General features: G+C 42.3%; 43 protein-coding genes and 2 pseudogenes (1 of these 45 running past the window's edge). 27 read left to right on the forward strand and 18 right to left on the reverse strand.

Annotation, left to right across the window (positions count from 1 at the left end; translation table 11 throughout):
- Nucleotides 1-1,316 (reverse strand): ShlB/FhaC/HecB family hemolysin secretion/activation protein (locus LG003_RS12220; protein WP_262980838.1); only part of this gene is annotated, 1,316 nt, incomplete at its 3' end.
- A gap of 583 nt (nucleotides 1,317-1,899) precedes the next feature.
- Nucleotides 1,900-2,640 (reverse strand): SDR family NAD(P)-dependent oxidoreductase, encoded by a 741-nt coding sequence (locus LG003_RS12225; RefSeq protein WP_112877638.1) that lies wholly within the window; start codon nucleotides 2,638-2,640, stop codon nucleotides 1,900-1,902.
- A gap of 1,741 nt (nucleotides 2,641-4,381) precedes the next feature.
- On the opposite strand from LG003_RS12225, the gene astC reads away from it, so the two are divergent.
- From astC to LG003_RS12275, 10 genes are all read left to right on the forward strand, one after another.
- Complete coding sequence (astC, locus tag LG003_RS12230; protein ID WP_112877634.1) at nucleotides 4,382-5,590, forward strand: aspartate aminotransferase family protein; 1,209 nt, start codon at nucleotides 4,382-4,384, stop codon at nucleotides 5,588-5,590.
- Nucleotides 5,591-5,611: 21 nt separating this feature from the next.
- Nucleotides 5,612-6,643, forward strand: a complete 1,032-nt coding sequence (gene astA / locus LG003_RS12235) for an arginine N-succinyltransferase (RefSeq protein ID WP_112877632.1) — start codon at nucleotides 5,612-5,614, stop codon at nucleotides 6,641-6,643.
- Between the two features lie 2 nt (nucleotides 6,644-6,645).
- Nucleotides 6,646-8,121: a succinylglutamate-semialdehyde dehydrogenase gene (gene astD, locus LG003_RS12240; RefSeq protein WP_112877630.1), complete on the forward strand. Its 1,476-nt coding sequence runs from the start codon at nucleotides 6,646-6,648 to the stop codon at nucleotides 8,119-8,121.
- A 49-nt stretch (nucleotides 8,122-8,170) separates the two neighbouring features.
- Complete coding sequence (gene astB, locus LG003_RS12245; protein ID WP_262980839.1) at nucleotides 8,171-9,514, forward strand: N-succinylarginine dihydrolase; 1,344 nt, start codon at nucleotides 8,171-8,173, stop codon at nucleotides 9,512-9,514.
- Between the two features lie 12 nt (nucleotides 9,515-9,526).
- Complete coding sequence (gene astE / locus LG003_RS12250; protein ID WP_262980840.1) at nucleotides 9,527-10,513, forward strand: succinylglutamate desuccinylase; 987 nt, start codon at nucleotides 9,527-9,529, stop codon at nucleotides 10,511-10,513.
- 98 nt (nucleotides 10,514-10,611) lie between these two features.
- Nucleotides 10,612-12,066: an amino acid permease gene (locus tag LG003_RS12255; protein ID WP_262980841.1), complete on the forward strand. Its 1,455-nt coding sequence runs from the start codon at nucleotides 10,612-10,614 to the stop codon at nucleotides 12,064-12,066.
- 290 nt (nucleotides 12,067-12,356) lie between these two features.
- A complete protein-coding gene (locus LG003_RS12260; RefSeq protein ID WP_262980842.1) occupies nucleotides 12,357-13,124 on the forward strand; it encodes a class I SAM-dependent methyltransferase in 768 nt (255 codons plus the stop codon).
- Nucleotides 13,125-13,750: 626 nt separating this feature from the next.
- Nucleotides 13,751-14,419, forward strand: a complete 669-nt coding sequence (locus LG003_RS12265; RefSeq protein ID WP_262980843.1) for a hypothetical protein — start codon at nucleotides 13,751-13,753, stop codon at nucleotides 14,417-14,419.
- Between the two features lie 415 nt (nucleotides 14,420-14,834).
- On the forward strand, nucleotides 14,835-15,485 hold the full coding sequence (locus LG003_RS12270; protein ID WP_262980844.1) for a hypothetical protein: 651 nt from the start codon (nucleotides 14,835-14,837) through the stop codon (nucleotides 15,483-15,485).
- A gap of 610 nt (nucleotides 15,486-16,095) precedes the next feature.
- Complete coding sequence (locus tag LG003_RS12275; RefSeq protein WP_262980845.1) at nucleotides 16,096-16,785, forward strand: hypothetical protein; 690 nt, start codon at nucleotides 16,096-16,098, stop codon at nucleotides 16,783-16,785.
- Nucleotides 16,786-16,999: 214 nt separating this feature from the next.
- Here the strand turns inward: LG003_RS12275 and LG003_RS12280 are convergent.
- Nucleotides 17,000-17,113 (reverse strand): annotated as a pseudogene (locus tag LG003_RS12280) (phosphate acyltransferase); the annotation flags it as partial.
- 81 nt (nucleotides 17,114-17,194) lie between these two features.
- Nucleotides 17,195-17,530, reverse strand: a complete 336-nt coding sequence (locus LG003_RS12285) for an immunity protein YezG family protein (RefSeq protein ID WP_262980846.1) — start codon at nucleotides 17,528-17,530, stop codon at nucleotides 17,195-17,197.
- Nucleotides 17,531-17,639: 109 nt separating this feature from the next.
- Here LG003_RS12285 and LG003_RS12290 point away from each other — a divergent pair.
- A pseudogene (locus LG003_RS12290) lies at nucleotides 17,640-17,732 on the forward strand (IS3 family transposase); the annotation flags it as partial.
- Nucleotides 17,733-17,789: 57 nt separating this feature from the next.
- On the opposite strand, the gene LG003_RS12295 reads toward LG003_RS12290, so the two are convergent.
- The 10 genes from LG003_RS12295 to ackA all read right to left on the reverse strand — a co-directional run bounded on the left by LG003_RS12295 (nucleotide 17,790) and on the right by ackA (nucleotide 33,286).
- Nucleotides 17,790-18,128 carry a hypothetical protein gene (locus LG003_RS12295; RefSeq protein WP_262980847.1) on the reverse strand — a complete coding sequence of 113 codons (339 nt, stop codon included), beginning with the start codon at nucleotides 18,126-18,128 and terminating at the stop codon, nucleotides 17,790-17,792.
- Between the two features lie 245 nt (nucleotides 18,129-18,373).
- Nucleotides 18,374-18,793, reverse strand: coding sequence for an SMI1/KNR4 family protein (locus tag LG003_RS12300; RefSeq protein ID WP_225816017.1), 420 nt, complete (start codon nucleotides 18,791-18,793; stop codon nucleotides 18,374-18,376).
- A gap of 8 nt (nucleotides 18,794-18,801) precedes the next feature.
- The gene (locus LG003_RS12305; RefSeq protein WP_262980869.1) at nucleotides 18,802-19,038 is read right to left on the reverse strand and encodes an HNH/ENDO VII family nuclease; all 237 of its coding nucleotides are present in this window, start codon (nucleotides 19,036-19,038) and stop codon (nucleotides 18,802-18,804) included.
- 152 nt (nucleotides 19,039-19,190) lie between these two features.
- Entirely contained in the window at nucleotides 19,191-19,646 is a 456-nt protein-coding gene (locus LG003_RS12310) for a hypothetical protein (RefSeq protein WP_262980848.1), read from the reverse strand.
- Complete coding sequence (locus LG003_RS12315; RefSeq protein ID WP_262980849.1) at nucleotides 19,646-25,171, reverse strand: two-partner secretion domain-containing protein; 5,526 nt, start codon at nucleotides 25,169-25,171, stop codon at nucleotides 19,646-19,648. The genes LG003_RS12310 and LG003_RS12315 overlap by 1 nt, the downstream gene beginning before the upstream one ends.
- Before the next feature lie 48 nt (nucleotides 25,172-25,219).
- Complete coding sequence (locus LG003_RS12320) at nucleotides 25,220-26,917, reverse strand: ShlB/FhaC/HecB family hemolysin secretion/activation protein (protein ID WP_262980850.1); 1,698 nt, start codon at nucleotides 26,915-26,917, stop codon at nucleotides 25,220-25,222.
- 983 nt (nucleotides 26,918-27,900) lie between these two features.
- Nucleotides 27,901-29,025 carry an ISAs1 family transposase gene (locus tag LG003_RS12325; protein WP_262980851.1) on the reverse strand — a complete coding sequence of 375 codons (1,125 nt, stop codon included), beginning with the start codon at nucleotides 29,023-29,025 and terminating at the stop codon, nucleotides 27,901-27,903.
- Nucleotides 29,026-29,274: 249 nt separating this feature from the next.
- Nucleotides 29,275-29,688 (reverse strand): type II toxin-antitoxin system HicB family antitoxin, encoded by a 414-nt coding sequence (locus tag LG003_RS12330; protein ID WP_262980852.1) that lies wholly within the window; start codon nucleotides 29,686-29,688, stop codon nucleotides 29,275-29,277.
- Nucleotides 29,689-29,870: 182 nt separating this feature from the next.
- Entirely contained in the window at nucleotides 29,871-32,012 is a 2,142-nt protein-coding gene (gene pta / locus LG003_RS12335) for a phosphate acetyltransferase (RefSeq protein WP_262980853.1), read from the reverse strand.
- A 71-nt stretch (nucleotides 32,013-32,083) separates the two neighbouring features.
- Complete coding sequence (gene ackA / locus LG003_RS12340) at nucleotides 32,084-33,286, reverse strand: acetate kinase (protein ID WP_112877612.1); 1,203 nt, start codon at nucleotides 33,284-33,286, stop codon at nucleotides 32,084-32,086.
- A 391-nt stretch (nucleotides 33,287-33,677) separates the two neighbouring features.
- On the opposite strand from ackA, the gene yfbV reads away from it, so the two are divergent.
- The gene (yfbV, locus tag LG003_RS12345) at nucleotides 33,678-34,133 is read left to right on the forward strand and encodes a terminus macrodomain insulation protein YfbV (RefSeq protein ID WP_112877610.1); all 456 of its coding nucleotides are present in this window, start codon (nucleotides 33,678-33,680) and stop codon (nucleotides 34,131-34,133) included.
- Nucleotides 34,134-34,310: 177 nt separating this feature from the next.
- A complete protein-coding gene (locus LG003_RS12350) occupies nucleotides 34,311-36,143 on the forward strand; it encodes an SLC13 family permease (RefSeq protein WP_112877608.1) in 1,833 nt (610 codons plus the stop codon).
- Here LG003_RS12350 and yfbR read toward each other — a convergent pair.
- Both yfbR and LG003_RS12360 read right to left on the reverse strand, forming a co-directional pair.
- Nucleotides 36,140-36,733, reverse strand: coding sequence for a 5'-deoxynucleotidase (yfbR, locus tag LG003_RS12355; protein WP_041380177.1), 594 nt, complete (start codon nucleotides 36,731-36,733; stop codon nucleotides 36,140-36,142). The genes LG003_RS12350 and yfbR overlap by 4 nt on opposite strands.
- 801 nt (nucleotides 36,734-37,534) lie before the next feature.
- Nucleotides 37,535-38,749: a pyridoxal phosphate-dependent aminotransferase gene (locus LG003_RS12360; RefSeq protein ID WP_011147308.1), complete on the reverse strand. Its 1,215-nt coding sequence runs from the start codon at nucleotides 38,747-38,749 to the stop codon at nucleotides 37,535-37,537.
- 810 nt (nucleotides 38,750-39,559) lie between these two features.
- Between LG003_RS12360 and hexA the strand changes: the two genes are divergently transcribed.
- The 14 genes from hexA to nuoN all read left to right on the forward strand — a co-directional run bounded on the left by hexA (nucleotide 39,560) and on the right by nuoN (nucleotide 56,204).
- The gene (gene hexA / locus LG003_RS12365; protein ID WP_112877606.1) at nucleotides 39,560-40,489 is read left to right on the forward strand and encodes a transcriptional regulator HexA; all 930 of its coding nucleotides are present in this window, start codon (nucleotides 39,560-39,562) and stop codon (nucleotides 40,487-40,489) included.
- A gap of 705 nt (nucleotides 40,490-41,194) precedes the next feature.
- Entirely contained in the window at nucleotides 41,195-41,644 is a 450-nt protein-coding gene (locus tag LG003_RS12370) for an NADH-quinone oxidoreductase subunit A (RefSeq protein ID WP_011147306.1), read from the forward strand.
- Nucleotides 41,645-41,661: 17 nt separating this feature from the next.
- A complete protein-coding gene (locus LG003_RS12375) occupies nucleotides 41,662-42,336 on the forward strand; it encodes a NuoB/complex I 20 kDa subunit family protein (RefSeq protein ID WP_112877604.1) in 675 nt (224 codons plus the stop codon).
- Nucleotides 42,337-42,453: 117 nt separating this feature from the next.
- On the forward strand, nucleotides 42,454-44,253 hold the full coding sequence (nuoC, locus tag LG003_RS12380) for an NADH-quinone oxidoreductase subunit C/D (RefSeq protein WP_262980854.1): 1,800 nt from the start codon (nucleotides 42,454-42,456) through the stop codon (nucleotides 44,251-44,253).
- A gap of 2 nt (nucleotides 44,254-44,255) precedes the next feature.
- The gene (nuoE, locus tag LG003_RS12385; protein ID WP_262980855.1) at nucleotides 44,256-44,804 is read left to right on the forward strand and encodes an NADH-quinone oxidoreductase subunit NuoE; all 549 of its coding nucleotides are present in this window, start codon (nucleotides 44,256-44,258) and stop codon (nucleotides 44,802-44,804) included.
- On the forward strand, nucleotides 44,801-46,165 hold the full coding sequence (gene nuoF / locus LG003_RS12390) for an NADH-quinone oxidoreductase subunit NuoF (RefSeq protein WP_112877598.1): 1,365 nt from the start codon (nucleotides 44,801-44,803) through the stop codon (nucleotides 46,163-46,165). Before nuoE ends, nuoF begins: the two co-directional genes overlap by 4 nt.
- 75 nt (nucleotides 46,166-46,240) lie before the next feature.
- On the forward strand, nucleotides 46,241-48,967 hold the full coding sequence (nuoG, locus tag LG003_RS12395; protein WP_262980856.1) for an NADH-quinone oxidoreductase subunit NuoG: 2,727 nt from the start codon (nucleotides 46,241-46,243) through the stop codon (nucleotides 48,965-48,967).
- Nucleotides 48,964-49,941 (forward strand): NADH-quinone oxidoreductase subunit NuoH, encoded by a 978-nt coding sequence (nuoH, locus tag LG003_RS12400; RefSeq protein ID WP_011147300.1) that lies wholly within the window; start codon nucleotides 48,964-48,966, stop codon nucleotides 49,939-49,941. Before nuoG ends, nuoH begins: the two co-directional genes overlap by 4 nt.
- Nucleotides 49,942-49,955: 14 nt before the next feature.
- Entirely contained in the window at nucleotides 49,956-50,498 is a 543-nt protein-coding gene (gene nuoI / locus LG003_RS12405; protein ID WP_112877597.1) for an NADH-quinone oxidoreductase subunit NuoI, read from the forward strand.
- Between the two features lie 12 nt (nucleotides 50,499-50,510).
- Nucleotides 50,511-51,056, forward strand: coding sequence for an NADH-quinone oxidoreductase subunit J (nuoJ, locus tag LG003_RS12410; protein WP_262980857.1), 546 nt, complete (start codon nucleotides 50,511-50,513; stop codon nucleotides 51,054-51,056).
- Nucleotides 51,053-51,355, forward strand: coding sequence for an NADH-quinone oxidoreductase subunit NuoK (gene nuoK, locus LG003_RS12415; protein WP_011147297.1), 303 nt, complete (start codon nucleotides 51,053-51,055; stop codon nucleotides 51,353-51,355). The genes nuoJ and nuoK overlap by 4 nt, the downstream gene beginning before the upstream one ends.
- The gene (gene nuoL, locus LG003_RS12420; protein ID WP_112877595.1) at nucleotides 51,352-53,199 is read left to right on the forward strand and encodes an NADH-quinone oxidoreductase subunit L; all 1,848 of its coding nucleotides are present in this window, start codon (nucleotides 51,352-51,354) and stop codon (nucleotides 53,197-53,199) included. Before nuoK ends, nuoL begins: the two co-directional genes overlap by 4 nt.
- Nucleotides 53,200-53,219: 20 nt before the next feature.
- Nucleotides 53,220-54,740 (forward strand): NADH-quinone oxidoreductase subunit M, encoded by a 1,521-nt coding sequence (gene nuoM / locus LG003_RS12425; protein WP_262980858.1) that lies wholly within the window; start codon nucleotides 53,220-53,222, stop codon nucleotides 54,738-54,740.
- A 6-nt stretch (nucleotides 54,741-54,746) separates the two neighbouring features.
- Nucleotides 54,747-56,204: an NADH-quinone oxidoreductase subunit NuoN gene (gene nuoN, locus LG003_RS12430; RefSeq protein ID WP_113042499.1), complete on the forward strand. Its 1,458-nt coding sequence runs from the start codon at nucleotides 54,747-54,749 to the stop codon at nucleotides 56,202-56,204.
- 152 nt (nucleotides 56,205-56,356) lie between these two features.
- On the opposite strand, the gene LG003_RS12435 is transcribed toward nuoN, so the two are convergent.
- Entirely contained in the window at nucleotides 56,357-57,418 is a 1,062-nt protein-coding gene (locus LG003_RS12435) for an alpha-xenorhabdolysin family binary toxin subunit B (protein WP_112877589.1), read from the reverse strand.
- A gap of 45 nt (nucleotides 57,419-57,463) precedes the next feature.
- A protein-coding gene (locus LG003_RS12440) for an alpha-xenorhabdolysin family binary toxin subunit A (RefSeq protein WP_262980859.1) crosses the window boundary here: on the reverse strand, nucleotides 57,464-57,671 show its 3' portion. The gene runs 1,019 nt beyond the window's last position; only the last 208 of its 1,227 coding nucleotides appear in the window; the start codon falls outside the window, past its right edge — the gene reads right to left on this strand; the stop codon is at nucleotides 57,464-57,466.

Below are 57,671 nucleotides of genomic sequence, written 5' to 3' on the forward strand. Positions count from 1 at the left end.
AAGGGTTGAGAAAACAGCGTTACCGGCCCGGCCAGCGTCGCCGAGAATTGGGTGATTTTAGGTAAGGCGGTCCCTTCATTGCGATACTCTTCCGGCGCCGGTTGCGCGCCAAACCAGCGCATGCCCTGTTGGTAAGTCACCCGGGTATCGAGAGTGGCGTTGCCGATAGTGTGATGATGGGACAGCCCCAGCTTCCAGCCTGCGGTTTCCCGGCGCTGAACATCGATTTCAGTGTTGTCAATAAAATTACGGGACGCCCGGCGATAAATTTCACCGTTGAGCAGGGTTTTCTGGTCGGCGTTGCGGTGTAGCACCCGACTGATCTGGATCGCCAGGTTTTGGCTTTTGCCCCGGTATTGAATCGCCTGATTCAGCCCGGCGATGGTCTGCATATAATCGTAATGACTGGCGGTCACGCTCGCCATCCAGTAGCCGAAGGGCAGCGAGTAATAGAGCGTGTCGTTTTGGCTGCCTTTCCCGGCAGACGCATGAATATCGCGCCCACCGGAGAGATAGAACAGGTCGCTTAACGCCAGCGGGTTATCCAGAAAAAAGGTTAATCCGCCCTGATAACGGCCGGTGCTTTTGGACCCGGTATCATCCAGATACGTGGCGACTCGCCAGTGCCGTGACTGACGCCAGTCCAGCACAATATCACTCTCCCCCGGTTGTTCTGCCGGGACAATGTTCATCTCCGCCTGAACCGTCGGGAAACGTTGCAAGTTTTCCAGTCCCTGCTCAATGTCCCGTAAATCCAGCAATTTTCCTTCACGCGCGGGAAAGGGGGTTATCCGCTGGATATATTTTCCGCTATCGGGGGTATAGCGGATATGCCGGATGTTGCCCGGTATCATCACCAGTTTTAGCGTTTGGGTATGCAGATCCTGACGAGGAACCAGAACCCGGCTGGTGACATAGCCGTGATTAATGAGCTGATCTTGCAATCGGGTCATCAGCCGGTTAATGCCCTGAGCGCCGAGGCAATGGTTTTCGCCCTGTTGAGCGACACGCCTGAACGGCAACCAGTGCGGGAAATTTTCAGTGCCGGCCAACACGACACGGGTGATCGGAAAACACGGCGTTTCCAGCGGAAAGGCGGAAGACACCGCCTGTTCGGGGACAGACAGGTGAACCTCCGCAGAGGGTGGGGCTAATTGCGCCTCCAGGGCTTGCTGGCGTGCCTGTTGATGAATGAGTTGTTGTGCTGAGAGGTCTGCGGCCTGACTGCCTGAAACCACGCTATAAAAAACCGCAAACACTAAAATACTGCTTTTCATTGACTTTCTATTCCACAATGCCAGAGCGGTATTAACCACGAATTTAACTTAGCGATCAATATTTAGGATTGATGATCAACCGGGCATCTAAAATAGGGGATTGGTTAAGTTAGCAGCAAAAACAAGGGGTTATATTGAAAAGCAAAAAACAGGCCAATGTGATTATTTTGTGACAACATTGTATAAAAAACAGATTAATATTAATCATTTAATAACCAATACTAATAATTTCAAATTAATTTCATTTTTTGTGTTAATTATGTGATATTAATCACATTTATGATGTTTTATTTCAGGATGTAATCACTGAAAAAGTGATGATTGTCGTAAATTGGTGATGAAATATTATCTTTTTTGATTATGTGGATGATGACTTTTAGCTCAGCCGCCAGACCGAAATTTATGGGCGCAAAGCAGGCACAAGGAAAAAACAAAACGGGCAAAGCCGATATCGCGCTGAGCCTAATTTAGTCACTTTACCGAGTAGAGCATCAGATCAAGGGTTTAAGCCCGGCAGAAAAATACCGGCTCCGACAGGAAAAAGCGATACTCATCTTGGCCGTTTTAATATGGCTCAGAATTGAATGATGATGCTCCGTTAAAATCTAAGATATTGAGGAGGTTAATGTGCGGTATATCCACCATCAACGAGGTGGTAACTACCGGTAATGAAAGACGCATTCTGAGATAATAGGAAGCAAGCTAGTGCAGCGACTTCATCTGGTGTTCCGAGGCGTTCGACAGGATGATGTTTGATCATTTTTTGGACTGCATCGGTGTCGATCCTAGACATCAATGGTGTGTCGATGCAGCCGGGCCCGACGGCGTTAATTCGGATCCCTTGTTTTGCATACTCCAGCGCAGCAGTTTTTGTCATGCCTAGCAATGCGTGTTTAGCTGCTACGTATGCAATTGAGTTGGCGAGACCAACACTACTTACGGCCGAGGCCATGTTAACAATCGCACCACCGCCAGAAGCCAACATCGCGGGAATTTCGTACTTCATTGAGTACAGCACACTGTGCAGATTGACGTTGATGACCTGATGCCAGTCATCCAACGGATAGTCCACGGTCCGATGAAACGAGCCGGCTATCCCTGCGTTGTTGACTGCCAGATGCAGCGCTCCGAAGGTCTCTACCGTTTGGGCCACTAAGCGCTCCACCGCGGACGCTTGGGTGACGTCAAGCTGAATGGCAATAGCCTTATCAAGGTCATTGGCGAGGGCTTGAGCCGCGTTGCCGTCAAGATCAGCCACAACAACTTTCGCGCCGTTTGCCGCTAGTCGGCGGCATATTGCAGCACCAATACCCATTGCACCGCCGGTAACGATTGCCACCTTATCGTTAAAATCTAAAGTCATATATTCTACTCCTATAAATGATACAAACTAAGTTCATACTATCCTTAAGCGTCGGTAGTATGAGCTTGGGATTGACGGCAAATAGTTTTTTCTTATTCTGCGGTATAGAACATCTTCTGTGGTATAGAATAAGGAATATACCCGTCATCTTTCAAGTTGCCTCTTTGTTGGCTGCACTCACTCACCCCGGTCACATCGTTATCTATGCTCCCGGGGATTCGCTCCCTTGCCGCCGCGATGCATCTTGAAATCCATAGGATATATATGTTTTCTGCGTCTGTGAATATCTTTCTATACCAGCCCGTGGCATATTCTGGTCTATTAGATAATCCAATATTTTTAATAGGTTTAATAGGTGATAAAATTAGTTTTAGTTTACGTTGATCTTTTTTTATTTATGTTAAAGATATTATTTTGTTGTCGTAAGATAACGCTTAATAAATTATTCTTTCACTTAATATTATATTTTTTTATAAGTTGTTATATTGGATGATTTTGTAAATAATAAGTCGCATTTTGAATTAATATCATACCTGTTATTTAGAATGTATAGCGTGTTTTTCATAGGTTGTCAAAATAAAATTTTTATAATTTCCGCTAATTTTTTTGGTTTATGTTTAAAAGTATTTTATGTTTTCTAATAATTTTATTTGGTACTAATAGAGAGAAAATAAAATATAATGTTATTTAGCATTTATGCATAGTAAATGCAGATAATGGTTCTACTTTTAATAATAAAGTTTAGTAAATTAAATGATATTATTTTAAAAATAGGAGAAAATGAAATTTCTGATTTGGAATGGTAAATTGATGGTAAAGATGATTTACATTATTTCAGCCACAAAGTAGTAAGTTTAAGCCCCTGAATAGGAAGTTGGTAATCAGTTGTGATGGAGATGTTTCTTTAATGCTAATATATTAAGAAATAATTAATTATTTGGCGATGGTGTTATCATTCGGTATGAATGGGTTATCGGTTTTTCCTATGTAAAAACAAGATTGAGGAAAGTGATAATCGCTATTGAATCGTTTTCACTTGAAAAGACTTTACTTGTTTCTCTAATCTAAGTAAATCATTGAGGTAGGGAACAATACGGTCAATTTGTTACAAATAATCTCAATAGGCAGGAGGGGGGGCTGAAATTTAAGAGCATTTAGGTTATAGTCAATTTTCTTAACTGGATAGTTAATTTTATATTAAGTTATTGTCAGATTGTTCACCTCTTTTGTTGTTTTGGTTATCGGTTTACTCTGATTTTTGAAAATTAAATTCGGTCAAATCTTATTTTACATTTAAGTAGATAAATTTCTAGCGTTATTAATGAATAATTATTTATTTATTCGTTTTATCTATATGTAGTAGATTTAATTTATGCACTTTTTATTCGATTTTTATTCACGCAAAGTGCATAAATTGTGCATAAAAATACTTTTTGGAATTTTGAACAAGATCAAAAAGTATTTTTTTTGTGTACAACTTGTGTTGACTTTGTTAAGTATGGGCAACAGTATCTGTCTAATGGCTGAGCAACTATGTTTTAGGAAATAGTCATGGGATTAATAAGAATAATATTAAATAGATCCTGTAATCTTATTATTTTTAAGGCTTTTTAGGTTTCAGTTTGGTAAACCTTTTACTTGGCATACATTAAATAAGTTGTGTAAGTGTGAGACGAAAAATGATGCGGGGCATATTACTTTCTCTCATCCGTGTGCTCTCTATTTTAAGGGGAAATGATCTATGTTAGAAAATATTCAGAGAAGTTGGTTTGAACACTATATGGTACCCTGTTTCTCTCCTGCTAAGTTCATACCTGTTCGGGCCAAAGGTTCGAAAGTATGGGATCAAGATGGCAAGGAATATATCGATTTTGCCGGTGGAATTGCCGTTAATTCATTAGGGCATGCACATCCTGAATTAAAGGATGCGTTAATTTCTCAGATTGATAAAATATGGCATATAGGTAATGGTTACACCAATGAACCTGTCCTAAAATTAGCAAAAAGACTCGTGGAAAATACTTTTGCTGATAAAGCGTTTTTCTGTAATTCAGGGGCGGAGGCTAACGAAGCAGCATTAAAGTTAGCCAGAAAATATGCCGCTGATAAATATGGAAAAAATAAGAATGAGATTATTTCATTTAAAGACTCTTTTCATGGTAGAACATTATTTACCGTTACAGTAGGAGGGCAGCCAAAATATTCACAAGATTATGCCCCTCTCCCGCAAGAAATTACGCATCTTCCTTATAATAATTTAGCGGCGATCAGAGAACACATTTCTGAAAATACCTGTGCGGTTATTGTCGAACCTATTATCGGTGAGGGCGGTGTTATTCCCGCAGATCCTGCATTCTTACAGGAATTACGTACCTTATGTGATCGTTTTCAAGCGCTGCTTATTTTTGATGAAATTCAAACTGGGGTGGGCCGTACAGGATACCTTTATGCTTATCAGGAATATGATGTTAAGCCTGATATTCTTACCAGTGCTAAAGGTCTCGGTGGCGGTTTTCCTATCGGCGTTATGTTAACAAAACAACATATTGCAGCAGTTTTTCAACCTGGAACGCACGGTACCACGTTTGGCGGTAATCCTCTGGCGGCGGCAGTTGCCAATAAGGTGCTTTCTATTGTTAATCAGGCGGAGCTGCTCACCGGCGTTTTGCAACGTCATGATTACTTCATGGATAAATTATCGAAACTGAATCAGCGTTACCAAATATTCAGTTGCTTGCGAGGTAAAGGGCTGCTTTTAGGTGCTGAATTGGATAAGGCTTGGCAAGGTAAGGCGAAGCAATTAACTAACTTGGCAGCAGAGGAGGGATTAATTGCTTTGATCGCGGGTCCAGATGTGTTGCGCTTTGCGCCAGCATTAAATATCGAATTTGCTGATATTGATGAAGGTCTGGTTCGTCTTGAAAGTGCCATCATGCGGTTTGTAGGTTAATAGTAAATTGAAGGTGACGTTATGATGCTTTTCCGAGCTGTCCGGCATAGTGACTTAAATGGGGTTCAGTCTTTATCTCAACGCGCGGGTATAGGTTTGACATCTTTTCCCAATAACCTGGAGCAATTACGCTCACGCATTGCACGTAGCGTTGATACTTTTGAGGGAAAACTGACTAGGGCTCAGCAGGGATTCCTTTTTGTGCTGGAAGATATCAGCGTGAATCGTGTGGCGGGTGTCAGTGCTATCGAAGTGGCGGTTGGGCTGGAGGAGCCGTTTTATAACTTTCGGGTACAAAAAACCATTCGTTCATCACGTGAATTGGGAATTTATAAAGCTATTGAAGCGTTGACTTTGGAACAAGATCAGACCGGTAACAGTGAATTGTGTACTTTGTTCCTTGATCCGGAATATCAGAAGGGAAGAAATGGGGTATTTCTCTCCAAAGCACGTTTTCTTTTTATCGCCGCATTTAGGGATATTTTTTCTAAAATTATATTCGCTGAAATGCGAGGGGTTGCAGATGAGCAAGGAAATTCCCCTTTCTGGAATTCACTGGGACAACATTTTTTTGGTATTCCTTTTTCCCAGGCAGATTACTTAACCGGTATTGGGTCGAAAACCTTTATTGCCGAACTCATGCCCCTTCATCCTATTTATATCTCCTTATTATCTGCTGAGGCACAGAAGGTGATTGGGCAGGTCCATGAGAAAACAGTACCCGCGCGGGCAATTCTTGAAAAAGAAGGTCTTATTTATCAAGGTCATATCGATATTTTTGATGGCGGCGCTTTATTACAGGCTGAGATTGACCGGATACGTGCGGTAAAAGAGAGTCGTCTCGTTTCTGTCAGTAAAGCCGAATCAGTGACCAGAGATGATGGTGTTCCTTGTATCGTTGCCAATCAGCAGTTTAGTGAATTTCGAGCGCTTTTATTGAATGTGGCGTGTGACAGTAATGAACTTTTTTTAACAGCCGCAGAGATGGATGCACTTCGAGTAAGCGATGGGGATCAGGTGCGACGGGTTAGTCTCTTTCCAAAGGAAAATTAAGCATGAATTATAAAGCACATTACATTGGGGGAAGATGGATTGAGGGGCAGGGTGAGTCGATAACTAAATTTTCCCCAATAGATCAACAGATTCTGTGGCAAGCTAACAGCGCCGATGCTTCGCAAGTCAGAGCCGCTTGTCGTGCTGCCCGCGAAGCGTTTTATGGCTGGTCACATTTGCCCGCCAGTGAACGGATTAAGGTCGTTCAGACGTTTGCGGCTTTGCTGAATGAGGAGAAAGAGACGCTTGCTCGTGTTATCAGTCAGGAAACCAGTAAACCGTTATGGGAAACTCGGACTGAAATACAATCCATGATAGGTAAAGCGGCTATTTCTATCGAAGCGTGGGAACAGCGTACCGGTGAATCAGAAACGATTATGCCAGACGGCCGTGCCTTACTGCGTCACCGTCCTCACGGCGTGATGGCGGTTTTTGGTCCGTATAACTTTCCCGGACATTTGCCTAATGGTCATATTATTCCCGCGCTTATTGCGGGTAATACACTGGTGTTTAAACCGAGTGAATTGACACCGATGACCGCAGAAGAGACGGTGAAACTATGGGAAAAAGCCGGTTTGCCCGCAGGTGTGCTCAATCTGGTTCAGGGAGCACGCAATACCGGGACAGCATTGCTGGAGGATAAGCAGATTGATGGCGTGCTGTTTACGGGAAGTGCCAATACTGGCTTTCACTTTCACCGAGTGCTTAGCGGTCAGCCAGAGAAAATGTTGGCACTTGAAATGGGGGGAAACAATGCATTGATCGTCGATGCTTGCGACGATATTGATGCCGCTGTTTACACTATTGTGCAGTCAGCGTTTATCTCTGCTGGTCAACGTTGCACCTGTGCCCGTAGATTGTTGGTCAAAAATGGTGCGCACGGAGATGCGGTGATTAAGCGTCTGGTGGAGGTGACAGAGCGGATCATACCATCCCATTGGGATGCCCAACCTCAACCGTTCATTGGTGGAGTCATTTCTCTACAGGCGGTGCAGAATCTGTTGGAAGCGCAAGATCGGCTACAAAAACTGGGTGGTATCTCTTTGGTTTCGCTGGAGCAATGCCAGCCGCAATCAACGTTGTTGACCCCAGGGATTATTGATGTTAGCCAAGTCGCTGATGTTCCTGATGAGGAGTATTTCGGGCCGCTGCTCATGCTTATGCGTTATGACACATTTGATGAGGCGCTGGCAATTGCCAATAACACCCGATTCGGATTGGCTACCGGTTTAATTTCGCCGGATGCTGCTCTGTTCCAACGTCTGTCGGAAGATGCCAGAGCGGGCATTGTGAACTGGAATAAGCCGTTGACTGGGGCTTCCAGTAAAGCGCCTTTCGGTGGCATTGGTGCGTCAGGAAATTACCGACCTAGTGCTTATTATGCTGCTGATTACTGTGCCTGGCCGATGGCATCTCTGGTTGCCGACGAACTCACTTTACCTGAAACGCTTGCGCCGGGGCTTCATTTCCCTGAATAACCGTTTAACGGGATAGGTTTCAATTTATACAATTTTTCCAGAGGGATTTATGGCTGGTTTTGAAGCAAATTTTGATGGGTTGGTCGGCCTGACCCATCACTATGCGGGGCTTTCTGTGGGTAATAAGGCTTCGATTAATAATAAGGACAGCATATCTAACCCGCGTAAAGCCGCGCTGCAAGGGTTGATGAAAATGAAAGCGCTGGCTGATGAGGGGTTTATTCAAGGAGTGCTTCCTCCTCAACAACGCCCTAATATTCCAGCCTTGCGTAATTTAGGTTTTGTGGGCAGTGATGAGCAGATACTGCATAAAGCAGCCAAATATTCTCCGGTGTTATTATCAAAACTGAGTTCTGCTTCATCAATGTGGACCGCAAATGCGGCAACCGTGTCGCCTTCGGCGGATAGCGCTGATCAGCGAGTTCATTTCACGGTAGCTAATTTAAACAATAAATTGCACCGTTCGCTGGAAATAGAAACGACGGCAGCCGCGTTAAAAGCCACGTTTGCTGATCAAAACTATTTTGTCCATCATCACGCGCTTCCACAACATGAAGATTTTGGTGATGAAGGGGCAGCAAACCATAATCGCCTTGGCGGTGATTATGATACGCCGGGCGTGCAGGTGTTTGTCTATGGCCGTAGCGCATTTCGCGGCGGCCCGGCACCTAAACGTTATCCTGCCCGGCAAACATTGGAAGCCAGCGAAGCGATTGCGCGGTTGCATCAGCTTAATTCGGCACAAACCGTTTTTGTCCAGCAAAACCCGGTTGCTATTGATAGTGGGGTTTTTCACAACGATGTGATTGCGGTCAGCAACCGAAATGTCCTTTTTCACCATCAGTATGCTTATCTTAATCAGTCTCAGGTTCTGACCGAAATTAAAGAGAAAATGGCAATATTGGGACAGAATTTTGTCACGATTAAGGTGCCTGCTGAGCAGATCAGCATCAAAGATGCGGTTGATGCTTATCTTTTTAATAGTCAGTTACTGAGTAAAACTGATGGGAAAATGGTGATCGTTGTTCCTGAAGAGTGCCGCCAACATTCCGCTGTCTGGGATTATTTGCAATCGCTGAGTGCACAAACCTCTTCGCCTATTAATGAAGTCCGTGTTTTTGATTTGCGGGAAAGTATGCGTAATGGCGGCGGCCCGGCCTGTTTGCGTCTGAGGGTGGTACTCAACGATGCTGAATTTCGTGCTGTTAATCCCGCAACATTGATGAATACACAACTTCACCAGCGCCTGACCCAATGGATAGCGCACCATTATCGTGATGAATTATGTGCTAGTGATCTGGCCGATCCCCAATTACTTCGCGAAGTTTATACCGCGCTGGATGAGCTTACGCAGATCCTGAATTTAGGATCGATCTATGAATTTCAACGCTAAATTGGAGCAGATATGGATCTGTTAACGTTATTGCTTGAAAAAAAACTTGCCGACCACCTGATATTTCCGGAAACAATAAATGCGCATTGGTTGGCAGAAGGGGCATTGCAACTGATTCCCCATGAAGGGGGAAATCGGTCTTTGGTGATTTCTGCCGGTATTCACGGTAATGAAACCGCGCCTATTGAAATATTGATTCAGTTACTTGCACAGTTGGCGGATGGCACGTTAACACTAAAAAATAACTTGTTGATCATCTTCGGTAATTTGCCTGCGATGCGTGCGAATCGACGTTATTTACATCATGATTTGAATCGCATGTTTGGTGGCCGTTACCTGAGTTTTCCGCTAGGAAATGAGCGATCACGTGCGGCTGAACTTGAAGACGTTGTGAGTCGCTTTTTTGCTGAACCTTTGGTGTCGTCGGCAAATATTCGCTGGCATATTGATCTGCATACCGCTATACGCGCTTCTCACCATGAGCAATTTGCCTTGTTACCTGCTCAGAATCGCCCTTTTTCTGCTGAATTTATGCAATGGTTGCATGACAGCGATATTGATGCGCTGGTTTATCATCGTGAGAAAGCTGGGACTTTCAGCCATTTTCTGAGTGAAAAGTTTGGGGCGGATAGTTGTACAATGGAGATGGGTAAAGCAATGTCTTTTGGGGAAAATGATTTAACCAGATTTCAAAAAATTACGGATGCGCTTTATGGTTTAATTTCTTTATCGCCAATAACAGCACGTATTAAATCTGAGCTGAAACATTACCAGGTAATTAATTCCATTATTAAGAGTCACGACAGTTTTCAACTTCATATCCCCGCAGATACCTTGAACTTTACTGAATTGCCAGAAGGATTTGAAATCGCCGGCCAACATGATCGCCATTGGAAAATTAAATTTCCGGCGAAGTTTATTTTATTTCCTAATGCTGAGGTTGCTAATGGATTACGGGCAGGATTGTTACTTGCTTTAAATGAAAAAATAATTAAATAAATAAGACATTATTCCATTTTCTTCCTGAAGCCGTAAAAACTTCTTCTTCAGAAAGATTTAGCAGTCAACTGCTTCTTTAATGACGGACGGGTATTATCATGATAAAAAATAATAAAACTAAACAAAACCTTTCGGCAGAGAAATTTGCTGATACACAAACGCTTCATAGAGGGTTGAGTGCACGTCATATTCAATTGATTTCCATTGGTGGTGCTATTGGCACAGGTTTATTTATGGGGTCAGGAAAAACCATTGCTGTATCGGGTACATCGATCATTATTACCTATGCGATTGTTGGTTTTTTTGTCTATATGGTGATGCGGGCAATGGGAGAATTGCTGCTGACTAAACTGAATTATCGCTCTTTTGCTGATTTTGTATCGGATTATTTAGGTACCAAAGCCAGTTTTTTTCTCGGCTGGACTTATTGGATGAGTTGGATTGTCTCTTGTATTGCTGATGTTGTTGTATGTGGCGGCTACATTCAATATTGGTTTCCCGGTGTTTCTCTTTGGGTGCCCGCATTTATAACGCTAGGTTTACTGGGTACATGTAATCTTCTTTCTGTCCGCTTATTTGGTGAAACTGAATTCTGGTTCGCCATAATTAAGGTCATTGCGATTTTAGCGCTAATTATTATTGGTGTTGGTATGGTGATGGTAGGCTGGCAATCACCGGATGGTATGATCGCCTCTGTGAATAATTTGACTGATCCATCGGTATTTTTGCCAAATGGTATTTTTGGTTTTTTTGCTGGTTTTCAAATAGCGATTTTTTCTTTTACCGGTGTTGAGTTAGTTGGCACGATGACGGCAGAAACAAAAGATCCGGAAAAGATATTGCCGAAAGCAATTAATTATATCCCGATGAGAATTATGATTTTCTATATTTTCTCCATGTTGAGCATCATTGCCGTCACTTCTTGGGGACGGATCTCAGCTGAAACCAGCCCTTTTGTGACACTATTTGCCTTGGCGGGTCTGCCTGCCGCTGCCGCAGTGGTTAATTTTGTTGCATTAACGTCAGCAATGTCCTCTGCTAATAGTGGATTATATGCTTGTACACGTATGCTTTATGGCTTATCAACGGAAAAAAACGCACACCAGAAATTTAAAATTCTTTCTCGCAATACAGCGATTCCTGTACATAGTCTGATATTTTCTTGTTTCTGTATGGTGGTTGGTACGTCACTTTTGTTTATTGTACCGAATGTCATGCAGTTATTTACTATTGTATCAACCGTTGCTTCGATTATGGTGATTTATAGCTGGTGTGTGATTTTGGTTGCCTATTTGGTTTATCGTAAGAATTGCCCTGATGTGCATAAACGTTCAATATTTAAGATGCCTTTGGGGATGTTAATGACTTGGCTGACCCTGATTTTTTTCATCTTTACTATAGTGGTAATGGTTTTTGACCCAGATACCCTGGTCGCGCTCTGTGGCACGCCTTTATGGTTTATTATGTTAAGTATTTTATGGCGCGTAAAAAAGAGAAATGAGGCACAGGAAGAACAACGTTATCAGATATCAAAAGAGAGTTTTCGTTCATAGGCAGCTAACTGAGAAATAATAAATTGAAGCAGATAGAAAAATAGCTTCAATGGCGATCTCATATTAGCCGAAACGGCTCATTTGATTGTACGATATTCAACGGATGCCAAACAATTAACTCAGGTGATAATCAAATCGTTTGGCGGGCCGGGGCTTGCCTTTGCAGATATTTTAGTCAAAGTTGCGTTATTTCTTTTGATTTCACTCCCGATTGAGCCATTAGCTAAGCCGAATAGCTTGCACCTACAAAATGTTTAGCCATTTCGCTACTAAACAGGCTTTCATGTTACGTGATTTCTCTAGCGGAAGCGGTATCTGAGGTACGCAAAGAAACCTATGGCGAAGACTTGGGGCAGAACAACTGGTCCCCTGTTGACGAATTTAGAAAGTTTTCCCAATGGCTTCAATTGTCCGATCGCTCGCATGTGCTGGATATATGCAGTGGGTCCGGGGGACCTGTCCTGTTCTTGGCTAGGACCGGTGGCTGTCGGATGACGGTGGTTGACATTCATCCTGATGGTCTTCTTACCGCCCGACAACTTGCGGCGGATTTTGGACTGGAAGACCGAAGTAACTTCGTCGATAGTGATGTTCGTCAACCTTTGCCATTTCCCGACGGTACCTTTGACGCGCTATGGTGCATCGACTCTGTAATTCATATTCCGGATCGGTTGGCCTTGTTGCGTGAGTGGTGCCGACTACTTAAGCCCGGAGGACGGTTTTTGTATACTGATCCTACTTTGGTAACAGGCATGCTTAGTAAAGACGAGATCGTGGTACGTGGTATGCCAGGTTATTTTCTCTACACTCCGATCGGATTGAACGAGCGTTTAATCAGCGAGGCGGGTCTTTGCCTCGAAAGGCAGGTGGATCTTACCCAAAGCGTTGTTGAGCTTAGTGAGCGCTGGCATGCCGGGCGCGAGAAGCGCAGGGAGCAATTCATTGCAATGGAGGGTGAAGAAATGTTTGAGCGGATGCAGAATTTCTTGTCCACCACACAGTTAGTCTCAATCGAAAGAAGGCTGTCGCGCGTGGCCTTTATTGGTTATCGCCCGTGATATCTTTTACCTCTTTGCCCTATTGGGCAGGGAGGTATCTTACACATTTTATCTGAATAATGGTGTTAACCTTCGGTCAGCTCTCAACTTCACTGTTTCTGGTTAGACAACACATCATGTCTGCTATTCTCCAGATTTCCTTAAATAAATAATTATTGGTCTTTATTGTCAATGGAGATTTTATGAATTATTGAGATATTATTGCAATGATGAAATAATATTATTTAGATTATTATGGAATAAAAATATAATGATTATTTAATTGCATGTGTAATATGGTAATAATTCTCAGGTTGTCAATTATATAGGTGATTGAAATTATTTTATTTTTGTCTCTTTGCTATCTTATTCTGATGTTTAAATTAAAGTTTTATTAATTGTGTCTGAGTTTGTCTTTTTTGGTTTAGTAATCTACTTTTATTTAAGTTGGAAAATAATAATATAAACTCATTAGATCAAATGATTTATATTGTAATATTATTTTGTTGCTAAGTTTTTATTTATAGCAGGATTGTGAATTAAGTTATTATTTACGTTAAAGACTATGTGGGTATATTAATGATAATAATGAGGTTTATTCTCGTTTCATTGGATACCGAAATCATAATTTAAGCAAGGAGAAAAATATGAGTTTAAATAAAAAAGCTTTCTTTATTTCCACTTTTTTATTCGCTATGAGTCACGTTAGTATGGCATGTAATATTGATCCAACGGTGAGCAATATAATAAAAAGCTATGGGCTACAAGAAACTAAATTGATGTCTATGTATAAAAATTGCGAATTGGATGTGGTGAATACCGGAAATAGAATTATATTAATTAATAATAAATCCCAAAATAGGGATGAACGTGTAGAGATAGCGATATACTGGTATCGAGGAATGGGAATAGAGGAATATAAATTATTTGATAGTAATAACTTTAAAAGAGTTCCCTGTGCTAACATTCCGAATCGTTTTTGCGGAATTTCTCCTGAGTATACTTACGCCAAGAGCTATCCGATGAGAGAAGATAAAAAATTCGTTATAGAATTTAGTACAGTAGAACCTGGCTGGCTATATAATGAATTTACGATTAAACATAACTGCAAAATTGATGTTGAATCAAGAGGAGAATCATATGGGTTGGGTGGAATAGGCGCGTTGAAAAAAGATAAGTCAAATTGTCAGCCTAAAGGTTATAAGGTAGGGGATGAGTTTAATAAGTGGCTATCAGAAAAGCCAGCTAAAATAGAGGCTACAATTTCTTATGTGCAATTACCTATACCGAACTCATCCTTAATATCTGTTATATAATCATGTCATTATCGGCTTTAAACTCTCTTTTTAGCACCGAATGCCTGGCTGGCTTTGGTGCTTTTTCTTGATTACAGAAGGAACTCTATTAGGTGGAAAAGAAAATTTTCATTGTGAAATGTTTTTCAAAAGGCATATTGTCATGTAACTATTTGTTTTTTCTCTTATTTCATTACTATGTTTTTTTCATATATTCTAATTAAATATTTTTTAATTTAATTATATTGGAATTTGTTTTTGTTTTTTACAGTTAGATAATCTACCTTATTTGCGACAGATAATAACAATGAAGATTAATATATTGATTAGTTTGTTATATATTGTCTGTAATAGTGTTTTTAAATCAACATATAATGATGAAATCTATTTTCATTTAATTAGATATTAAAAAAACAAATAAAGCAAGGATAGAAATATGAGTTTGAATAAAAAGGTTTTCCTTATTTCCCCGCTTTTATTAGCTATCAGCAGTGTTAGTATGGCATGTATGAAAGATCCGGAGAACATTAGAAATCAGGTAAAAGATACAATAACTGCAAATGGATTGGCAAAAACCAAAGTAATGTCTTTATACACAAATTGTGTTCTTAGAGTGAAAGACAACACACCAAATAAACTTACGCTAAAGAGTAGTAAAACCGCAAATAGTGATAATGAGGCAGAAAAATCGATGTACTGGTATCGAGGAATGGAGATAAAGGAATATCAAACATTTGATAAGAATAGGAACGAGAAAATTTCTTGCGTTCAAGAAAACAGTTTCTGTGGAATTGCGCCTCAATTCACTTACTCACAAAGTTATCTAACGAATAAAAAACCAGGTGTTGTTATTGAATTTAAGACGGAAAAGGCTGGCTGGTTATATAATGACTTTACAACTAAACATAAGTGTAAGACTAAAGCCGAAGGTGGAGGAACGTATGGGCTTGGTGTAACAGGAACATCGGCAAGTTGTGATTCTGCATATAAACAACGCGGAATAGGAAATATATTTAATGAGTGGTTATCAAAGAATAAAGTACAAGCCCAAGTCGCGTATGTATTATTAAAGAAACAGAAAAAATAAGCTTATTTGTGCTGAAACTATGCAATTATCAATCTTGAATATACGTAGATAAATATAAAGGTGAGGTGCCGCATATATGCGGCACGATTAATTTGTTTTTTGTAGTTCATTGTGTGCAGTTAGATAGTATAAGTGTTTTCATTGAAAAATATTTTACAATAGTTATAAATGATCATGTGGTTTTTTATAAATTTTATGGTCGAGTGTAATTGCAATCTTGTGAGGTTATTTAGATTGTTATGATATGAAAAATCAGTAGTTATTATGTTGTATATATAACATGTGAATGTTGATAAATTTTTTATTTTATATATTGTTGAAATTTTCTTTATTTATTTTATATGTTTAAGCAAGATATTTTTTTAATTTAATGATTTTGTAATTTGTGTTTTTTGATCTAATAATCTATACTTACTTTAGAAAGGAAATAATAACTAATTGAATTAAATGATTTATATTGTAATATTCTATTGTTATTAATTTCTTATTTATGCCTGAATTGTGATTTAAATTATTATTTATGTCTTAAATTATATTTCAACTTAATAATGATGAAATTTATTTTTGTTCCATTGAGTGCTAAAACCATAAATAAAGCAAGGAGAGAAATATGAGTTTGAATAAAAAAATTTTCCTTATTTCTCCATTTTTATTAGCTATTAGTAGTTTCAGTATGGCCTGTGTGAAAGATCCGGAGGAAGTTAGAACTGAGGTAAAAAAAGTAATAAGAAGCAATGGCCTGCAAAATACTGAAGTGATGTCGCTGTATGAAAATTGCGAACTTAGAGCGAAATTAAGCGGTTTTGAAAAGAGAAATGACGTTGAATTAAATAACACTTCTACTCATAATCAGGAGGCTAAGGAAGTAACAGCACAGTATTGGTATAGAGGGATGGGCAAAAATGAATATATATCATTAGACAAAAGTGGATATAATGCAATCCCTTGTGTTAAAGAAGAAAGCTATTGTGGAATTGCACCTGAATATACTTATGCAAAAAAATTTCCGAAAGATAAAAATAAGGATGAAAAGCCAAAAATTACTATAGAATTCACTACAGAAGGAGCTGGTTGGTTATATAAAGAATTCAGTACACCAATAAAAGAAGGAGGACATGGGTGTAAAATTAAAGCGGAAGGTGGAGGGTCATATGGGCTTGGTAGAACAGGAACATCGGGTGATAAAGTGAGTAGCTGTAAGCCTGATAAATATAAGGTAGGTGATGAATTTAATCAATGGTTATCAGAAAAAAGAATACAACATAAAGTTGCTTATGTATTGTTACCGAAAAAGCCATAAAAATAAGGTTTAACCTCTGTTCTGTTACCATATAATTATCAACCTTAAATTTGTGCAGATAAATATAAAGTGCCGCAATATGCGGCACGATTAAATTGTTTTTTGCGGTTCATTACGTGCACCGTTCTGCTCTGTTATCGAATTTATCCATATTGACGTCAACTAAGATCCATTGACCACCAATATATTTGCCAAGGTTTTCAGCGAGATGTTTTGGTACTTTGGATTTCGCCACGTCTGCCATAATTGCGGCGTCGTATTGCAATGGGCCATCAATGATCAGATCTGGACGTTTTTCCTGAGCCAAACGAGTTGCTTCACGAACTTTCTAAGCGGTTGATGATTTGGCTTCTTGAGAACAAGTAGGGGCAAAGAAGATCCCAGCGTAATGGCTGGGATAGTTTTCGGGTTAATCTTCGTATTTGAGATTTACATTGAGTTTCACTTTTTCAATATCAAGTGTGATAACACAGGAATGCCAAAAAGGTGTTTTCTCTGATTTAAAATTATCTAAAAGATAGATCCTTAACTCAACCAGTAAATCTAACAACTGAGGACTGGCATCATAAGTATCATTAATCCATTTTTCTTCGCCATTCTTATTAACGTAATCGTAAGTAAACTCACCGCTATCATTTTCGGGTTCTAATGAAACATTAACAATGACCTTAGATGCATCATCAGGAGCTATAGAAAATAAAGCCTTACCAATATTATTATAAATCCCTTGATCATCTCTCATCATTTTTCGTTCGGAGCATTTGGAAGACTCTGTCAATAACTCTACCATTATCTACTGAATAACTCACAGTAAATTTGTCAGGTCTAAGACTATCACCAGAATAAGTAGGCTTTATCTTCACATCTATAACCATGAAAGAACTCGCTTAAAATTGAATCGCCTGAGTCCAGTAGAGTTCCGAACTCAGGCATTATTAGTTGCTTAGTGTAACCTGACCAACTTTTTGGGGTCACTGCAATATATGGCAGGGATCACTTTCAGGTTAGTCCTCGTATTTGAATTCTATTCTGATTTTCATGTTTTCAAGGTCAACAGTGACGACACAGCCATACCATACAGGACGACCGCTAGTCAGATTGTTTTCCACGTAGTGTTTACGCAGCATTGCTAAATTTTCTATAAGATCTCTGTCTGTTTTTGGAGATGGGGGTAAAAACCACTTTTTACACCCATTTTCATTAACATAATCATATAGAAACTTAGCATGATCATTTTCGGGAGATAACTCTACATCCAGTAAAATCCGCTGTGCATCATCAGGAGCCGCTTCATATAATATACGACCAATTTCTGAATAAAGTTCATCATCACTTACCATCATTTACCCCCCGGTGCATTTATAAATCCTTCTCTTATCGGTCTTTGATAACTATCCAATAGGTTTTTTGAATTAAATGCGATTTATTTTTAAATAAAATACCCATTCAAAAAATATGAGATCTCGCCCTGTAATGTGACGGGGGCTATAAATCCCCTGTGTTAGCGTACGGCTAACACAGGGAGAGTGGTCATTTTATTAACGAGAAATTACGTAAATCTATTTACAAACTCTTGGCAGAGTATTTATTAATTGCCATTTATCCATACTTGCTGGAGCCAATCAGTGATATCTGACCACATTTCATCACTATAGCCATCATGGGACCAGTATCTAACTTGACCGCTAGGAAGGAGACAATAGTAGTTTCCGTTATCTTCACAAATAGGTAACCAGTCTTTAGGTACTCCTAACTTTCTTGCATCTTTAAGAGATTGTGATAACTCACCATAATTTTGTTTATCTTTAGTTACAGATAATAACTCTATGGAGCCATAGAAAACATTCCCTATTTCCTTTAAAACTTTTTTATAGTTATTAGGAAAAGTAAAACCAATCTCACGCTCATATTGTGCTAGCAATTCATCGTCTGGTAGATCTGTGTTGCTTGTTTCTCCACCAGATAGAAGTTTTAACTCATTGATAATTTTATCTAAATCGTTATTCATTTTTACACCTATTTATAGCTTTTGGCTCTATCTTTCCAATAGTTAGAACGCCATTTGTTAAATTCTGCTCTATTTATGCCTGAAGGAATACTATTGTCATTAATATGTATAACCCTATGATTTTCTTTATGGAAAGATTGTGTAATTTCTGCAATTGCACAATCTTGTTTCTGTAACATGTGGTGAAGATTCACTGGCTTACCATCTGTACCGATTGGTGCACGCCCGGATGACATTAGCTCTATGTTCGTTTTTCCTGATTTTCAGTCAATATATTTCGGATCGAATATATCATTTCTCTGATAAACCTTATTTCCTTGAAATGCAATTGGCTCTGCTGACCAATATAACCATATATAAATATATGGTTATATTTGACTTATTTATTATGTGTTTTTTACTGTAATTCAATAAAACTGCTTGTTATTAAAATAGGCTCATCATATGATTCTAAGTCTTCATTTAACCACATTTCCCCATTCCTGTCTAAATGAAATTTAACTAAAGACCCAAATTCGTCTAATGAAATAATAACATTAAGTTTACTAATGGGATTAAAAGAATTCCATGAAATAAGTAAGGAATTACAGAATAATATTGAATATTCTAAATAATCTTTATTCACATAGTCATCAATATGAAGTGAATTTACAAAACACTCAAATCCAACACAATCCTGAAAGTGTTTTTGGGATGCAGAAGAGCTATAATTCATCATTTTTTTAGAGAAAAAACAATGTTCCTTTTCAATAAATCCACTGGAAATGATTGATTGTAGTTCATCTGTAAGAACCAAATGATTTCCTTTTAACTCATTCATTTTCTGTTTCATGCTTAAGTTAGCTTTTAGCATTATTTTTCTCCTAGGTATTGTTTCATGCCTTTATCAATCGCATTCTTAAAATTACTATTCTTTAATAACTCATTGACTTTTTTAGGCGCATCAGGAAATGTATTTGAAATGAGGTCATAATAGTACTTATTTCCTTGATTGTCTTGATAGTGTAATTGTCCTGCTCGTTGACCTGGATTTGGATTTTCCACATCAATACGTTCTTTACCTACTCCTTTCCAAATTGTTTTACTCGGCACTTGAACTCCATTTGCACCTATCATTTGACCATTTTTGTTTAGCGTATAGCCATGTGAAGATTGCTGACTTTTATTCTTCCCAACAATCGAAGCAACCGAAACTTTACCCCCAATAGCACCGCCAATACCGGCAGATTCTACCGCTTCTTTGGCTATTAGTGCACCTTTTTCCCAGGCAGGCAGCGAGTTATACAATAGCCCTAAATCGTTCTGGTTTTCTGTCGTCACAAACTGGCTGATACGATGGGTATCCTCAGCCGATAAGTCAAACATCCATCTTAAGCCACTAATAGCATCCGCTGTTTTTATCCCACCGTCCATTTCAGCCTGATAGGTCAGTGTGCATAATCCACCGTTCCCGGCACAGTCAGATAACATGTCTGCCCGCTGTGCTGCGCTCAGTTTGGTGTATTTGTTCCAGATTGCTTCGGTAGGGGTTCCCTGCTTATGTGCCTCTTGAAGCTCTCTGACCAGATTGTAGGCATTCATGGAGTTCAGGTGGTTAAAAAGAATAACAATTTCTCCGGCATTAGCCCCACTGTTAGCGCCTTTGGCGCTATTGGTTGCAATGGCCCCTGCAAAGCTACCAATGATTTTGCCCCCAGCCTGAATTTTCATTGGATCATTGAATGTTTTATCCAATGTTATTGCGGCCAGTTCTGCCGCTAATGCCCCGGCAGCAGCACCTTTGGCATCACCGCCGCCAATTTCCGCTGCAAGGGCAGAAACTACCGCATGGCTGATAGCTTTTCCGGGTAAACCTAACACCTGACCGTTCTTGCCAATCAACCCGGCCCCTTCGGCGTTAATCTGGCTGCCAATATTGGCAAGCAATGCTGTAGCGAAATTATCTTTAAAGCTGCCGCCATTAATTGTGGTATTTAAACTGGAACTGATAATTGATTGTCCAGCAATACGTTGAGCGACTTTGCTCCAATCTGCGCCTTTACTTAATAGAGGGATATTTGAACGGGTTGATGAAGCCGCTGCGTTAGCGCCATCTTTAGTGGCAGTCCAACCCATCGCTTGATCGAACCCGGTCAGTGCACCACCAATCGCCATTGAAGTAATGGTGGATTTTACCGTGTCACTATTACCTAAATCTCTAAAGGTTTTAGATAAGTTTCCTTGGTTATTAACCAGAGTAACCGCTGCCTTAGAAGCTAAAGACGATATACCGGCAATGGTTGCGCCGGAAACAACAGCGCCTGTAGTCGTTGCTGTTGCGGCTGTCGCTGCACCAACTCCCGTAGCGGTAGAAGCCGCAGATGCGCCAGCAGCGACAACTAAACCCGATCCCGCAGTCACTGCTGCTACGGCTATTGCTATAACAGCAGAAGCTACCGGGCTTAATTGTTGGTTACTGTAATTCCAATTCTCATAAGCATCCTGAACTTCATTCCATTTTACATCATGTCGATTGTTTAAATCTTTTAACCAAGCAGTTTCTGGATTTTCTCCAAGCATCTTCAATGCAGTTTGCAGAGATTGGCTTTTTTGTGTCTTAATATCAGCGTTAATTCCTGAATTAGCATCTACGGTAAATAAGTTCCCAGCAGATATCGTTGGTAATGTCCAAATGGTGTTATTATGTCCACTATTAGATTGTTTAATGAAAAAACCTTTCGAATGACTAGTTGTTTGCTCAAATGAAATATTTGGCGTGGCTTTAAAATTAACAGAACCATGAGTACTAATAAGTCTAATGTTTTTACCTGCTTCTATTTTACTAGCTTCATAAGTACTGTCATCATGACTTAGCATAGTAATATTTCCAGCAGCAATAAATTCGCTTACATCATGGCCAGTTTTTTGACTAACTGTTGTGGTTGTTTTAGTACCACCAAAGAAACCTCCGCTTGAACTTTTTCGGGTTATTACATGTTTTTCTGAATTCCTTTGTGCTTTGGCATATAAATATCCACCTTTAGCTGCAACATCGATAGTACCTATACGCATTGCTTCTGCTTTATTATGGGCATCTATATCAGTTTGTAATTTTATTTCAGAATCACCTTTATTTTTGGCTTCTTGTATAGCTTTAACTAATTGATTATTAGCTGTAGCCAAAGTATTTTTAACCTGATTAATTCTAGATTCTATTTCATTTAGTTTATCTAGCTTAGGAGCTAATTTTTCTCGTTTTTCTTTAGTAGCAAAATCTCTCATGAATAATATACCTTTTTCACCAGCAGGCCTTCTATTACTTTTTGTCTTTTCATGAAAAGCGTTAAATGGAGCTTCTATTTCTGCAATAGCTCGTTTTAAATCATTTACTTCTTTTTCTAAGGGAGCTTTTTCTTTTTGAATTATTTCAAGTTTTTCTTGGGCTTCTCTTACTTTGGTTTCTGCACTAATTACAGGGCCGCTGTGATTTGATATAAAGATAGGATCTTTCCAAACAGCTCCTAACCCTTTCGCAGTTAATTTAGTTGCTTCAAATAAAATACTTCCATTGGTAAATAGTTTTAAAATACCACCAGCGGTTAATTCAGATACTTTGTTGATTGTTTTTTCAACACGCCCAGTATCTTTAGAATAGCTGCGATCAGAAATAGTCAGTGACTCAAAGCGCATATTATCATCAGAAAATGCGATAATATTACCATTGGCCGATAACTTTGTAGCTTCCGTTAAAAGTTTTCCACTGGTTGTTAAATTTATATCTTTGTCAGCCTTAATCGTTGTAATAATATAATTCATACCTATAGGTGGATTTTTAAAAGGAACGAGATGGTTCATTATATCTATTATAGTTTCCTTAAAAAAATGATAAGATATCGATAATAAATTTATTGAGTTTCCGGCTAATAAATTGGTTGAACCTTTCGTTAAAATGTCTGAGCCTTCTAAGGTGATATCATGCTGTGTATTGATGAGTAAATTATTGCCAGATTTAATATGAGTTTGGAGATTTGGAAATCTGGTGATAGTCGAAACTCTGAAATTCTTAGGATTAATTGCTTTTATATAATGATTAAAATCGTAACCAGCATATAGTTCAATATCCTTATCAGCTTCTAAATTTACTCTGTTTAAAGATAGGTTTCCACCGCTATTCATTAAAATTGAACCAGATGAATTTAATGTTACTGTGGGAGATAGGCTACTGAACAGTTCTGCTTCTCGATCAACTGAAATTGGTTGCATTATGTTATGATGGTTCAGTAAATCATCTGTGTGTTCAATAGTAATATCTTTATTAGCATTGAATGAAATATTTTTACTTTTGGATGCAAATAACGTATCTTTAATGTAAATGTTTTTTCCAGCAGAAAAACTTAAATCGTCAGATGCCTCTAATTTGTTTAGCCAGCGGGTATTATCTAAATGAAAAGATCTTAAAGGATCTTTTATATTTAAATTGCCATTGTGACTCATCAAAGTAACGTTTTTACTTTTTAAATTGCTTTGTAATAAGTTAATGTCATTAAGTGCCGTTATAGCAATATTTTCTCCAGAATTTAAGGCGGATAAAGATACTTTAATGGTGTCGTCAGAGATAATATTAATATCATTATCTGCTTTTATCCCGGTTGAAACATCAATGCCTTTGGCGTGCAGCAAAATATTCTTTGCATTTAAAGATATCTGGCTATTATCAGATATTATTTGATCAATACTGTTGGCTTCATCAGGTAATTTATTTTTTATCAGAATTGATTCTTTAAAATCAAAAACCAAATTATTTCCGGCGCTTAATTTTGATTCTAAAATTCTATTATTTTTCCATATTGAAATATATCTACTTAAGATATTCTTGATGTTTTCTTGGGAGCCATAGTATTCCTTGTATTTTTCTAATGTTCCTAAAGAGACTCCACTGTTTTCTAAATATGTTCCTGTAAGGATTAAATTATTCTTAGCTAAGATATTGCTGCTTTTATTAAGTAATTTATCTCCATATAAATAAGCGTTGTTACCGGATTCAATAATTGCTGGATTACTATTTATTTCTGATGTGAAATTAATGTATTCTAATTTTGTGTCTCTATGTGATACATCTACGTAAATAGGTTTTTCAAAATTAATTGAACCTTCTATTTTATTATCAGTATTCACTTTCTGAGTTTGTTTTGTTATTTTCAGACTTTCCCGTTCGTTAACTAAATTTTTCGTTCTTATGATTAAATCACCATTGTTTGTTTTTATAGTACCGGATTTATTTTCAACTAACTCGTTTTTATCTCCTCCCACATTCTTCTGAATCCACATATTATTATTGGCTTGCAGAAGTGCTTGAGCACCGATATTGCTGATAGTGTCACCATACACCCGCATATCTTGCCCAGCAGTCACACTACCTTTGTTGGTGATCTTATCACCAGTCAGAACAATATTCCGTTCTGCCTGAACCGGAGTATTCGGTTCGATATTAATTTCTTTAGCACCCACATTTAAGTCTGTCTTAGCCTTAATATTGCTAAGTTCCATTTTGCCATTAGCACTTAATGTGATATCGCGTTGGGTACTGGTGATATCTTTCAGATTAACCCCAACACCATTTTCCGTTGCAATCAGGCGGATTTTATTGGCATACATACCACCCAACGCTTTGGTATCGATAGCCAGTTGTGGCGCTGCACCTTCACCGGCAATGGTCTTTGCCGTGCCGTCTTTGAAGGAAATTTGGTTGGCTCCTTGAGTGAGTGAAAGGTTATTGGCTTGAATTTTTCCATTCAGTTCAGTAGCCCGGCTGATAATATCGACATAATCTGTTGACTGGCCATTTAACCCTTTGCCGCCAATGGTGATTTGGCCTTTTGTCACTTTCAGGGCTTCAAGTGCACCTTGTTTATCAAATTGCGGTTTACCTGTAGTCAATACTGCTCCTGAGGTATTAATAAATCCACATCCATTACAGGTAATACCATTGGGGTTGGCTATCATGACGTTGGCTTTCTGGCCGGCAACCTCCAGCTGTCCCAGTAGTTCGGAACGGTTGCTTCCAGTGACTTCGTTGATAATAAGTTGGGCTGCTTTTCCATGCAGATTGGCGTTGGCACTGATTTGGCCGGCAAGTTGAGAGTTAACTGCTTGTGTGGCGTTATTTAATACTGCGCCCTGAGTGCCGGTATTAAATTCTTTATACGTATTGTGAGATATCCCAGCGTTATTAGGTGCAGCAATATTCACTATCGGAACATTGCCATTGTTATGTACTTGTGTCTGCGTATTGTCAGGGGTAATATCACCTGCCACTGCCGAATTAAGAGGATATATACCTGTCAGGTAAATCAAAAAATAACAGGTTCCCTTTGCCACAGGGCTGTTAAATTTATCCATATTGCGTCCTTTGATTAAATTAAGTCCAAATTTGTTGGTATGGTTTTATTAAAAATTGAGTGATGCAGACCAATAAACGACCCAGTGGTCTGGTCTGAGATGATTGGGATAAATTAGTGGTTTTCCTATTGTGATCGTCTGATTCATCCTACTGTGATTGAATGAAATACCTAGTGATGTTCCCGTGACATTACCTCCTTCGATTTGTCTTTTTTTATTGTTTTCCAGCCAGCCTGTATCCAGTGCACTATTTAAAGAAAGTTCACCTAATAAAGGGAGCCTGGTTAATTTCCAGTTGAATTCATTGCGCCAATATCCACCATTATTCCCGATGAGATTTTGTTCTTTAAATCCTCGGACGGAATATTGTCCGCCTAATGAAAGGCGTTCACCGGCATAAAGATTATCCGGAGTAAACTGTCCATACAGGGAGGTCAGGTAATAAATATCTTCCGTGACAGGAATAAAATAACTACTGCTCAGGCTAAATTTACGAAACTGACTCTTGGGGGCGTTGCGGTCGCCGGAATTATCTTTAGTTGCTCCCCAGCCAGTTAACCCATGGTTGAACGTTGGGTTGAATGTAAGATAACCTCCTGCCAGAACAGTACTGTAGTTAGCTCCCAAGCTGGCAGTGTTTAATGTCGGGCTGCTAACGGATAACTTGACTCCAGCCGTAACATTGGAAGTTTGGCGACGGACTAATCCCATATTCAGGGTCAGTTTTTGCTGACCATCACGGTATAACGTCCGGTTTATTTTTAATTGGTTAGTTTGTCCTTTGCTTTCATGGCCGGCATTGAATGTATCTGCGGATATCATTTGAAATGAGCTGTTCCTGGCATACTGATAATCAAATGACCAGTAACCATAAGGGATTGTCACTCCTGATGTTACACTCCAGCTCTGATGGTTATTGCGAAAGTCACTGTTACGATTGGCGGAGATTGACCACAGGTCTGCAAGGCGCAGTGGATTATCCAGTCCTAAAGTGGTATTAATTTGTTCTTGTCCGGTATTTTTCTGCCCACTGTTATTTATTCCCAGGCTGGCATGAACAGGCAATTGGGAAGTCGTTCGTTTTAAAATAACGTCAGAATAACCGGGCTGTTTAGCCGGTTGGATATCAATGGTTATTTGCTGGGAAGGTAGTCGGTTTAACTGCTCCATGCCTTGTTCAATATCCCTCAGATTAAGGGGCTTTCCAGGCATATCTGGAAAAACCATTTTCAGGGCAAGGAGCGTCTCACCGTCAAGCTGGATTGTGCCTACTTTTCCTTCCGTAACCGTAATGATCAGAATGCCGGTGGATAAATCCTGTCCTTTTAATCCGGCAAGTGAAGTCACATAACCTTTTTCTATATAGGTATTTGATACCTTGCGGACTAATTCATTAATTTTACCGGCAGTCAGGCAACGGGATAAGTAAGGTTTGGATAATACCTGTTGCACTGATGCCGAGAGATTTTCTGCGCCTTCAAACTGAATTTTGTAAATAGGATGGCAGAACGATCCTTCATCGTCAGATGTCGATGTTGTGAGTGGTGATAACGTAACGCTATTACGGATGTCATCACGTTGTTGTTGCGCTTGTTGTAACAAATCTTTTTGTTGCTGGGTAATGGCATCTTGATCAACAGGGCTGATTAATGATGATGCCGTTGACTTCCCTGAAATGGCTAACAGCGCAAGGATCAATAAACCAGCAGAATGAACAGAAATTCTGCCCGGAGAATAAAGGGACATAATAAATTACATGTATAAGAAAATGGCGCCGCATTATATAGAAATGTAAATTTAAAACAATAGTTTTGTGTTTTTTATAAATCTGGTCGTTTTTTAAATAATGTGTATAAATTAATCTTAATTTGGTTGGCATTTGATCTGACATCTTGTTTATGGCGTGATTATAATTTTTAGGTAAACTGTTCTAAATAAGATTACAAAATAGCGCTACATCTTATATCACTCATAATTCTATTTATAATAATGGGTTGAAGATGGTCATGTGTGGTATAATTATGTGAATCCACTAGTGGTTATTATTTTTATATATAATGTTTGAATGCTAATAAATTATTTATTTTATATATTATTGAAATTGTTTTTTAAATTTTTCTATATTGATCTTGATGTGTTTAAATAAGATAAATAAGGTTTCATAATTCCGCTACACGTGGTTTTCTTCAACCCATTTTTATACATAGGGTTGTTAGTAGATAAGGTGTAGCACCATTTTGGAAAGTTATTTATTTCCCAATTTAATGATTGTGTAATTTGTATTTTTTGATTTAATAATCTATCCTTGCTTAAGGAAGGCAATAATAGTTAATTGAATTAAATAATTTATATTGTAATGCTCTATTGTTATTAATTTCTTATTTATGCCTGAATTGTGATTTATACCCGTTATCTTTCAAGCTGCCTCTTTGTTGGCTGCACTCGCTCACCCCGGTCACATAGTTATCTATGCTCCCGGGGATTCACTCCCTTGCCGTCGCGATGCATCTTGAAATCCATAGGGTATAGATTATTATTTATGTCGTAAATTGTATTTCAATTTAATAATAACGAAATTTATTTTTGTTCCATTTAGTGCTAAAACCATAAATCAAGTAAGGAGAGAAATATGAATTTGAATAAAAAGGTTTTCTTTATTTCGCCATTTTTATTAGTTATTAGCAGTTTCAGTATGGCCTGTATGGACAGGGCTAACGCATCAAAGCTCATTATATAAACAAACTCAAGGATTCGAATAAATAATCATCATTTAAACAACAGAGCCTGCGTTTATTTTCCATACTTAAATTACGGGATTTATTCTGTTTCAGCATGTTCAAAATCCATTTTCGTAGTACAGCTAAATTTTCACCGGCAAATCCCATCCGGGCCTGGAGTTTATCTTCTCGAAACGCAACATCAAGTGACCAGTGTAAATGATTCTCCACCGACCAGTGAGAGCGTATCGCTTGCAAGGCTTTCTCCGCATTCATTGGCTGGCTACTGATATAAAATCGCACAAAATCATGCCCACGTCCTTTTTCTGTCCGTTCAGATTGGACTGCTATTATCGTCTTTGCTTTCCATTTCTGACAAATGGGCATCTGCTCACCCACAGGGAATTGCCCGCATCGGCGATGTTCCCGGCGACCATGCTGATCATCAAATTGTTCGCAGAAAGAGGGGCCGGCAATATCTTTTGCCGTATTCGCCCAAAAAGCGTGAAATTGCGCGCTGACTTCAGCAGCCAGTGTCGGCTGATTATCTTTGACTGCCAGCAAATAATCCGCGGATTTTTCCAGAATAATCTCGGCGATTTTTGTTTGCGTTCCCGCCGCATCAATGCTCACAAGACATCCTTCCAGCGCCAATAATTGGAGAAGTTCAGGAATGGCTTTTATTTCATTGGATTTTTTCTCCACTTTTTGTTGCCCAAGGCAGAGGCCCAGTTCAGTTGACCAGACATTGACGGTATGGATACGATTAGCTCCCCGACCTTTTGCTGTTGCCCTTAACGCCTTACCGTCAACCGCCAGTTGCCCTGAAAGACCTTCCTTTTTCAAAATATGACTCACCCATTCCTGAAACAATGATTGCAGGGTACTGGCTGGCATAATGGCAAAAATCCGGTTAAAGGTGTCATGTGAGGGAACTCCATTTGCCAGGGTTAACCAACGCTTAAACCATTTTTCGCGTTCCTGAGCAAAGAGCGCAATTTCGGACCCGGTATCAAAACCACACATCATGGCACAGAGTGTCATAAAAATGACCTCAGATAGCACATGAGAACATTTGGCTTGTTGACGTGGGTCAGGTAAGGCTTCAAGGTAGTCAAACAGGGCTTTCTGAGTCATAAATAAGGCCATTATTACGGGAAGTTGTGGATAAATAACGGCAAACAGATAAGATTGCAACAAGAATAAAACGTGGCTTATTTTGTACGGTTGATTCGTCATCTTATAGATAAAAAATGATCATGCGTTAGCCCTGAGAGTTCTGATCTTGGAACAGGCACTGAGTTCAATTTTTTATCCAGAGTTCAGATTAATTATCAACCTTAAATTTGTGCAGATAAATATAAAGTGCCGCAATATGCGGCACGATTAAATTATTTTTTGCAGTTCATTACGTGCAGCCTGAACCAGAAAACCACTTCTGCTGCCATATTCAGGATGGTCATGTACAATGGTATCAATACGATGTAATAAACGATGTGGCAAGGTAATATTGATTCGTTCTGCTCTGCCATCGAATTTATCCATATTGATGTCGACTAAGATCCATTGACCATCAATATATTTGCCAATATTTTCAGCCAGATGTTCTTGCATTGTTTTGGCCTTAGGCAGCTCTGATTCATTTTGCGTTAATAATTCAAAATGTACCTCAATAGCACTTTTAGCATCTTGCCAGGCTTCTTCGAGTGTATCGCCAGCAAAATAACAGCCGGCTACATCAGGAAACCAGCCGCTTGCACTGCCTTCTGTGTCAACTTCGATAAGAGCGGGATATAACATGTTTTTTCTCCTGATTTGAGTGTTTCTGGTTACTTCATTTGGGAACACGATATTTAATAAGTTGGCATGATTTTCCAATCTTATATCTTTCCGGGGATAAAAAGAAAATAAAAGGGCCAAATCCAGTGAAGTACAGGATTCAGCCTTTATCAGTCATTAATCTGCTATGGAATAAGAAACGGTTACGCTTCACCCTGTGCTGATTGAATCGCAGTTAGTGCAACCGTGTAAACAATATCGTCTACCAAAGCGCCACGGGACAAATCGTTCACCGGCTTACGCATACCTTGCAGCATTGGTCCGATTGAAACCAGATCCGCAGAACGTTGTACCGCTTTGTAGGTGGTGTTGCCAGTGTTCAGATCAGGGAAGATGAACACGGTAGCTTGACCGGCAACCGGTGAGTTTGGTGCTTTGGATTTCGCCACGTCTGCCATAATAGCGGCGTCGTATTGCAATGGGCCATCAATGATCAGGTCTGGACGTTTTTCCTGTGCCAAACGGGTCGCTTCGCGAACTTTCTCGACATCACTGCCCGCACCGGAGTTGCCGGTAGAGTAGGAGATCATGGCAACACGTGGTTCAATACCGAATGCTTTAGCTGAATCCGCCGATTGAATGGCGATTTCAGACAGTTGTTCAGCAGTCGGATCTGGGTTGATTGCACAGTCTCCGTAAACCAGAACTTGTTCTGGCAATAGCATAAAGAATACGGATGATACCAGCGAGCTACCCGGTGCAGTTTTGATTAACTGCAATGGTGGACGGATTGTGTTTGCCGTGGTGTGTACCGCACCGGAAACCAAACCATCAACTTCGCCCTGTTCCAGCATCAACGTACCCAGAACAACGTTGTCTTCCAGTTGTTCACGCGCAACGACTTCGGTCATGCCTTTGTTTTTACGCAATTCAACCAGACGTGAGACATAACGCTCACGTACAGCAACTGGATCAACAATTTCAATACCTGCACCCAGTTCTACGCCTTGAGCCGCGGCAACACGACGGATCTCTTCTGGAGCACCCAATAGAACGCATTGCGCGATACCGCGATCAGCACAGATAGATGCTGCTTTCACAGTACGAGGTTCGTCACCTTCCGGCAGAACGACGCGTTTGCCCGCTTTGCGCGCCAGTTCGGTTAATTGATAACGGAATGCGGGTGGAGAGAGGCGGTGTGGGCGCTCAGAGTTTGCTGTCAGGGAGTCGATCCACTCTTTGTTGATATGGTGTGCGACGTAGTTTTGCAGTTTTTCGATGCGTTCACGGTCATCTGTCGGGACTTCCAAGCTGAAACTTTGCAGGCTCAGGGAAGTCTGCCAAGTGTTGGTATCAACCATAAAGACGGGTAGGCCAGTGCTGAAGGCACGTTCACACAATTGCTTAATCGGCTCGTCGATGGCATAGCCACCGGTCAGCAGAATTGCACCGATTTCAACCCCATTCATAGCCGCCAGACAGGCTGAAACCAGAACGTCTGGACGATCAGCCGAAGTGACCAGCAGAGAACCGGGACGGAAGTGCTCTAACATGTGTGGAATGCTGCGTGCACAGAAAGTCACAGATTTCACACGGCGGGTTTTGATTGCGCCTTCGTTGATAATACGGGCGTTGAGGTGTTTTGCCATATCAATTGCTCGGGTTGCAATCAGGTCAAAACTCCACGGAATGCAACCCAGGATTGGCAATGGGCTATTTTTGAACAGCGTGTTCGGATCAATGTTGGATACGATGGCTTTTGAGGATTCGTCAAAGATTTCTGACAGATCCGGACGGGTACGGCCTTGATCATCAACCGGCGCATTCAGTTTGTTAATAATAACACCGGTAATGTTCTGGTTTTTGCTGCCGCCAAATTCAGCACGAGCCAGTTCAACACGTTCTTTCAACTGCTTAGGGGAATCGTTACCTAGCGCCAATACGAATACGATTTCAGCGTTCAGGGTCTTGGCAATTTCATAGTTGAGAGACTGGGCGAATGAATGTTTGCGGGTTGGAACCAGACCTTCAATCAGAATGACTTCTGCGTTTTTGGTGTTTTCGTGGTAAAGAGCCACGATCTTTTCCATCAGCACATCTTTCTGATTGGTTGTCAGCAAAGATTCCACATGCGCCATGTCCAGCGGTTCAGCGGTCTTTATGCTGGAATGAGAGCGGATGATGGTGGTGGTTTGATCTTGGGTGCCACAGCAACGGGGTTGGGCGATAGGTTTGAAAACACTCAGGCTGACGCCTTTTTGCTCCATTGAGCGGATTACACCTAAACTAACACTGGTCAAGCCGACGCTGGTGCTAGTAGGGATTAACATAATTGTACGGGACACGGAAACCTCTTTACGGTTGCTCGTTGGTCAAAAATAGTACCGCCAGCAGTGGCTGGCGGTTGGTAAAGTTACTACGCGGTCAGGCGCGCTGCATCTTGAGCGATCACCAATTCTTCATTGGTTGGGATCACTAAAGCAGGACGGCTGTTGTCAGTAGTGATAGCACCGGATTTACCGAAGCGGGCCGCCAGGTTACGGTCGTGATCGTATTCGAAACCTAACAGGGCCAGTTTTTTCATCACCTGTTCACGAACCAGTGCGGAGTTTTCACCAATCCCACCGGTAAAGATAATGGCATCCAAACGGCTTTCCATCAGTGCGGAATAAGCACCAACGTATTTAGCCAGACGGTGGCAGTAGACATCCATAGCGCGTTTAGCATCGGCTTTGGTTTCATAGTTATCTTCTATATAACGGCAATCACTGGTGACTTCGGTCAGACCTAGCAAGCCAGATTCTTTGGTCAACAGTTTGTTGATTTGTTCAACGCTCATGCCCAGTGAATCATGCAGATGGAAAATGATCGCTGGGTCGATGTCACCACTGCGGGTACCCATTACCAGACCTTCCAATGGTGTCAATCCCATAGAGGTGTCAACACACTGACCATTAACGATAGCCGAGATAGAGCCACCATTACCCAAGTGGCAGACGATAACATTCAGCTCTTCAACCGGTTTGTTGAGCGTTTTTGCGGCTTCACGGGAAACGAAGAAGTGGCTGGTTCCATGAGCGCCATAGCGACGAATGCCGTGCTCTTTATACAGGTTGTATGGCAGGGCATAGAGGTAAGCCTCTTCTGGCATGGTTTGATGGAAAGCGGTGTCGAATACGGCAACGTTTTTGTCAGCCAGGTGCGGGAATCCTTTTTTCGCTTCTTCGATGCCAATCAGGTGAGCAGGGTTATGCAATGGTGCGAATGGAACCGCATCTTTAATCCCTTGAATGACTTCATCATTGATGGTAACGGATGCCGTGAATTTTTCACCGCCGTGAACAATGCGGTGGCCGATTGCGGCGATTTGATCAGAAAGTTCTGGTTTTTCGACCAGAATCGTATTAACAATAAAGTTCAATGCTTCACTGTGGGCTGCACCAGCACCTAAAGCGGCTTCATGTTTTGCGCCATCCATTTTCCACTTAATGCGGGCTTCAGGCAGGTTAAAACATTCAGCTAGACCAGAAAGATATTCTTCACCGTTAGCAGGATCGATGATAGCAAATTTCAGAGAAGAGCTACCGCAATTGAGGACCAGTACCAGCTTACTTGACATGGAAGTACCTATATCGTGTTTGTCATTGAGTCTTACAGATAAGACATGTGATTAATAAAACGTCAATTACTCATCAGCGTAGAGCATATAGTGATGACATTAAATGATTAACATCATGCTAAGTGCAAAGAGCATGATGATAAGGTTTAAATTTTCAAAACCCCTTTTTTGTCTGCTCTGATGTTAAGGGATAGCGTGATTTGTTAACAAAATGAGCCTAAGTGCAGTAAAAAAGGTAAAATATGCCGCTTTGCTGCTGTGTATAACATAAAAGTGAATGTAGGATACCGATAGCTAGCAGCAAAGACAAAATATACTTAATCCTACAAAAAATATTTTATCAGTTACAATGTTTTTTTAAAAAATGTGTTTTTAATTGATTGAGGTCATGATGAGCGCAATACCTCCCACCAGTAACGGATGGCTGAGAAAGATGCAACTGGGACAGCAATACATGAAAACTTGGCCGATTGAGAAACAGTTGGCACCCATGTTTCCTGAAAATCGGATTATTAAGGCAACCCGCTTTGGTATCCGGTTTATGCCGCCGTTGGCTATTTTTACTCTGACGTGGCAAATCGCACTGGGTGGTCAGCTTGGTCCAGCGGTGGCGACGGCACTGTTCGCGTGTAGTTTACCGATGCAAGGGTTATGGTGGTTGGGGAAACGGGCATCAACCCCGTTACCCGCGGCATTGCTGAAATGGTTTCATGAAATCCGTGATAAATTTGCCGCAGCGGGTATCGCAATGGCACCTTTGCAGCAAACGCCAACTTATCAATCTCTCGCAGAACTGCTGAAACGCGCATTTAAACAACTCGATCGTTCGTTTCTTGATGATATTTGAACCAGGAGAAACCTGTTGCTAGATTATTGCAGTCAATGTACTGGAAAATCAGAGATGATGGTTCATGACGAAAAGTGGACACATTGTTGATCGCAACCGGGGATTTTCTCTTAATAAAATGGTCTACTAGCCAAGCTTTTGACATTAATATCTTCTTTTTTGTTGATAGAGGCCATTTTGAATAGCGAGCTCTTGTGGGTGTTGACCCTGCTACTGATAGCTATTGTTCTTTTTACTACCAATAAACTGCGCATGGATATTGTTGCATTATTGGTAATTATCGCGTTTGTCATGAGTGGAACGTTGACGCTCGGTGAAGCGACCAGCGGTTTTAGTGATCCCAATGTGTTGCTGATAGCTGCCTTGTTTGTTATTGGTGAAGGATTGGTAAGAACTGGCGTTGCTTATCAAATGGGGGATTGGCTGGTAAGAGCCGCCGGAAACAGCGAAACCAAAATGCTGGCATTACTGATGATGACTGTTGCAGGGCTTGGTGCTTTTATGAGCTCTACAGGGGTGGTCGCGATTTTCATTCCGGTGGTGCTCAGTGTTGCGGTAAGGATGAAAATTTCGCCGGGGCGGTTGATGATGCCCTTGAGTTTTGCCGGGCTTATCAGTGGCATGATGACATTGGTAGCGACACCACCCAATATGGTGGTTAACAGTGAGTTGATACGGGAAGGGCTTCCCGGTTTTAAATTCTTCTCTATTACACCTATTGGTATTTTGATTCTGTTTGCCGGTATTGGTTATATGCTGATCGCTCGCCATTGGTTGGGCAATAATCAATCAGATAAAGGCCATGATAAATGGCATCGTCGTACTTTCCGTGACCTTATCCGCGACTATAAATTATCAGGTCGCGCACGTCGCCTGGCGATCCGCCCAGGTTCCCCGCTGATAGGTCTCTCTCTTGATGAGTCAAATTTGCGTGCTCGCTACGGGGCTAATGTCGTTGGTATCGAGCGTTGGCGGCGTTTCCGGCGCGTTATGGTCAGTGCGATGGGCAATACAGAATTGAGAGAACGGGATGTGTTGCTGGTTGATATGTCAGACAGTGAGGTGGATCTGCGTCAATTTTGCAGTGAGCAATTATTAGAACCGATGGTACTGCGCGGGGAGTATTTCTCTGAACAATCTCGTAACGTAGGTATGGCTGAAGTCTCTCTGATCCCGGAGTCGGATTTATTGGGTAAGTCACTGCGGGAAATAGGTTTTCGTACCTGCTATGGTTTGAATGTTGTTGGTATTCGACGTGATGGTGAATCGTTGTCGGGTAAACTGGTTGATGCGCCACTGCAACTTGGCGATATTTTGCTGGTTATTGGTGACTGGAAACTGATACGTATCCTGCAAACCAAAATGCGCGATTTTATTGTCCTTAATCTGCCGGTTGAGATCGAAGAGGTGGCTCCGGCAACGTCTCAAGCGCCACATGCGCTTTTTAGCTTGGCACTGATGGTAGCCATGATGCTTACCGATGAAGTACCCAATGTGATTGCCGCATTGATAGCTTGCCTGTTGATGGGAAAATTCCGTTGTATTGATATGGAAAGTGCGTACCGCTCTATTCATTGGCCCAGTATTATCCTGATTGTCGGGATGATGCCGTTTGCTCTGGCATTACAGAAAACGGGCGGGATTGAGCTGATTGTCCGTGGCTTGATGGATATTGCGGGTGATATGGGGCCGAGGGTGATGCTGGTATGTCTGTTTATACTTTGTGCCGTAATCGGCTTGTTTATTTCTAATACGGCAACGGCGGTATTAATGGCGCCGATAGCTATTGCTGCTGCACGTGAAATGGCAGTATCGCCCATGCCATTTGCCATGATTATTGGTGTGGCAGCTTCCGCCGCATTTATGACCCCGGTTTCGTCCCCAGTGAATACGCTGGTTCTTGGCCCCGGTGGTTATAAGTTTTCCGATTTTGTCCGTTTGGGCGTGCCATTTACCCTACTGGTGATGGTGATAAGTGTGCTGGTCATCCCTTGGTTGTTTCCATTTTAATGTGGAATATCAAGGCTAATTTCGTCCAATGACAGGCTGAATCCCGGTACAAAAACTTTCATAAAGTAATCCATCTCCTGGCTGTGACGATCAGCCAGGGTTTTTTCAAGTCGGGCTATCGCCAGATTGAATTCATGGTTACCTGCCGATAACTCTTCCAGACATTTGAGGTAAGCACACAGGGAATCGGCCTGTTTAATGATAAAAGTTTCTTCTGTTGTATGCTGGCTGTCATCTAGGATTGGACGGAAATCCTCTTGTAGCTCTGTTGGCAGCATTTCCAGTAATTTTTTCTGCGCGATTTTTTCTATTTTTTTGTATTCCCGTGCAATATGTGGATTGTGATATTTGACCGGAGTGGGTAAATCTCCGGTAATAACTTCGCTGGCATCGTGATACATAGCCAGCAACGCAATGCGTTCAGCATTCACATTGCCACCAAATTTGCGGTTTTTGATAATGGCTAAGGCGTGTGCGACAAAGGCCACTTGTAAGCTATGTTCCGATACATTTTCTGTACGTACATTACGCATCAGAGGCCAACGGTTAATCAGTTTCAAACGGGAAAGGTGGGCAAAAAAGTGGCTCATAATCATCTCTTACAGTAAATATTGTTTTTATTGTGAGCGGTGGATAGGGGTAAAGTAAACCTTAAAATCGTTTCTTGTTTTTATACCTTATTTTCATAGGGAAATCTGCTATTTATCTAAACGGGTATCCAGACTGTATAGCAAGGTTGATATGATTAATTTAAATTTATTATTAACTGGCAATGTTATAATCGTAATAGATATCTTTTTTAAAGGAAATTTATGTTTTTACTCCATTTTGCATACAGTTTATATACAAAAATTTCATATAATTTACAATAGTTTGTTATTCATCCAGGCGTTCTCTTTTATTAAGTTTAATAAATGCAATGTTTAATTCTTTTATATCTTGCTAATGCCTTATATAATCGCTGCAAAAATCGTCCATAAAAATAAAAAAATTAGTCTGTGTTACCGGTAAAAAATGAAAATTTATTGACCTTATTTTGCAGAGAGTGGTTATTGGATATCAATAAAGAGAGTTATGGACGTGGTTATCAAGGATTTCTATCTGACAGGTGAGGTTTTCACCAGTGAAGAAAAAGTGGGTAGGCGAGACTTATCGGAATAGAAGAAATAAGTTTTCGCCTATTCCGATAGAACGCATGGTATGAATAATGTCCGTTATCAGCGATATTTTTCTATACCCGTTATCCTTCAAGTTGCCTCTTTAGTTGGCTGCACTCGTTCACCCCGGTCACGCTCACCCCGGTCACATAGTTACCTATGCTCCCGGGGCTTCACTCCCTTGCCGTCGTGATGCATCTTGAAATCCATAGGGTATATAAACGGTTCTTATTTTTACTGATGATATTTGCCAATAAATCGGGCGAATTTCTGAATTGCCATCTCTAGTTCATCAAGCCTTGGTAGGGTCACGATGCGGAGATGGTCAGGTTCCGGCCAGTTAAATGCGGTTCCCTGCACTAACAAGACCTTCTCTTGTAATAAAAGGTCAAGCACCATCTTCTGGTCATCGTGAACATTAAAACGTTTCGCATCAATTTTTGGAAACATATATAAAGCGCCTTTAGGTTTCACGCAGGAAACGCCGGGGATTTGATTAATTAATTCCCATGCTCGGTTACGCTGCTCATACAAACGGCCACCAGGTAAAATGAATTCACTGATACTTTGGTAACCGCCTAAAGCAGTTTGAATAGCGTGTTGCATTGGCACATTGGCACATAAACGCATTGATGCCAGCATCTCCAAGCCTTCAATGTAGCTCTTAGCGTGTTTCTTCGGGCCATTTAATACCATCCAGCCTTGACGAAAACCTGCAACCCGATATGTTTTGGATAATCCATTAAATGTTACCGTTAACAGATCAGGCGCGAGGGCAGCAATTGAATGATGTTCTGCATCGTCATATAAGATTTTGTCGTAAATTTCATCAGCAAAAATAATCAAATTGTGTTGCCGAGCTATTTCAACAACTTCCAATAGCAATTCTTTACTATATACAGCACCCGTTGGATTATTAGGGTTAATAATCACAATCCCACGTGTGCGGGGCGTAATTTTGTTGCGGATATCATTTAAGTCAGGGAACCAATCTGACCCTTCATCACACATATAATGTACGGCTTTGCCACTGGAAAGTGAAACTGCCGCAGTCCAGAGAGGATAATCAGGTGCGGGAACAAGCATTTCATCACCGGTATTCAGTAATGCTTGCATTGCCTGAACGATTAATTCAGAAACACCATTGCCGATATAAATATCTTCAACGGTCACGTCCATCATATTCCGGGCTTGATAATGTTGCATGATAGCTTTGCGTGCAGAATACAGACCTTTCGAATCTGAATAACCCTGTGCTGTTGGTAAGTTACGGATAACATCTACCAAGATTTCATCTGGTGCTTCAAAACCAAAGGGGGCTGGATTACCAATATTTAATTTGAGGACTTTATTGCCTTCTTCTTCAAGGCGTTTAGCTTCCTTGAGTACGGGGCCGCGGATATCATAACAAACATTATCCAATTTGCTGGATTTTTTAACTGCTAGCATAGAGAGTCTTACCTTATCTTGGTAAAAAAAGTCGCTTGGCATATAGCGTGTAACATTTAATGTACTCCTCCCTCTGAATGTTTTGAAGATGCATTGATATATTTGGTTAAAATGGTTGTTTTAGTAGGGGAGTTGTTATTTGAGTATCTTTTTATGTAAATTATGTCAGCGTTAAATCCTGAATTTACTGATGATATCAAATTTATAATCTGGATTGTTGTTGTTTTTTAGTGTGGGAATGGGGGTATTTTTAGCGTGATAACGGCATGGCCGGGCCATTGTGGAGAGAAAGTGAGCATAGCGCAATTTGCCAATAAAAATTGTTGTGTTTGTATAATTTATTCTTATGTATAAGATTTGGCTTGAATTGGCAATTTGGAACTATATATTTTAGAAAGATCAAACAATATTTTTGATCATTTCTGGAAACTAGTTGTAAATTTATCTGAATAGGATTATTAAACATTAGTGATATTGTAGATTTTTACTTTATATTTAGTTTTTCTGATATAACTTATGTTATTCTTTGACGTGAGTCAGAAAACAAAATAACCAAACTAGAAATCACATATAGGGTGTTGTAAATAGGGATTGTCCTCAATTTTATTTAGGAATCCGAGTAACTTTTGCTAAGAAGAGGAGAAAATAAAACCCGCAATGGGTTCAATAGGTAAAAAAACAGCAGTAAATCTTTGCCCTATTTAATAGAGTAGAGTACTGTCTAAGCGATGTTAATTTAATTTGATAGTGCTTACGTAAAAACACCAGGTTAGTTAGTAATTAAAATCAAAAAAAAGTGATGAATAAACAATGATAAATGCAAATCGTCCGATAATGAATCTCGATCTCGATCTGCTAAGAACTTTTGTTGCTGTTGCTGATTTAAATACTTTTGCAGCAGCAGCAGCAGCAGTATGCAGAACGCAATCGGCTGTAAGTCAGCAAATGCAACGTTTGGAGCAGTTGGTGGGCAGAGAGTTGTTTGCCCGTCATGGCCGTAATAAGCTTCTTACAGAGCATGGTCTTCAACTTCTTGGTTATGCAAGACAAATTCTGCGCGCTAACGATGATGCCAGCGCATCATTAACCTATAGCGATGCAGAAGGTGAACTAAGAATCGGTGCATCCGATGATACGGTGGATACACTGCTCCCTTTTTTGTTAAATCGCATCGCTTCCGTTTATCCACGGATGGCAATAGACGTCCGGATAAAGCGTACTCAGTTTATTGAAAGTATGCTGGATAGCCATGAGATCGATTTGGCGCTCACAACCGCAAAAATCAGTCATCATCCAAGGACTGTTCTGCGTTCAACACCAGTATTATGGCATTGTGCTCCTGATTTCCAGCTACAGTCAAATGAACCTGTGCCACTGGTTGTGATGGATGAAACCAACCCATTCCGTCAGTTAGCGTTGGATACGCTGGATGAGGTGGGAGTATCGTGGCGGATTGCTTATGAAGCCGCTTCTCTGTCGGCAGTTCGCACGGCAGTGAATGCAGAAGTCGGTATTACTGCTCGTCCTTTGGAAATGCAAAATGCTGATCTGCGTATTTTAGGCGAGAGTGAAGGGCTTCCTCGTTTACCTGAAACCCAGTTCTCTCTGTATAGACATAGTAATGAACAAAATGAATCTGTTCTTACGGTTTTTAGTGCAATAGAGAATAAGAAAACGCCATACGTGGTAACGAGTGTTTCTGAGGAACTTCCTGATGATGACGATATTATTGATGAGTAATATCTGAAACACTTCCCTTTGCTAATACCTCCATTATGGATGGAAGGAGGTATTAGCTCCTCGAATATATTTATAAGTAATCATCAACTAAATTCACCTTATTCTGTTGTTATCGTAATCATTAAATATACGGTAGCATTTTTCTTAACACCCCCTGATTTGGTTAACAAATTGTTATATTGTTAACAAGGTAATAATTTGCTGAATTGATAAAATAAGTATTTCTGTAGTGAACGGGAACTTTTCTCGTCGCGAATGGATAAAAAATATAATTTCTTCAGATTTGAATGAATTATCATCAGTAGTAAAATTTTTTTCTGTCAAATTGTGTACTTGATCAAAGAAATACTCCCTATGTAGCAGTGGAAAGGCAGGTTTTTCCTGAGATAATGATGTGGTAAAAGCGAATTATCGGTTAAACTAGTTGCCGCCACTGTTCGCATGCCAGTTGACTGACACGTTTTAGCAGTGCGGCAGCACGATTCGTTAAGACTAAGTTTGTTGTTTGTAAATAAATGTTAGATTAATTTTGTCATAACAGACAAAATATTGTTGAGAGGAGTAAAAACCAAGAAGATTCACTCCATCAATCATTGATTAACAGTGTTTCAGATTTGGTTGTTACCCCTTCCCTTGAATCGATGTGGTGCAACACTGCCAGACAAAAGAGCAGACACTTTTGACACCACTTTTGATGAGTAAGCAATGAGTATGTCAACATCCACTGAACTCTTTGCCCATCACTGGGCATTCGCGGTATTTCTTTTAGGTGCTTTCGGTCTGTGTGCTTTGATGCTGTTAGGGGCATTTTTCTTGGGCGGAAGAGCGAAAGCCCGGGCAAAACATGTCCCTTATGAATCTGGTATTGATTCTGTCGGTAGTGCTCGTCTCCGTATGTCGGCTAAGTTCTATCTGGTCGCTATGTTCTTTGTCATCTTCGATGTTGAAGCTCTGTTTTTATATGCATGGTCAGTCTCTATCAAAGAGAGTGGCTGGTTAGGCTTTATCGAAGCAAGCATTTTCATTTTGGTGTTACTTGCAGGCTTGTTTTATCTGGTGCGTATTGGGGCGCTGAATTGGACGCCATCTCGTTCAAGCCGCCAGGTAAGTAAACCAAGTGTTGTGATTAACATTAACAATAGTCATCCGCAGTAATAGCGAGGCATTTAAAGATGGATTATACGCTCACCCGCATAGATCCGAACGGTGAGAATGACCGTTATCCCCTGCAAAAACAGGAAATTGTCGCAGACCCACTGGAGCAGCATGTTCACCGTAGTGTTTACATGGGCAAACTGGAGCATGCTCTGCATGATATGGTGAATTGGGGACGTAAAAACTCCCTGTGGCCCTACAACTTTGGTCTTTCCTGCTGTTATGTGGAAATGGCGACATCATTTACCGCTGTTCATGATGTCGCTCGTTTTGGCGCTGAAGTTTTACGTGCATCACCCCGCCAAGCGGATTTTATGGTGGTCGCTGGAACCTGTTTTACCAAAATGGCGCCGGTTATTCAGCGCCTGTATGACCAGATGCTTGAGCCGAAGTGGGTTATCTCTATGGGAGCTTGTGCCAACTCTGGCGGTATGTACGATATTTACTCTGTCGTTCAAGGTGTCGATAAGTTTATCCCTGTTGATGTTTATATTCCTGGCTGTCCTCCCCGTCCTGAAGCTTATATGCAAGCTCTGTTGTTGTTACAAGAGTCAATCGGCAAAGAGCGTCGTCCGTTGTCTTGGGTAGTGGGAGAGCAAGGGGTTTACCGTGCCAATATGCAGTCAGAAAGAGAACGTAAGCACGGGGAACGTATCGCAGTGAAAAATCTGCGTACGCCAGACGAAGTTTAAGAATTTGTCTTTAGACAGTAGGCGTTACTAAAGTAGCCTAATGAATGTAACCAGAGCAATGTGTTGCGATACTAATCCTGATCAAAACGAACACTGATCAAAGCGTTGTGGTGAAAAATGATGATAGATCAGATAGCGCAAGAAAGCGCCCGGCCTGCGTGGCAAACTCATGATCATCTTGATGATCCGGTCATGAGTGAGCTGCGTAACCACTTTGGCCCGGATGCCTTTACTGTTCAGCCAACCCGTACAGGTATACCCGTTGTCTGGGTGAAGCGTGAACAATTACTGGAAGTAATGACTTTCCTGAAGAAGCTGCCTAAACCTTATGTCATGTTATTTGATTTGCATGGCATGGATGAACGCCAGCGTACTTATCGCCAGGGTCTGCCAGAGGCAGATTTTTCTGTGTTTTATCACCTGCTTTCTATTGAGCGTAACCGCGATATCATGTTGAAGGTTGCCCTCAGTGAAAAAGACCTGAATCTCCCGACTGCAACTCCTCTGTTCCCAAATGCCAACTGGTATGAGCGTGAAACATGGGAAATGTTTGGTATTGTCTTTAACGGCCATCCAAATCTGCGCCGCATTATGTTGCCGCCGACTTGGGAAGGGCATCCGTTGCGGAAGGATTATCCTGCTCGTGCGACAGAATTTGATCCTTTCGAATTGACCAGACAGAAAGAAGATCTGGAAATGGAAGCACTGACTTTCAAACCAGAAGAGTGGGGAATGAAGCGGGGTACCGAGAATGAGGACTTTATGTTCCTTAACCTTGGTCCTAACCATCCCTCTTCTCATGGGGCATTTCGTATCATTCTGCAACTGGATGGTGAAGAGATTGTTGATTGTGTCCCGGATATTGGTTATCACCATCGTGGCGCGGAGAAGATGGGAGAGCGACAATCTTGGCACAGTTATATTCCCTATACAGACCGTATTGAATACTTAGGCGGTTGTGTTAACGAAATGCCTTATGTGCTGGCGGTGGAGAAACTGGCGGGAATTGAAGTGCCTGACCGGGTAAAAACCATTCGCGTTATGTTGTCGGAATTGTTCCGCATTAACAGCCACCTACTCTACATCTCGACTTTCATTCAGGACGTTGGCGGGATGACACCGGTGTTCTTCGCCTTTACTGACCGTCAGAAAGTGTATGATCTGGTGGAGGCGATTACCGGTTTCCGTATGCACCCAGCGTGGTTCCGCATTGGCGGCGTTGCTCATGATTTGCCGCGTGGTTGGGATAGATTATTGCGCGATTTCCTCAACTGGATGCCCAAACGTCTTGATTCCTACGTGAAAGTGGCGCTGAAAAACAGCATCCTGAAAGGCCGTTCTATTGGAGTTGCTGCTTATAATTCCAAACAAGCTCTTGAATGGGGCACCACTGGAGCGGGTTTGCGGGCAACGGGTATCGCGTTTGATGTGCGTAAATGGCGTCCATACTCCGGCTATGAAAATTTCGATTTCGACGTGCCGATTGGTAATAACGGCGACTGTTATGACCGCGTGATGTTGAAAGTGGAAGAAGTGCGTCAGAGCTTGCGAATCTTGAAACAGTGTCTGAACAATATGCCTGAAGGTCCATTCAAAGCAGATCATCCACTGACGACGCCACCACCGAAAGAGCGTACTTTGCAGCATATTGAGACTATGATTAACCACTTTTTGCAAGTGTCATGGGGACCGGTAATGCCAGCAAATGAATCTTTCCAAATGATTGAGGCCACTAAGGGCATCAACAGCTATTATCTCACCAGCGACGGCAGTACTGTCAGTTACCGTACCCGCGTCCGTACACCGAGTTATCCGCATTTGCAGCAGATCCCATCGGTAATTCGCGGTAGCTTAGTTTCTGACCTGATCGTGTATCTGGGCAGTATTGATTTTGTTATGTCTGATGTGGATCGCTAACTATGCAAAGTGAAATTAACGCGAGTGCTCAACAAGCGCGCCTTGATGTGGTTAACGTAGCAGAGTCTCAGGCAAAAGCAGATTTTGTGCTGAGCACCGAAGAGCACGATGCTATTGAGCATGAAAAACACCACTACGAAGATCCGCGTGCCGCTTCGATAGAAGCATTGAAAATCGTACAGAAGCATCGTGGTTGGGTACCGGATGGCGCTATTTACGCGATTGCTGATGTGCTTGGTATTCCCGCTAGTGATGTGGAAGGTGTGGCAACATTCTACAGCCAGATTTACCGTCAACCTGTGGGCCGCCATATTATTCGTTATTGTGACAGCGTGGTTTGTCATATTACCGGTTATCAAGATGTTCAGGTTGCAATTGAAAAACATCTAAATATCTGTCCGGGACAGACGACGAAAGATGGGCGTTTTACGCTGTTGCCAACCTGTTGTCTGGGTAACTGTGACAAAGGCCCGACGATGATGATCGATGACGATACGCACAGTTCTGTCAGACCTGAAGAGATTGAAAAGTTACTGGAGCAGTATCCATGACAGCATATTCAGGAATAAAAGAAATTATTCGTACTGAGGAAAACCATCCTCTTACTTGGCGATTGCGTGATGACAAACAACCGGTATGGTTGGATGAGTACCGTAGCAAAAATGGTTATCGAGGTGCTGAGAAAGCACTGAAAAGCATGTCCCCAAATGAAGTGGTTTCTCTGGTAAAAGACGCAGGGCTGAAAGGCCGTGGCGGTGCAGGTTTCTCTACTGGTTTGAAGTGGAGCCTGATGCCAAAAGATGAAAGCATGAATATCCGTTATCTGCTATGTAACGCAGATGAAATGGAGCCAGGTACCTACAAAGATCGCTTGCTGATGGAGCAACTTCCTCATTTGCTGGTGGAAGGGATGTTGATCAGTGCATTTGCCCTGAAAGCTTATCGTGGCTATATCTTCCTGCGTGGTGAATATGTGGAAGCGGCTGTGCATCTGCGTAAAGCCATCGAAGAAGCTAAGGCTGCGGGTTTGTTGGGTAAAGACATTATGGGCAGCGGCTTTGATTTTGAGTTGTTTGTTCATACCGGCGCGGGGCGTTATATCTGTGGTGAAGAGACCGCACTGATTAACTCATTGGAAGGTCGCCGAGCGAATCCTCGTTCAAAACCGCCATTTCCAGCCACTTCCGGCGCATGGGGTAAACCTACTTGCGTCAACAACGTTGAAACCTTGTGCAACGTTCCTTCAATTCTCGAATACGGTAAAGAGTGGTATATCGGTTTAAGTGCAGGCAAGAGTAAAGATGCCGGTACCAAACTGATGGGTTTCTCTGGTCGGGTGAAAAATCCGGGCTTGTGGGAACTGCCATTTGGTACGACTGCTCGTGAAATTCTTGAAGATTATGCTGGCGGTATGCGTGACGGCTTGAAATTCAAAGCATGGCAGCCCGGTGGTGCAGGAACTGACTTCCTGACTGCTGAACATCTGGATCTGCCAATGGATTTCGAAAATATTGCTAAAGCGGGCAGCCGTTTGGGCACGGCCTTGGCAATGGCAGTTGACCATGAAATTAATATGGTTTCGTTGACGCGTAATCTCGAAGAATTCTTTGCCCGTGAATCTTGCGGCTGGTGTACTCCATGTCGTGACGGGTTGCCGTGGAGCGTAAAAATCCTGCGTGCAATAGAACGTGGGGAAGGGCAACCCGGGGATATTGAAACGTTGGAGCAGCTCTGTCGTTTCCTTGGGCCAGGTAATACGTTCTGTGCTCACGCACCAGGGGCCGTGGAACCACTACAGAGTGCCATCAAATATTTCCGTGATGAATTCGAAGCTGGAATTGTGACTAAAGACTATGGGAACACCCATTTCATTGCGGGTATCCAGTCAAACCTGTTAAAGCAGCGTTGGTAATGGGTTCTTCACGAAATTAGCAGAATTTTTGATTAACACTTGCTGAAAAGCAGGTCATTTGGAAGCATGCTGACTATGGCTACGATACATGTAGACGGCAAAAAATATGATGTAGACGGGGCTGATAACCTGTTACAAGCTTGCCTCTCTTTGGGGTTAGATATTCCTTATTTTTGCTGGCATCCAGCGCTTGGAAGCGTTGGCGCTTGCCGCCAGTGTGCGGTGAAGCAATATCAAAATGCGGATGATACGCGCGGTCGTCTGATAATGTCCTGTATGACTCCGGCAACGGATGGCACTTTTATCTCTATTGATGATGAAGAGGCTAAACAGTTCCGTGAGAGTGTGGTTGAGTGGTTGATGACTAACCATCCGCACGATTGCCCGGTATGTGAAGAAGGGGGCAACTGTCACTTACAGGATATGACTGTGATGACCGGTCATACATTCCGTAAATACCGTTTTACTAAGCGTACTCATAACAATCAGGAATTGGGGCCGTTTATTTCTCATGAAATGAACCGCTGTATTGCTTGTTATCGTTGCGTACGTTACTACAAAGATTATGCCGACGGCACTGATTTTGGTGTTTATGGCGCTCACGATAACATCTATTTTGGTCGCCCTGAAAGTGGCACGTTGGAAAGCGAGTTCTCCGGTAACCTGGTAGAAATCTGTCCAACCGGGGTATTTACTGATAAAACCCATTCTGAACGTTATAACCGTAAATGGGATATGCAGTTTGCGCCAAGTATCTGTCAACAGTGTAGCATTGGCTGTAATACCAGCCCCGGGGAGCGTTATGGTGAATTACGCCGTATCGAGAACCGTTATAACGGTACGGTAAACCACTATTTTATGTGTGACCGTGGTCGTTTCGGTTACGGTTATGTCAACCGTAAAGATCGCCCTCGCCAGCCACGGCAATTGCGTGGTGATCATTGGATCTCGCTTAACGCTGAACAGGCCATGCAGGGTGGGGCGGATATTTTGCGTCAGGCCAAAAATGCCATCGGTATCGGTTCTCCACGCGCCAGTCTGGAAAGCAACTTTGCACTACGTGAACTGGTTGGCGCGGAAAACTTCTATAGTGGGATTGCTGCGGCTGAACAACAACGCCTTGATATGATGCTGGAAATTCTGCAACAGGGTGGTGTTTATACACCGTCGCTGCGTGAAATTGAAAGCTATGATGCGGTATTGATTTTAGGCGAAGATTTAACGCAAACCGGTGCCCGGATGGCACTGGCGGTTCGTCAGGCTGTGAAAGGTAAAGCCCGCGAAATGGCTGCTGCTCAGAAAGTTGCTGATTGGCAGATTGCCGCTGTGATGAATATTGGTCAGCGTGCCAAATATCCTCTGTTTGTAACCAACGTGGATGATACGCATCTGGATGATATCGCAGCGTGGAATTATCGTGCGCCGGTTGATGATCAGGCTCGTTTTGGTTTTGCAGTCGCTCATGCATTGGATAACACGGCGCCGGCCGTCGAGAATTTGCCTGACGAATTGAGAGCCAAAGTGGATATGGTTGCGCAAGCATTGATTGGCGCTAAGAAACCGCTGATTATCAGCGGCAGTAACGTCGGCAGTGATGCGATTATTCAAGCAGCTGCTAATATTGCCTGGGCACTGAAAGACCGAGGTTCAGATGTCGGTTTGTCGTTTGTTGCAATCTATGCGAATAGTATTGGATTGGCAATGATGGAGGCTCAGCCACTGGATGTTGCTCTGCAACGTATAAGTAGTGGTAAATCTGATACGGCTATTGTGATGGAAAATGATCTCTATCGGCATGCCGCAGCAGATAAGGTAGACGATGCACTGAACAATCTGAAAAACCTGGTTGTGGTTGACCATCAACGCACTGCTATCATGGATAAAGCCCATTTGATTCTGCCAGCTTCCAGCTTTGCAGAAAGTGACGGCACGTTGGTGAATCAGGAGGGTCGGGCTCAGCGTTATTTCCAAGTTTTCGAACCCTCTTTCTATGACAAATCGGTGGTGATGCTGGAGAGTTGGCGTTGGTTGCACTCCTTGCATACAACGTATGCTGAACGTCATTTGGATTGGACGCAGCTTGACCATGTGATTGATGCCTGCGTTGAAGCAATGCCACAGCTTAAAGGCATTGTTGATGCCGCGCCTGATTCTACGTTCCGCATCCGTGGTCAGAGACTGGCTCGTTCACCACACCGTTACAGTGGTCGTACTGCTATGTTGGCGAATCTCAGCGTACATGAGCAACGTCAGCCGCAGGATGTCGATTCGCCATTTGCTTTCTCAATGGAAGGTAACAATAGTCCTAATGCCCATCGTCAGCAGGTGCCATTTGCATGGGTGCCGGGCTGGAACTCACCACAGGCTTGGAACAAATTCCAGGCGGAGGTAGGTGGTCATCTGCGCTTTGGCGATCCTGGTGTGCGTCTGATTGAAACCACTGACGGCGGTTTGAACTATTTTGATCAGATTCCGACAGCATTTACTGCACAAAATAACCAATGGACAGTGGCTCCTTACCATCATTTGTTTGGTAGTGAAGAGTTAACTCAACGTTCCGATGTGATTCAGGAACGCATGCCGGAGCCTTATGTGATGCTCAATAGCAAAGATGCGGATCAATTAGGTGTGAAAACGGGTTCTGTTCTGGAGTTTGATTGTTTTGGTCAGCAACTGCGTCTGGCAGTTCGTCTGAGTGAAAATCTTGCTCAAGGGCAGATCGGTTTGCCAATGGGAATGCCGGGTATTCCTCCGGTATTGGCCGGTGTTTCCGTGAATAATCTGCGGGAGGTTGCACAATGAGTTGGTTAACCCCCGAAATTATTGATGTGCTGATCGCTGTTCTGAAGGCAGTGGTGATACTGGTAGTGGTTGTTGTCTGTGGGGCATTGATGAGCTTTGGTGAACGTCGTTTGCTAGGGCTGTTTCAAAACCGTTATGGGCCTAACCGCGTAGGTTGGGGCGGATCGTTACAGATCGTCGCTGACATGATCAAAATGTTCTTCAAAGAGGACTGGGTCCCCCGTTTTGCGGACAGAATGATCTTTACCTTAGCGCCGGTGATTGGTTTCGTTTCTCTGTTGCTGGCATTTGCCATTGTGCCGATCACGCCGACTTGGATGGCCGCTGATCTGAACATCGGCATTTTGTTCTTCATGATGATGGCGGGTCTGGCTGTCTATGCGGTGCTGTTTGCTGGATGGTCAAGTAACAACAAATACTCGTTACTGGGGGCAATGCGCGCTTCTGCGCAGACACTGAGTTACGAAGTGTTTATTGGTCTCTCTTTTATGGGTGTTGTTGCGCAGGCGGACTCCTTCAATATGGTGGATATCGTCAATGCACAAGAGCATATGTGGAATGTCATTCCTCAGTTCTTTGGTTTCTTGACTTTTGCTATCGCGGGTGTAGCGGTGTGTCACCGTCATCCATTTGACCAGCCGGAAGCAGAACAGGAGCTGGCTGATGGCTATCATATTGAATATTCCGGTATGAAATTCGGTCTGTTCTTCGTTGGTGAATATATCGGTATTGTCACGGTTTCTGCCCTGATTGTGACAATGTTCTTTGGTGGTTGGCATGGTCCGTTCCTGCCGCCGTTTGTCTGGTTTGCGTTGAAAACGGCATTCTTCATGGTGATGTTCATCCTGATACGTGCCTCTTTACCGCGTCCGCGTTATGACCAGGTGATGGCGTTTGGCTGGAAAATCTGTCTGCCGCTGACCTTACTTAACCTGCTGGCGACTGCGGCAGTGATTTTGTACAACGCTCAATAAGGGGGGAATGAACCATGACATTGAAAGAGTTAGTGGTTGGTTTTGCCACCCAGGTACGCAGTATTTGGATGATTGGCTTGCATGCCTTTCATAAGCGCGAAACCCAAATGTATCCAGAGGAACCGGTTTATCTGCCACCCCGTTACCGTGGCCGTATTGTGTTGACGCGCGATCCGGACGGTGAAGAGCGTTGTGTTGCCTGTAACCTGTGTGCGGCTGTTTGCCCGGTGGGATGTATCTCACTGCAAAAGGCTGAACATGAAGATGGTCGTTGGTATCCAGAATTTTTCCGCATCAACTTCTCACGTTGTATTTTCTGTGGCTTATGTGAAGAAGCTTGCCCGACTACTGCGATCCAATTAACGCCTGATTTCGAAATGGGGGAATTTAAGCGTCAGGATTTGGTATATGAAAAAGAGGACCTGACGATTTCAGGTCCGGGTAAATATCCTGATTATAACTTTTACCGTAAGACAGGTGTGGCAATTGACGGCAAATCAAAAGGTGAAGCCGACAATGAAGCGAAACCTATCGACGTTAAAAGCCTGTTGCCGTAAGGAGCGATATTCATGGAATTTACGTTTTATACCGCTGGGCTGATTGCCATATTGGCAACTATCAGGGTAATTACCCATACCAATCCGATACATGCGCTTTTGTATCTGATCGTTTCTCTGCTGGCGCTTTCAGCGGTGTTTTTCTCGCTGGGCGCTTATTTTGCCGGTGCGCTAGAGATCATCGTTTACGCCGGGGCTATTATGGTGCTGTTCGTTTTCGTGGTGATGATGCTTAACCTTGGCAAATCTGTTGTTGAACAGGAGCGTGTTTGGTTGAAACCGCGGACGTGGATTGGTCCGGGAATACTGTCAACAATGCTGCTTGTTGTGCTGGTGTATACCATTATCAATGTTTCTCATGGGGATATTGCCGACAATATCACGGGTGCAGTTGTCAGTGCCAAAGAAGTGGGTATCAGTTTGTTTGGTCCGTATGTATTGGCCGTTGAACTGGCTTCTTTGCTGTTGCTTGCCGGTATGGTGGTGGCGTATCACATTGGCCGTGAACACAAACAGGGTGAAGTGCTCAGCAACCGAAATGCGGAGGAACAACCATGATACCTCTTCAACATGGACTGATTTTGGCGGCAATTCTATTTGTGTTGGGCCTGACCGGGCTCATCATCCGCCGTAATCTGTTGTTTATGTTAATTGGGCTCGAAGTGATGATTAATGCTGCGGCTCTGGCTTTTGTTGTGGTAGGCAGCTATTGGGGCCAGCCAGATGGTCAAGTGATGTTTATTTTGGCTATCAGCTTGGCGGCGGCAGAGGCGAGTATTGGCTTGGCGCTGTTATTGCAGCTCTATCGTCGTCGCCAGAATCTGAATATTGATACAGTCAGTGAGATGCGCGGATGAACTTACTCTATTTAACAATTCTGCTGCCACTGCTGGGATTTTTGCTGTTGGCATTTTCCCGTGGCCGCTGGTCTGAAAATACATCAGCTACCATCGGGATTAGTTCTGTTGGTTTGGCTGCGTTGGTTACCTTATGGGTAGCTATCGATTTCAACAGTCAGAATGGCGCAGGTGATCTGGTTTACAGTCAGAACCTGTGGAACTGGATGGAAGTTGGGAATTTCAGTATTCCGTTCACTCTGGTTCTTGATGGTTTATCACTTACCATGTTGAGTGTGGTAACGGGTGTTGGTTTCCTGATCCATATGTATGCCTCGTGGTATATGCGTGGTGAAGAGGGCTATTCCCGTTTCTTCGCTTATACCAACTTGTTTATTGCCAGCATGGTGATACTGGTTCTGGCAGATAACATGATGCTGATGTATCTCGGTTGGGAAGGGGTAGGGCTGTGCAGTTATTTGCTGATTGGCTTCTACTATACCAATCCGGCGAATGGTGCCGCAGCAATGAAAGCCTTTGTCGTTACCCGTGTGGGTGACGTCTTCCTGGCTATCGGCATGTTCATTTTGTATGACAATCTGGGAACATTGAACTTCCGCGAGTTGGCGATTTTAGCTCCACAGCATCTGGAAGCCGGTTCTTCGGTGATTACCTGGGCGACTTTGATGTTATTGGGGGGAGCAGTAGGTAAATCAGCCCAGTTGCCGTTACAAACTTGGTTGGCCGATGCGATGGCCGGTCCAACGCCAGTTTCTGCGTTGATTCATGCTGCAACGATGGTAACCGCCGGGGTCTACTTAGTTGCACGTAGTCACGGCCTATTCTTGATGGCGCCGGAAATCCTGCAACTGGTTGGCACTGTCGGTGCTGTCACGCTGGTGTTGGCAGGTTTTGCCGCGTTAGTACAAACCGATATTAAGCGTGTATTGGCTTACTCAACCATGAGCCAGATTGGTTACATGTTCCTGGCGTTGGGGGTTCAGGCGTGGGATGCAGCAATCTTCCACCTGATGACTCACGCTTTCTTTAAGGCGCTGTTGTTCCTGGCATCGGGTTCTGTCATCTTGGCCTGTCACCACGAGCAGAATATTTTCAAAATGGGAGGATTGCGTAAATCCATTCCGTTGGTTTATGCCTGCTTCTTGGTAGGTGGCGCGGCGTTATCAGCGTTGCCAATTGTCACTGCGGGTTTCTACAGTAAAGATGAAATTCTGTGGGGAGCAATGTCACATGGTCATATCAACCTTATGCTAGCTGGTCTGGCGGGGGCATTTATGACCTCTTTGTATACTTTCCGTATGATTTTCATTGTATTCCACGGTGAGGCGAAAACAAAAGCTCATCCTGTTAAGGGTATCACCCATCACCTGCCGTTACTGGTATTGCTGGTGCTTTCCACCTTTGTGGGCGCACTAATTGTGCCACCATTGGCGGGTGTATTACCGGGAAGCCATGCAACGGATCACACAGGAAAAATGACCTTGGAAGTGGTTTCTGGTGTGATCGCTGTCGCGGGTATTTTGCTGGCAATGGCACTGTATTTGGGTAAACGTCAGTTAGTGAATGGTGTGGCACAAAGTGCTCCGGGGCGTTTCTTCTCCGTATGGTGGTTTAATGCTTGGGGTTTTGATGTTCTCTATGATTGGGCATTTGTTAAGCCGTTCAAGAACATTACACATGTATTGCGAAACGATCCGCTAAATTCATTGATGAATATTCCTGCGGTGTTATCACGCTGGAGTAACAAAGGTCTTAGTCTGAGTGAAAATGGACAGGTCCGTTGGTACGTTGCCTCTATGGGGTTGGGTGCAGTGCTGGTTTTAGCTCTGCTGCTACTGGTTTAATTTAAGGGATACATTGCGCCATGCTATTACCTTGGCTAATTCTTATGCCCTTCATCGGTGGCCTGTTGAGTTGGCAGGCTGAACGCTTCGGTACCCGTGTACCGCGTTGGATCGCGTTAATTTCGATGGGGTTGACTCTGGTGCTCTCTCTGCAACTGTGGTTGCTGGGGGACTATACCTTGGTGAATCCGCAAGGGATCCCTCAATGGCAAGAGGAATTTCTTATGCCATGGATCCCACGTTTTGGTATCAGTATTCACCTTGCTCTGGATGGCTTATCGTTGCTGATGGTGGTGTTGACCGCACTACTGGGGCTGATGGCTATTCTCTGTTCATGGACGGAAAATCAGCCATATCAGGGCTTTTTCCACTTGAACCTGCTGTGGATCTTGGGTGGTGTGATGGGGGTGTTCCTCGCTATCGACATGTTCCTATTCTTCTTTTTCTGGGAAATGATGTTGGTGCCGATGTACTTCTTGATTGCACTGTGGGGGCACCGAGGCTCAGGCGGTAAAACCCGTATCACCGCAGCGACCAAGTTTTTCATTTACACCCAGGCGAGTGGCTTGGTGATGTTAATTGCGATTATGGCGCTGGTACTGGTTCACTATAACGGGACAGGTGAGTGGACATTCAGCTATGGAAAGCTGCTGAATACACCAATGTCACATACCGTTCAATACTTGCTGATGCTCGGTTTCTTCATTGCTTTTGCTGTAAAAATGCCAGTAGTGCCTTTACATGGGTGGTTACCTGATGCGCACAGTCAGGCACCAACAGCGGGTTCTGTTGACCTGGCGGGTATCTTGCTGAAAACCGCAGGTTATGGTCTGTTGCGTTTCGGTTTGCCACTGTTCCCGGAAGCTTCTCATGAGTTTACTCCCATTGCGATGTGGTTCGGTGTGCTTGGGATCTTCTATGGCGCATGGATGGCATTCAGCCAGACAGATATCAAACGCTTGATTGCTTATACCAGTATCTCTCATATGGGGTTTGTGTTAATCGCGATCTATTCTGGCAGCCAGCTTGCTTACCAAGGGGCAATTATTCAGATGATTGCTCATGGTCTGTCAGCCGCAGGTCTGTTTATTCTCTGTGGGCAGCTTTATGAGCGCTTACATACCCGTGATATGAATCTTATGGGTGGTTTGTGGAAACGTGTGCAGTTCTTGCCTGCGTTATCGCTCTCTTTTGCTGTGGCGACACTAGGGATGCCGGGGACCGGTAACTTCGTCGGTGAATTTATGATCCTGTTTGGTAGTTTTAGTGAATTTCCGTTAATTATAACGATTTCTGTGTTTGGTCTGGTCTTTGCCTCTGTCTATGCTCTGTATATGATGCAGCGTGCTTACTACGGTGAATCAAAATCAGATGAACCACTAAGACGAATGGATATGCGAGAAGTATCCATTGTAATGGTGCTGTTGATATTACTGGTGGTGATGGGCTTCTACCCACAACCTATCCTTGATACTTCAGCGGCAGCGATGGATAACATCCAGACCTGGTATTCAGCTTCAATTTCAACTACAAGGCCGTAATTCGCCATGACAATAACTCCTCAACAACTGATCGCGCTGTTACCGCTGTTGATCGTCGGATTGACGGTAGTCGTTGTGATGCTGTCCATTGCGTGGCGACGCGATCACTTTATTAATACCACTCTGACCGTGATAGGTTTGAATCTGGCTCTGCTGTCTCTCTATTTTGTCGGACAGCAAGAAGCGATGGATGTCACTCCACTGGTTCATGTGGATCGCTATGCTATGCTCTATATCGGTCTTGTACTGGTTGCAAGCTTAGCAACGACGACTTTCGCCTATTCTTGGTTAGAAAATTACCCAGATAACAAAGAAGAGTTTTATTTGCTGGTGCTGATTGCGACAGTGGGCGGGATTCTTCTGGCGTGTGCAAACCACCTGGCATCATTGTTTATCGGTATTGAGTTATTAACTTTACCGCTGTTTGGCTTGATTGGTTATGCATATCGTCAGAAACGCTCTCTGGAAGCGGCTATCAAGTATATGCTGCTGTCTGCGGCAGCCTCTTCTTTCATGCTGTTTGGTATAGCGTTGTTATATGCGGAATCAGGCGATCTCTCTTTTGCCGCACTGGGGCATCGTTTGTCTGACAGCTATATCTATCAACCTTTGATACTGTCAGGCTTGGGTATGCTGGTTGTTGGCCTTGGCTTTAAATTATCACTGGTGCCTTTCCATCTCTGGACACCGGATGTTTATCAGGGAGCGCCTGCTCCGGTCTCCACCTTTCTGGCAACAGCCAGTAAGATAGCGATTTTCGCAGTAGTAGTGCGTTTGTTTGTTGAAGCACCAATGGCGGATAGTGAAGCACTGCGTACGGTATTAACCGTTATTGCAATTGCTTCTATGCTGTTCGGTAACTTGATGGCGCTGACCCAGACAAATATCAAACGGCTGCTTGGTTACTCTTCTATTGCTCACTTGGGTTATCTGCTGGTGGCGCTGGTGGCGGTACAGAACCACCAGCTTTCAGAAGAAACGGTCGGTATCTATCTGGCAGGTTATCTGTTTAGCAGTATTGGTGCATTTGGCGTTGTTAGCCTCATGTCCAGCCCATATAAAGGGCCGGATGCAGATTCCCTCTACTCATACCGTGGCCTGTTTTGGCATAAACCTATTCTGTCTGCGGTGATGACGGTGATGATGTTGTCACTGGCGGGGATCCCAATGACGTTCGGTTTTATTGGTAAGTTCTACGTCATTGTGTTGGGTGTGAAAGCGGAACTGTGGTGGCTGACGGGGGCTGTGGTTGTGGGTAGTGCTATCGGTTTGTATTACTACCTGCGGGTCATGGTCAGTCTGTATCTACCTGCGCCGAAGGCCCTTAACCGTGACACGCCAAGGAACTGGGCATCGACTGCCGGCGGGATGGTTGTTCTGATTTCTGCATTATTGGTGTTAGCGCTAGGTATCTGGCCTCAACCGCTGATTGATGTGATACAGCAAGCGAAAATTATTCTCTAAATAGCCAGTCAGTTGTTACGGATTATTTGGAATATAAAAACCCGGTAAGATCATCCTTACCGGGTTATTGCAATTTATTGATAACGCTTTCTTCTCCCTGATCAGTGTTTCAATTGCCTGATGGAGATCAAAGATCAGGGGATAAGCCATATTTATTTCACTAGAAGCCCGCTATATTGTGATTCCAGATTGTCAAGGTAGTCTAGTTGATCGTGTATGAGTTTAGTCAGGTTTTGCTGACGGGTTTGATCATCTATGGTCTCCTGTAATTGTCTGGCAAAGATGTTCCATACTTGTTCCAGTTGAGTTGCCTGGAGTAATAGGGTAGTGCGTTCTTTGTCGATTTGATGCACATCAGCTATACCGGTAATCCGTTGTTCCACGCCTTTTAACTGAGTTTTTAAATCGTCGCAATCTGTGGTTAATTGAGCGATTTGTTTATCCAATTTGATTCTAGCATCAGCTAGCTCAACATATTTTAGTCCTGTGGAGATATTACTCAGAATCTTTTTAGTGATCTCAATTCCTTGTTTGATCGCTTGTTTAATGAGTTCTTTTTTGGGGCTAGCCAGATTCAGTTTGTCCAGTTCACTGACATCGGGAATATAATCCTTAAACATATCGGCCAGATTATATTGACGGATAATATTTTGGCTTTCGATGAGCTTGTCGCGATCTGGGATTAATTTGGTCTTATCCTGCTCTTTCTGCGTGATATCGGCTTGCAGCTCTTCTTTTCTTTCCTGTTCTTCTTTCAGGCGTTCTTCCAGACGTTCTAAAATAACGACATTACTAACGTCGGCAATTTTGCTGGTCATTATGTTAGCTTCTTCGTGTAAGCTGGAAATGACGTTTTTAACATCTTTGTTTAAACTGCGTACTTGCTCTAAACGTGCTTCCAACAGGGTATTTCGTGTTTCGTCATCCAATTCGGTATTTTCCAAAGCGGTATCAATTTCGATGATGGTCTGGAAATAATCTTGCGGCGGGAGTTGCCTCAGAACAGTTTGTAGTTGAGGTACAGAGGCGCGAGCGGCTTCGTCGATATCACGACTATATAAGCTTATCCGTAGAGTTTTTTCTTGAATAATTTCAATGCCTGATTTTTGCTGATGCGTTAAACGCCAGATGTTTTTCACCGCTTGACTCAAAGTTTTTACGTTAATTTCTGGATAAATGATCGTTTTCTGAGGGAAAGTGATGACGTCAGTCATTTTAATACTCCTTTTTTCCGTAAGTCCTATGTAATACGTGAATGATTAGTTATAGCGAGATTTGTATTCTTTCAATGCTTCATCGAAAACCTTGACCAATTGTTTCGCGGAACCTTCTACTTCTTTCCAAGGGTTTATGACTTGCTGGAATTTAGTCATAAAAGAGGTCAGGTTCAGAGCATCGTTAATTTGGCTGAATTTATCTTTGGAAGCATTGATCTGGGTCAGCATGGATTGCCACATGTAATCCAAA

The sequence above is a fragment of the Photorhabdus kleinii genome, assembly GCF_025384885.1.
GTDB lineage: Bacteria > Pseudomonadota > Gammaproteobacteria > Enterobacterales > Enterobacteriaceae > Photorhabdus > Photorhabdus kayaii.

Excerpts from the sequence above, each read along its gene's own strand:
- nuoL (WP_112877595.1), top strand. The coding sequence starts at position 51,352 with ATGAACTTACTCTATTTAACAATTCTGCTGCCACTGCTGGGATTTTTG.
- LG003_RS12310 (WP_262980848.1), bottom strand. The coding sequence starts at position 19,646 with ATGCTAAAAGCTAACTTAAGCATGAAACAGAAAATGAATGAGTTAAAA.
- LG003_RS12375 (WP_112877604.1), top strand. The coding sequence starts at position 41,662 with ATGGATTATACGCTCACCCGCATAGATCCGAACGGTGAGAATGACCGT.
- nuoM (WP_262980858.1), top strand. The coding sequence starts at position 53,220 with ATGCTATTACCTTGGCTAATTCTTATGCCCTTCATCGGTGGCCTGTTG.
- yfbV (WP_112877610.1), top strand. The coding sequence starts at position 33,678 with ATGAGCGCAATACCTCCCACCAGTAACGGATGGCTGAGAAAGATGCAA.
- LG003_RS12320 (WP_262980850.1), bottom strand. The coding sequence starts at position 26,917 with ATGTCCCTTTATTCTCCGGGCAGAATTTCTGTTCATTCTGCTGGTTTA.
- nuoE (WP_262980855.1), top strand. The coding sequence starts at position 44,256 with ATGCAAAGTGAAATTAACGCGAGTGCTCAACAAGCGCGCCTTGATGTG.
- astE (WP_262980840.1), top strand. The coding sequence starts at position 9,527 with ATGGATCTGTTAACGTTATTGCTTGAAAAAAAACTTGCCGACCACCTG.
- LG003_RS12265 (WP_262980843.1), top strand. The coding sequence starts at position 13,751 with ATGAGTTTAAATAAAAAAGCTTTCTTTATTTCCACTTTTTTATTCGCT.
- nuoG (WP_262980856.1), top strand. The coding sequence starts at position 46,241 with ATGGCTACGATACATGTAGACGGCAAAAAATATGATGTAGACGGGGCT.
- nuoK (WP_011147297.1), top strand. The coding sequence starts at position 51,053 with ATGATACCTCTTCAACATGGACTGATTTTGGCGGCAATTCTATTTGTG.
- LG003_RS12330 (WP_262980852.1), bottom strand. The coding sequence starts at position 29,688 with ATGTTATATCCCGCTCTTATCGAAGTTGACACAGAAGGCAGTGCAAGC.
- ackA (WP_112877612.1), bottom strand. The coding sequence starts at position 33,286 with ATGTCAAGTAAGCTGGTACTGGTCCTCAATTGCGGTAGCTCTTCTCTG.
- LG003_RS12295 (WP_262980847.1), bottom strand. The coding sequence starts at position 18,128 with ATGATGGTAAGTGATGATGAACTTTATTCAGAAATTGGTCGTATATTA.
- LG003_RS12255 (WP_262980841.1), top strand. The coding sequence starts at position 10,612 with ATGATAAAAAATAATAAAACTAAACAAAACCTTTCGGCAGAGAAATTT.
- nuoF (WP_112877598.1), top strand. The coding sequence starts at position 44,801 with ATGACAGCATATTCAGGAATAAAAGAAATTATTCGTACTGAGGAAAAC.
- LG003_RS12315 (WP_262980849.1), bottom strand. The coding sequence starts at position 25,171 with ATGGATAAATTTAACAGCCCTGTGGCAAAGGGAACCTGTTATTTTTTG.
- LG003_RS12370 (WP_011147306.1), top strand. The coding sequence starts at position 41,195 with ATGAGTATGTCAACATCCACTGAACTCTTTGCCCATCACTGGGCATTC.
- nuoN (WP_113042499.1), top strand. The coding sequence starts at position 54,747 with ATGACAATAACTCCTCAACAACTGATCGCGCTGTTACCGCTGTTGATC.
- LG003_RS12270 (WP_262980844.1), top strand. The coding sequence starts at position 14,835 with ATGAGTTTGAATAAAAAGGTTTTCCTTATTTCCCCGCTTTTATTAGCT.
- nuoJ (WP_262980857.1), top strand. The coding sequence starts at position 50,511 with ATGGAATTTACGTTTTATACCGCTGGGCTGATTGCCATATTGGCAACT.
- LG003_RS12275 (WP_262980845.1), top strand. The coding sequence starts at position 16,096 with ATGAGTTTGAATAAAAAAATTTTCCTTATTTCTCCATTTTTATTAGCT.
- astA (WP_112877632.1), top strand. The coding sequence starts at position 5,612 with ATGATGCTTTTCCGAGCTGTCCGGCATAGTGACTTAAATGGGGTTCAG.
- nuoH (WP_011147300.1), top strand. The coding sequence starts at position 48,964 with ATGAGTTGGTTAACCCCCGAAATTATTGATGTGCTGATCGCTGTTCTG.
- astB (WP_262980839.1), top strand. The coding sequence starts at position 8,171 with ATGGCTGGTTTTGAAGCAAATTTTGATGGGTTGGTCGGCCTGACCCAT.
- LG003_RS12300 (WP_225816017.1), bottom strand. The coding sequence starts at position 18,793 with ATGAATAACGATTTAGATAAAATTATCAATGAGTTAAAACTTCTATCT.
- LG003_RS12225 (WP_112877638.1), bottom strand. The coding sequence starts at position 2,640 with ATGACTTTAGATTTTAACGATAAGGTGGCAATCGTTACCGGCGGTGCA.
- LG003_RS12285 (WP_262980846.1), bottom strand. The coding sequence starts at position 17,530 with ATGATGAGAGATGATCAAGGGATTTATAATAATATTGGTAAGGCTTTA.
- LG003_RS12325 (WP_262980851.1), bottom strand. The coding sequence starts at position 29,025 with ATGACTCAGAAAGCCCTGTTTGACTACCTTGAAGCCTTACCTGACCCA.
- LG003_RS12435 (WP_112877589.1), bottom strand. The coding sequence starts at position 57,418 with ATGACTGACGTCATCACTTTCCCTCAGAAAACGATCATTTATCCAGAA.
- astC (WP_112877634.1), top strand. The coding sequence starts at position 4,382 with ATGTTAGAAAATATTCAGAGAAGTTGGTTTGAACACTATATGGTACCC.
- yfbR (WP_041380177.1), bottom strand. The coding sequence starts at position 36,733 with ATGAGCCACTTTTTTGCCCACCTTTCCCGTTTGAAACTGATTAACCGT.
- astD (WP_112877630.1), top strand. The coding sequence starts at position 6,646 with ATGAATTATAAAGCACATTACATTGGGGGAAGATGGATTGAGGGGCAG.
- hexA (WP_112877606.1), top strand. The coding sequence starts at position 39,560 with ATGATAAATGCAAATCGTCCGATAATGAATCTCGATCTCGATCTGCTA.
- nuoC (WP_262980854.1), top strand. The coding sequence starts at position 42,454 with ATGATGATAGATCAGATAGCGCAAGAAAGCGCCCGGCCTGCGTGGCAA.
- nuoI (WP_112877597.1), top strand. The coding sequence starts at position 49,956 with ATGACATTGAAAGAGTTAGTGGTTGGTTTTGCCACCCAGGTACGCAGT.
- LG003_RS12360 (WP_011147308.1), bottom strand. The coding sequence starts at position 38,749 with ATGCTAGCAGTTAAAAAATCCAGCAAATTGGATAATGTTTGTTATGAT.